Raw genomic sequence first — 57671 nt, 5'->3', positions numbered from 1 at the left:
CCGGCATTGCATCCGCCGCCGGACATCACGCCACCGACGCATATCTACTGATCGGGCACGTTCGCCGCATCGCCGGAAGCGATCCGCAGCCCGATCCGCGGCGGTTGATCACGGCTGCGCACCGGCGGTAGCGTCCGTCAGCCGGACCCGCGCCCATTGGCCGAGCTGAAACCGTCCTCGTGCCCGCTTGTCGACGGGTCGGCGACCGCGGTCCTCGTCTGCTGGTGGCGGGTACCGCGCTGGGCCGGCGAACCGCGTCGGCCCAGCTCGAGCCGGGTCAGCGCGCTCACCACGGTGGAATGGATCGGCAGCCGCGCCACCCGTGGGTCGACGCCGGCCAGCCGGAACACCGTGGAACTCGTGCTGACCAGGCACATCGGCACGCCTTCGCGCCCGAAGCGTTCGGCGTCTTCGGCCAGCGTGGCCAGGCTCCGCCACGACAGGAAATTCAGTCGGGTGGTGTCGACGATCAACCCGCCGCCCTTGGCCCGCGCGTCCTCGGCGGCCTCGGCGATTTCCAGCCGCCACACCGGCAGAGTGAAGGCGTCGGCCTCGCCGCGCACCGACAGCACGACCGATCGGCCGCGGCGCCGGCGGCAGCACACCAGCCGGTCCTTCGGGTCGGGCTTGCCGCACAGCGAGGAAATCTCACGACGCGGTGACGGGGTGATCTCGAACTCTGGATGTGGTGCCATCATGCTCCCGAATCAGGTCCATGCGCTCAGCGCCCTGATCAGGCCACCCTGCATTCTGAAGGCAAACCCATTGAGTACCGACCAGTCTACGACATCGCCGTTTCGGCGGCGTCCGAATCGACGGAGCGGCCCGCCGCGCTCGGTCACGGTGCGCACGCCACGATCGTCCCCCGCTCCGTAGCGCTGCCCGCCGCGACGGCGTTCGTCGAGGACGAAGCCGCAGTGTCATGCGTACCGCCGTTGACGATCTAAGGACGAGGTGTGGCTCTGCTGTCGGCGATCGCAGCGGCCGATGTCCAGAACACGCTGGGCAGCTCGCATGCGCGCAGCATGCCCTCCTCGCGCGCGATCACGGTGCCGTCCGCCGATTCCACCCGGTATCCGTACCAGCACAGCCGGTGCACCCGGCTGCCGGCCGACGAGTCGAGCAGGTCCCGGCACAGGCGCGCGGCAAGTTCGGTCAAGGCCGCGCAGACTTGGCCCGGTGTCCCGGTGTTCTCGATCTGCCACCAGCTCTGCTCGAGCCGCCCGGGCTCGGAGATCTCAATCCGGTAGCGCAATTCCTCCCTCTCGGACATCGCGTCCGCCTCCTTCTGCACAGCCGCGATGGACACTTCCGGCGTACCCGCGATGGGCGGCTCCATGCCTGCGACCGGGCTGGTCCTCCGGCCGGCGCAGTGGCGTTCGGCCCGGCCGGCGCCACTGTTGATCGAATCGCCGGACGCGGCGGTTTGCCGCGGATACGCTGGGGCGGTGGTCGCGGTTCCGGCGCCGATGCTGGCCGTCGCAGGACGGCCGCCCGATGATGCCGACTGGGCGATCGAGATGAAGTGGGACGGGGTGCGCGCGATCGTCGTCTGCCGGGGTGGTGAATGCCGGCTCTACAGCCGCAACCAGCGCGATATCACCGGCTCCTACCCGGAGCTGGCCGTCGAGCTCGGCGCGCTGGTGGCCGGGCGCGAGCTGATACTCGATGGCGAGATCATCGCCCAGACCGGCACGGGTGCACCGTCGTTCGCGTTGCTGCAACGCCGGATGCATGTCGTTCGGCCCACCAAACAGTTGATCGCCGCGGTGCCCGTGCAGCTACATCTGTTCGACATCCTCGGTGACGCCGCCGATTCGCTGACCGGCCTGCCGTACCTGCAACGGCGAGAGCGCTTGCAGGAGCTGGAGTTCGCCGAGGCACCGGTGCGCACCCCACCGCACTGGCTCGACGTGGCCGCCGACAAGCTCATGGCCGTGGCCCGCGAGAACCATCTCGAAGGCATCGTGTCCAAACGCATCGATTCCACCTATCAACCCGGCCGCCGCTCCCCCGCCTGGATCAAGACACCCCTGCGCAAAACGACCGAGGCGATCGTCGCAGGCTGGACCACCGGCAACGGCGCCATGGCACCCACCTTCGGCTCGCTGATCCTCGGCGCCAACAACCCCGACGGCCGCCTCGTCTACATCGGCAACGTCGGCACCGGCTTCACCGCCGCCGTCCGCCGCTCCCTGCGCACCCGCCTCGACACCCTCACCCGCCCCACCCCACCGTTCCCCGACCCCCCGCCGCGCGCCGCCATCGGCGCCGCACACTGGGTCGACCCGGTCCTGGTCGGTGACATCGAATACCGCGAATACACCGGTGAGGGTTTGCGTCATCCGAGCTGGCGCGGCCTGCGCAACGACAAGACCCCGGACCAGGTCGAACTGCCGGCGGCCAATTGAAGGCCACCGCCCGCGAGAACCATCGCGAAGGGCATCGTGTCTACATCATGAGAATCGCCACGGATTCGGGGCTCCCATTCGGCCGCCTGTTCCGCTCCTACGATGAATCGGTCCATCGGTCGTACCACGGATTGGAGGCAACATGGTGAGAATGACACGTTTCGCCGGGGCCGCAGTGGTGTTCGCTGCCACGATGGCGACAGCCGTAATGGGGTCCGGGTTCGCGCACGCCGACGCGCACAGCGAAGAACTCCAGGAGGTAATCCAAAACTGCCTCGAAAATAACGTGAACGACTACCTCGATTTCAGGAACTGCGTGCTGGGCGATCTGCCGCAAAAGTAGGTAGATACTCGAGCGCCGCGATCACGCGGCGCTCGAGTATCAGCCGATGAACAGTGCCGGGCAACCCCGAGCGTGTCCGACAGTCATCGGTCGTACCGGTTGTGCGGCGTGGCTATTGGCGATGACAACGATGGTCGTCGATCAGCGCGCCATCATCCGTGTGCGTCCCTGAGCAGGATGGCTTGGGCTAGTTCGGCAGGTTTCCCCATGGCTGTGTCGACAACGGTGTCGTAGGTGTATCCGTGATCGTGGACCGTCTGGAAAATGGCCGCGCGCCAACCCGATCGGATGGCCACGGACCCTTTCTCGCTGCTCGGCCAGTGCCAATGGGGCATGCGACGCCGAGGAGTTGAACGTCGAGTGGTTTTGCCTGAGCTCGATGTGCCGTTGAGCAAGATCACGCGAGGTGGTGGATCCGCGCTCGGCATTGGGCCAGCGTAAGTCGCGGGCGGCGCCGAGGCCCCTAGAGCTGGTCGATCAGGTCGAGGTAGGCGTCCAATTGCGCTGCGGCGCTGAGTAATGCGCGGCTGCGGGTGTCGAGGCGGTGTTGCCAGGCTTCGAGGAAGGCGTGCAGGGCGTCGGCGCCGCCGGCGTCACGGACGGAATCGAGGAACTGGGCGACCTTGTGCAGGGGGTAGCCGCCGCGGCGGAGTTGGCGGGCTATGTCGGCGTCGCGGACCGAGTCGGGGCCGTATTCGCGGTAGCCGGTGGTGCGGTTGCGGTGCGGGTGCAGGATGCCTTCGGACTCCCAGGTGCGCAGCGTCGCGGGGTGGACGTCGATGCGGCGGGCGAGTTCGCCGACGGTCAGGGGTGGGCCGGGTACCGGAGGCGGCGTGGTGGATAGGGCGCCGAGGCCCGATGCGACCTCGAGGCGGGTTTCTCGTTCGGCCAGCAGGGCGACGTGTGCGGCGTCGATGCGGCGGTAGGCGGATTCGGTGTTGCCGCGGTTGATGGCGCGCATGATCTCGGCGGCCTGCTCGTGGCCGTGGCCTGCGCGTAAGGCGAGGAAGGTGCGCAGGGCCTGCGCGTGCAGTGGGGTGTAGCGGCGGTAGCCGGCCGCGGTGCGTTCGCTGGGCGGCAGGATGCCCGCGTCCTCGTAGTTGCGGATCGCCTGGGCGGACAAGCGGTGTTCCCGGGCGAGGTCGATGGGCCGCAGGGCAACACCTCCGTTTGAGGCTTTCGGCAGGAAAATCCAGGTCGATGTCAGAGAAGTTTCACTCGATTCTTCAACGATAGCGTCGAAGGGGCAGATCCTTCCGAAAGGGGTATCCATGTCCACTGTCACCGCACTGCGCGCGATCGGGCGCGAACTCGACGATTCGGCGAGCCTGGGCCGGGCCGTCGACGAGCTGCTGGCCGCGCGGTCCGAGCCGACGGTCCTGCTCGGTTTGGGCGAGCCGACACACGGGATCGCGGCTTTTCCGGTGCTGCGCAACGAACTGCTCGCACAACTGGTGGACCGGGGTTTCCGGTCGATCGTGCTGGAGATCGACATGTTCGCCGCCGCCCTGGTCAACGACTACGTCAACGGGGCGAGCGGCGAGATCGACACCGTACTCGCGAACGGTTCCAGCCACCGCTTCGGCGGCATACCCGGTAATCGAGAACTCGTCGAATGGCTGCGCTCCTACAACCTGGCCCGTCCGCCGCAGGACCGGGTTCGGTTCTACGGCTTCGACTTTCCGGGAGATCAGGTCGACATCGCGAGCCCGAGGCCGTCACTGCGTGCGGTCGCCGAATATCTGCCCGAACATCTGCGCCCAGAGTCGGCCAAGGAGCTGGAAGCACTGCTCGGTGACGACGCCGAGTGGACGAACCAGGCCGCCATGTACGACCCGGCGGCCTCCATCGGCAATTCCGAACGCGCTCGCGCCCTGCGCATCCTGGCTGACGACCTCGCCGGCGCACTGCGCCGCGCCGCTCCCGCCCTGCGCCCGGCTGACCCGGACCGCTACGACCACGCCGTCGCCCACGCCCGTACCGCCCTGGGGCAACTACGTTTTCATGCCGCAATGGCCGAACCCGGACCTGATCGCATCGCGCACATGCTGGCGGTGCGGGCGGAGATGATGGCCGACAACCTGCTCGACATCCTCGCCCGCGAGGAAAAACGCGGCCCGACCCTGGTTTTCGCCCACAACGTGCACCTGCAATACACGAAGCCCACCATGGCGGTCGGCGAGAACACCGTGAACTGGGGCAACGCCGGCGCGCTCATCTCCCTCACCCTCGGTGAGCGCTATACCTTCATCGCCGCCGACGCCAATCCGCACAGCGCACCGGGCACCCTTCAGGGTGTGCTCGCCGAAGCCACCACCGGCCGCGCCCTGTTCCCGGCCCGGGAGCTGCGCGCCACGCTGCCCGCATCGATCCCCGCGGGCGACCCGATGATGCCCGGCCACATCCCGCTCACCCCGGCGGACCTGACCGGCGCGGACGCGGTCATCTGGATCGCCGACACCGACGGGCAGCGCCATCAGTACTGGTAGGCGCCCGGACCGGGAACGGGTGGGCCGGTAGCGGCTCGACGTAGCGCCCGCACCGCTCACCCGTCCGGCTGGGCGGCCCGGCGCCGCTCGGCGCGGTGCGTGAGCACCTCCACGATGCGCTGCCAGGCCGGGGTTTCCTCGGTAATCCGGGAAAAGACCAGCGCGACAGGCCCGGAGCGGGCGCTGCCCGGTTCGTGCCGGATCTTCCATGCGTCGAGTTCGTCGATGAGCGAATCGAGGCGCGGATCGTCGGCGGCCCAGTCCATCGCTCGGTCGCAGGCGAGATACAAACGGGTGGTGTCGGGGTCGTCGAAGGCGGCGTGCTTCTCCCGGACCCGTTGCGCGACGGCGCCGGGCTCGAGTGCCCGCAGCAGGATCCACGCGTCGCGCTCGGTGCGCAGACGCCGGGCGCTGATGCCGAGACTGCGCATCCGGTCCAGCAGGGCGACCACCTCGGCAGGGAGGACGAGCCGTTCGCCACTGTCGAGTGCGGCGATCCTGCTCCGATACTCGCTGAGCTCGTCGATTCTGCGCTGGAGTTCGGCGTCGATATCGGTGATCGCGGCGGCGAACTCGGCGGAGTGGGCGTGCAGCAGGGCGTCGATGCGGGCCAGCGGCACACCGGCGTCGGCGAGGGTTCTGATCCGGATGAGGTCCACCGCCGCTTGTGCGTTGTAGCGGCGGTAACCGGAGGCGTCGCGTTCGGGTTCGGGCAGCAGGCCGACGTGGTGGTAGTGGCGGACGGTGCGCACGGTGACGCCGGCGGTCGCGGCGAGCTGTCCGATCGTGAGCACCGTCCTCCTCGGATCGTGGTTGGCGTTCGCGCCGAGTCTAGGGCCGGGCAGCCCGGTCGATGACATCGCGAACCGCCCGCACCACGGCATCGGGGCGGTCGAAGCACAACCGGTGGTGTGCGGTGTCGGACAGGATGCGCTGCTCGCCGCGCGCGACCCCGGCCACGCGCGCCGCGTCCATGCGGGTCCTGCCATCGTGCATCTGCTGCAACATCTCTGCCGAGATCTGGTCCTGCTGGGGATCGGCGCCGATGACGCTGAGTGCGACGACGGGCACATCCGGCAGGTCGGGCCCCACCCGCAGTTCGGCGGCGAGATCGGCCAGACCGGTGCGTTCGGCGAGGCCGGTGCGCAGCCACTCGGTGCTCAGTTTGGCCTCGACCAGGGGCTCGCGCAGATGTTCGGGGTAGTCCGCGAGCAGTTCGGTGTGAATGTCTCGCAGGGCCGGGCGCAACTGTTCGAGTTGGTCGAGGCCCGGCCCCATCTGCTCGGCGGCGGCCAGGCTCGCCGCGGCGGGCATGTAGTCGTCCCAGCCGGGATGCAGCGCGTCCAGCCAGACCAGCCCCGCCACGTCCTGCGGATAGAGCTGGGCGAATCGGTGTGCGTAGAGCCCGCCGAGTGAATGCGCCGCGAGGACGTAGGGGCCCGGGATGTGCTGCGCGCACAGCAGCTCGTGCAACTCCGCGGCCACTGCGGCCGCGGTGCGTGGCAGCGGCAGCGGGTCGCTGTAGCCGGTGCCGCCGCGGTCGTACACCACGGCGGTCGTGAACTGCGCAACCTCCTGCTGGACACCGAAGTAGTCCAGTCCCACCGCGCTCGCGCCGGGCAGGAACACCACCGCCGGTCCGCCGCTACCGGAGCGATGCACGAAGAGGCGCCGGCCGTCGATGTCCTGGAATCCGCCGACCGGCGGTGCGAGCCGCGCCGGGGACATGCTGTTGTTCGTCATGGGTCAAGGCTGCAACCCTGACGCAGGGTCAAGGTCAACCCGGGCTAGGGCCTGCGCCATTTCTCGTCGGGGACGAGCTGGCTGGACTGCGGTCCCATCAGCAGCATGCCGCCGTCGACGACGTAGGACGCGCCGGTGACGTAACCGGCGGCCGGAGTGGCCAGGAACGCCACCACGGAGGCCACTTCGTCGGCGTGGCCTGGCCTGCCCAGCGGCAGGCCTGGACGCGGTTGTTCGCGCGGGTCGACGTCTTCTTGGCCGGTCATGGGAGTCGAGATCTCCCCCGGCGCCACCGAATTGACGGTGATGTTGTGCTCGGCCAACTCGAGGGCGAGCACCTTGGTGAGGGCTCCGAGCCCGGCTTTGGCGGCGCAATACGGCGCCGCCCCGACCCGCGGCGCGTGCTCGTGCACGCTGGTGATGTTGATGATGCGGCCACCGCGTCCGGCCTCGATCATGTGCGCGGCCGCGCGCTGGGAGCACAGGAACGCGCCGTCCAGATCGACCGAAAGCACATGGCGCCAGGTGTTGAAATCCATGTCCATCACCAGCGTGGCCGAGCCCGTGCCGGCACAGTTCACCAGCACGTCCAGCCCGCCCAGTTCCTCGGCGAATTCGTCGATGACGGCGGTGCTGGTGGGCAGGTCGTCGAGGTCGAGCTGCCGGACCGCGGCGATCGCGCCGCGGTCACGGACGAGCTCGGCGGTACGGGCGGCGCCCTGCTCGTCACGGTGATAGGTGATACCCACGTCCACGCCACCGCCGCCCAGCGCGACCGCGATAGCGCGGCCGATGCCGGAATCGGAGCCGGTGACCACGGCGCGCAACGGTGCGCCGATGCGTTCCTTCGGTAAGGGAGCGATAGTTGCCATGATGGTCGGCTACCCGCCGACACCCCGCCGACACAGAATGGTCAGCGGGCGCCGTGGGACAACGATCGATCGACGGGATCGTGGCCGCCGATCCCGGAGGTGAACTCGCGGTAGCGCCAGGCGCCGCCGGCGTCCGCGGCCAGCGGTGGTGTATGCCCGCCCGCGCCGGCGCGGAACCCGTCCAGGAACTGGGTCAGTGCGTCCGAGGAGCTGATTCTGGGCGTCCAGCCCAGCTCGACGCGGGCGCGGGTGGTGTCCATGACGGGCAGATGCATCATCGCGTCGAACAGGCCAGGGGTGGCCGGGGCCAGGTGCAGATGCCAGGCCGCGGCGAGCGCGGTCCGCACCAGCCGCGGCGGGACCTCGACGGTGCGGGTGCGCAGGATCCGGGCGAGCTCGGCGCGGCCGATCACCGGTTCGGCGGCGAGGTTGAACGGACCGCGTCCGTCGGAGGCGACGGCCAGCGCGTACGCGAGCGCGACGTCGACGCTGTGCACGGCCTGGAACCGCATCCCCCGCGGATATGGCAGCACCGGCAGCAGGCCGGGCCGCAGCAGCGGGTTCGGCATCAGCGGGCCGAGGAACAACCGGCGTTGCTCGCTGGCCGAGGCGTACTGGAAGGTGAAGGCGGGACGCATCCGCACGACCCGGCAGTCGGCATGCTGCCGTTCGAAGGTGTCGAGCAGCCGTTCCACATAGGCCTTTTCGATCATGTACGCCGCCCCGGGCCAGCCTTCGGTGGGCCAGGACTCCGAGACCGGCCGATCATCGACGCACGGCGAGTACGCGCCGACCGAGGAGGCGTAGATCAGGGCGGGGACCCGCGCGTCGGCCACGGCCTCCAGCACGCGTGAGGTGCCGCCGACATTGGCGCGCCACGTGTCCAAGGGCCTGCGCGTCGGCTGGAACAGCCAGGCCAGATGCACCACGGCGTCGGCGCCACGGAACAGCGGCCAGATCGTCGTGGCGCACGTCGGCGCCCACCCACTCCACCCCGGCTCGTTCTTCGGTGGGACGCCTTCGGGCGGCACCGACGATGGACGTCACCTCGGGTGTGCCGGTCAGCGCATCGATCACAGCAGTGCCCACGTTCCCCGTCGCCCCCATCACCACCACGCGCATCGGTCCTCCTCAGTGTCGATTGCCCTACCGGCATACCCGTGCGCTCGCCTGCCACACAGCCGCCGGCGATTCCGCTGTCCCGGTCGCGCCCACGCGGTCGCGCCTTCCCGCTCCCGGCGCGGTAGCCGCAGCTCGCGGGTCGGCCGTCCCGAGGATGCCGGGGCTTCCACGATCCGCACGCCAGTTCGTGCAGCCGCTGGCGTAGCCGCCGCCAGGAGATCAGTGCGACGGGGTGGCGCCGGTCCAGGTTCTGCGAATCACGGCCTCGGGTGGTTCAGGTGCCCGGATGCGGGTAGGGCGAGGACAGGGGCGCGTTCTCGGCAGCGCCGCGCGCATCGACCTGGGAGGTGGGATGACGGCGACATCCTCGGGCGCGGTGGGTGAGCTCACCGCGACGCGACCGTTTCCGGCGCGGCACGGCCCGAAGGGCTCGGCGCTGTACAAGATGATCAGCACCACCGATCCGAAGGTGCTCGGCATCCTGTACCTGGCGTCGGCGACAGCGTTCTTCCTGATCGGGGGCTTGCTGGCGTTATTGATGCGCGGGGAGCTGGCGCGGCCGGGATTGCAGTTCCTCTCGCCCGAGCAGTACAACCAGCTGTTCACCATGCACGGCACGATCATGTTGCTGTTCTATGCCACCCCCGTGGTTTTCGGGTTCGCCAACGCGATCCTGCCGTTGCAGATCGGCGCACCCGACGTGGCGTTTCCGCGGTTGAACGCGCTCAGCTATTGGCTGTATCTGTTCGGGGCGACGATGGCGACGGCCGGGTTCCTCACTCCGGGCGGCGCGGCGGATTTCGGCTGGACCGGCTACACCCCGTTGAGCGATGAACTGCATTCGCCCGGCGTCGGCGGGGATCTGTGGATCATGGGTCTGGCGGTGTCCGGCCTCGGCACCATTCTCGGCGCGGTCAACATGATCACCACCGTGGTCTGCCTGCGCGCACCGGGGATGACGATGTTCCGGATGCCGATCTTCACCTGGAACATCCTGGTCACCAGCATTCTGGTGCTGCTGGCGTTCCCGATCCTCACCGCGGCGCTGATGGCGCTGGCCTACGACCGGCATCTCGGCGGGCACATCTACGATCCGGCCACCGGCGGCACGATTCTGTGGCAGCATCTGTTCTGGTTCTTCGGCCATCCCGAGGTCTACATCGTCGCGCTGCCGTTCTTCGGCATCATCAGCGAGGTCATCCCGGTTTTCAGCCGCAAACCGATCTTCGGCTACACCGCACTGGTCTTCGCCACCATCGCCATCGCCGCGCTGTCAATGGCGGTGTGGGCGCACCACATGTACGCCACCGGTGCGGTGATGCTGCCGTTCTTCTCGCTGATGACCTTCTTGATCGCGGTGCCGACGGGCGTGAAGTTCTTCAACTGGATCGGCACCATGTGGCGCGGGCAGCTGACCTTCGAGACACCGATGCTGTTCGCCCTCGGATTCATCGTCACCTTCCTGCTCGGCGGGCTGTCAGGGGTCATCCTGGCCAGCCCGCCGCTGGACTTCCACGTCACCGATTCCTATTTCGTGGTAGCGCATTTCCATTACGTGCTGTTCGGCACCATCGTCTTCGCCACGTTCGCCGGGATCTATTTCTGGTTCCCGAAGATGACCGGCCGGTTCATGGACGAACGCTTGGGCAGGCTGCATTTCTGGAGCACCTTCCTCGGCTTCCACCTGACCTTCCTGGTGCAGCATTGGCTGGGCAACGAGGGCATGCCGCGCCGCTACGCCGACTATCTGCCCGGCGACGGCTTCACCGCGCTCAACACCGTCTCGACCATCGGGTCGTTCGTGCTCGGGGTCTCGATGGTGACGTTCGTATGGAATGTGTTCAGAAGCTACCGCTACGGCGAAGTGGTGACGGTCGACGATCCCTGGGGGTCGGGCAACTCGCTGGAATGGGCCACGACCTGCCCACCGCCGCGGCACAACTTCTACGAACTCCCACGCATCCGCTCCGAACGACCCGCGTTCGAAGTGCACTACCCGCACATGGTCGAACGAATTCGCGCCGAAGCCCACGTCGGCCGCTCCGCGCGGCACGGGGCCGGTGCGGAATTGTCCGAACCATCCGATGCGGTCACAACCGACCAGACCCGATGAGAGCAGCGAAGGATATGTGATGGCTGATCTGGTTTCCGCCACCGTGACAAAGGCTTTCGAGGCAGGCGCCCGGGTACGGCACGCGAGGGTGTTCCATCCCCGTGGCGTGCGGCTGTCGGGGCGATTGCATGCCGAGGACGAGTACGTCTCGCTCTTCGGCCACGGCGAGCGGGCGGTGATCGCGCGCTTGTCGAAAGGAATCGGCACCCCCGCCGGTCTTCCGGACGTGCTCGGGCTGGCCTTCCGGGTGCTCGACCGCGACGACCATCCGTGGGATTTTGTGCTGGCGACCACCGGCCGCGGCGGGCTGGGCCGGCTGGCGATCACCCCGGCCCGCGGCTGGGCCAGCGCCCGCTACGGCTCCCTGTTGCCGTACCGGTTCGGCGAATCCAGCTTGACCTGGGTCTACGCCGAACCGGACGCGAACCAGCCGGCGACCGCCTCGCTGGATGCCATGGCAGAGCATCTGCGCGAGCACACCCTCGGTTTCAAGATCACCGTCCAGGGCATCGGCACCCCGCGCCGCACCGCCGCGGAACTGACCCTGCATCAGGCCGAACCCGAGGACTACCGCACCGACTTCTTCGACCCGATGCTCAACCATCCGGCCGAGGTCACGCTGGTGCCCGATCTCGTCACCAAGTTCAGGGAACGCGCCTACATCGGCAGCCGCCGCGGGCGTGGAGAAGAACCCTGAGTCGGCTCGACGAGCAAGGCAACCCGAGAAAGGCAGACGACATGGTCGAGGTCCGGACCGAAGTAGCCGCGTCCCCGCCGCAGATTTTCGCGGTGCTCGCCGACGGCTGGTCGTATGCGAGCTGGGTGGTCGGCGCCTCGCATATCCGCGAGGTCGACAGCAGCTGGCCCCAGGTGGGTGCGCAGATCCACCATCGGGTCGGCCCCTGGCCGCTCACCATCGACGACACCACCACGGTGCGGGCCGTCGACCCACCGCACAGCCTGGAGCTGGATGCGGGTTTGTGGCCCGCCGGTGCGGCCTGGATCAGGCTCGACCTGGTCGAGATCTCCCCCGGCCGCACCGAGATCCGGATGGCGGAGAAGGCCGTTCGCGGTCCGAGCCGCTGGATTCCCGGACCGATCCAGGGCGCGTTGCTCGCGCCGCGCAACAAGGAGGCGCTGGCTCGCCTCGCCGACCTCGCCGTCGGCAAGAAGTAACCGAGGACGGGAACCAGCACGCAGGCTAACTGTTCCGATGCCTGGCGAAGAAGCGGCGCGTCTTCTGCTTCACCGACTGCGCCAGCACCGGTCCCGCGTCTTCGTCGCCGTGCAGCAGCGCCCTGGCCAGCGAGGAGAACTGTTCGAAGGTGGTGTTGGGCGGTATCGGCGCCACATTCGGATCACACGCGATGTCGAGCACCACCGGCCGCGCGCTGGACAACGCACGCGACCAGGCGCCGGCGAGGTCTTCCGGATCGTCGATGGATTCGGCGCCGAGCCCGAGACTGCGTGCGAACGCGGCATAGTCGACGTCGGGCAGGGTCTGTGAATCCGGGAATTTCGGCGCACCGTGCATGCCGCGCAGTTCCCAGGTCACCTGGTTGAGGTCGTTGTTGTGCAGAACGGCGACGATCAACCGCGGATCCTGCCACTGCCGCCAGTAGCGGGCAATGGTGATGAGTTCGGCCAGGCCGTTCATCTGCATGGCACCGTCGCCGACGAGCGCGATGGCGGGACGCTCGGGACATGCCCACTTGGCGCCGATGGCGTAGGGCACCGCGCATCCCATGCTGGCCAGCGTGCCCGACAGCGATCCGCGCATATCGCCGTGGAAACGCAGATGGCGCGCGTACCAGTCGGCCGAAGTGCCCGAATCCGCCGTGACCACGGCGTTCTCGGGCAGTTGCGGTGACAGCTCGGAGAAGATGCGCATCGGGTTGATCGGATCGGCGTCGAGCATGGCCACCTCGTCGGCGGCCCGCCACCACTGCGTCACCTCATGTTCGACACGCTTGCGCCAGCTCCGGTCGCGCTTGCGTTTCACCAGCGGAATCAGCTCGCGCAGTGCGGCTTTCGCATCGGCAACGATACTGACCTCATAGGGGTAGCGCATGCCGATCCAGGCGCCGGACCGGTCGATCTGGATGCCGCGCACCTGCCCGTACTCGGGCAGGTATTCGCTGTAGGGGAAGTTCGATCCGATGGTCAGCAGGGTGTCGGCCTCCGACATCAGGTAATGGCTGGCCGTGGTGCCGAGCAGGCCGAGCGATCCGGTCACCCATGGCTCGGTGTCGGGCAGCACATCTTTGCCGAGCAGCGCCTTGGCCACGCCCGCGCCGAGCAGATCGGCCAGCCGGGTCAGCTCTTCGGCGCAGCCGCGCGCACCCTGCCCGACCAGGATCGCGACCCGCTCCCCCGCATCGAGGATCTCCGCCGCACGGTGCAGTGCTTCCGGATCGGGTGTGATGATGCCCTGACTCAGGCCGAGACTCGACGGCACGTTCTTCATCTCGTGCGCGGGGGCGGTGTAGTCGAGGGAGAACACGTCGGCGGGAACGATCACCGCCGTCGGCGCCCGTTCGGCGATGGCGACCCGGAAGGCGCGGTCCAGCACGTTGGGCAGCTGCTGCGGCACCACACACAGCTGCGAGTAGGCACTGCACACATCCTTGAACGCCGCCGGCAGGTCGACCTCCTGCTGATGCGAACCGCCCAGTGCGCTGCGCTCGGTCTGGCCGACGATCGCCACCACCGGCACATGATCGAGTTTGGCGTCGTAGAGGCCGTTGAGCAGGTGGATCGCGCCCGGCCCTCCGGTCGCCGCGCATACCCCGACCGCGCCGGAGAATTTGGCGTAGCCGACCGCTTCGAAGGCGGCCATCTCCTCGTGCCGGGCCTGGACGAACTGCGGATACTCCTCGCCGCCCGCCCATGCGGCGAGCAAACCGTTGATCCCGTCGCCGGGATAGCCGAAGACCTGGCGCACACCCCATTCCCCGAGGCGGCGCAACAGGACGTCACCGACCTGCTCGGCCATGATGTCTCCTCCTCGAACTCGCTGCGCGGGGTCAGGCGGTGGCCAGCTGGGCCTGCCACATCCAGTGCAGTTGCTCCAGGCGGGCGGCGATCTCGATGAACAGATCCTGGGTCACCGGGTCGGGCTTCTCGGTGGCGTCGATGCGTTCCCGGAATCGCCCGATGACGGTGGCGAGACTGTCCACGATCGCGGCGATGACGTCGGTGTCCTGCTGCCAGCCGTCCGGGAAGCCGAGTCCGGCGGCCTCCTTCGCCACCGTCTGCGCCCGTCCGTCGGGGCTGACGCCGATCGCGGTGGCACGCTCGGCCACGTCATCGGTGAACCCGCGCGCCGCGGTCACGAGCTCGTCCAGTGCCAGGTGCAGTGGGCGGAAGTTCGGGCCGACGACATTCCAATGCGCTTGCTTGGCGATCAGCGACAGATCGATGAGATCGACCACGCTCGCGCGCAGTGCGTCACCGGTGATGCGCTGCGATTCGGCGTCGAGGGTGCTCTTGATGGGGACCGACATCGTGACTGCCTCCTCTGGGGTTGAGATCGACCGGTCACGATCGGTCTACCCGGTTCCGGGCCGCCGAACCCGGACCCGCCGGATGGCACGCGGCCGTGTGTGCTCCGGTGCGCGCACGGCCTCGCTGCTCGTTCATGGCGGACCACCTCACCGTTCGCCCCGCCCCGGCCGGCTTTCCCCGGCGAATTATGCCTCAGTGCCGCAGCGCGGGAATTGTGGATTTCTACGATGCGTGCGCGGATATCGACTGAAGAATCAAGAACGATCCTGCGAACGACATATCGTGCGCACCTTGTGTTCTGATGGTGCCGGTCCCGAATTCGGGGCTTCATCGCAGAGCACAACCGAGGAATGTTTATGAACTCCAGAATTATTCGCCCGCTCGCCGTCGCAGGCTTGGTTCTCACCGCGGTAGCGATCGGCGCCGCGCCCGCCTCCGCCGAGACCGGCGTCCCCGTCGCGGGATCGGTGGAGGTGTGCGCGCCGATTCACCTCGGGCCGCTGGAGCTGAGCTTCTGCCTGTAGCAACCACGTTCGGTCGCCGCGGCGGTGGCGTGTCCCGTCGCCACCGCCGCGCGACTCGGTGGCCGCAGCCGTGGGTCTCGATTGTTGGAATCTATAAACGTTTCCGGTATCCATTCCACCTTGTCACAATCGAAGGCCACGACATGGCAACGAGTTCTCGCGGTAGCGTGATTCCCTGCCCAGTGGCCCTGGGTGGGAAGGAATTACCATGTCTGTCGCAGCCTCAGCCGAACCGTTTCTCACCTCGTCCGGTCGGCCGGTATCCACTCCACTGAAGGATGTACGGACCATTTCCCGTCAGATGGTCGGCCATTTCATCGAAAATGTCGTGCCGTGCGCCACGCTGCCCGGCGAAGCGCTCGACGGCGATATCACCACGGTGACGCGGATCTGCCTGGAATTGACCAACAGCATGCTGGACGGGCGCGACCTACGCGGCCGTACCGAACGGGTGCAGGACGCCGCGGCCGATTGGGCGCGCGAGGGCATCCCGATCGACACCATCCATCACGCCATCCACGAGGGCTTCAAGCTCGGATTCGACCTGATCCTGGAAAACGGCACCATCCACGATTTCGACACCGCGGTCGGGGTGGCCAGGCGGTTGATGGATGCCCAGGACATGATCAACTCGGCCGTCTCGGTGGCCTATGTGCGTGAACTGCGTTCGGTGGTGAGCGAACACCACACCGCCGTGCACACGTTGACCTCGGCGCTGCTGGGCGGGCAGAGCACCTCCACCATGGCCCGCGAGTGCGGCATCGAGGTCGCTGAGCGCTATCACGTTGTGGCGCTGGAACTCCCACCACATCCGGAGGAGCAGGTTTCGGCGCTCGACGAGAAGATCGTCGCGCGTCGCAAGCTGCGCCGCGTGCAGGCCGAATTGGCCAACCGGTGCGCTGGCAAGGTGCTGTCGCTGCTCAGCGTGGACGGCGGCACCCTGCTGCTGCCTGCGACCGAGTTCACCGACGACGACCTCGACCGGCTCATCGACAATCTCTCTGTCGCAGGCCAGGTCCCGATCCGGGCGGTCGCGATGACGGCGACGCCCGCGCAGATCCCCGCCGTCGCCGAGCAGGTCCACGAACTGGTCGACATCGTGCACCTACTCGGCGGGGAGAGCAAGGTGTATCGGCCGCACGAGCTGGCCTTCGAATATCAGTTGACCCGGCCCGGCCCCGCCCGCGACTACCTGAGCTCGGTCCTCGATTCCCTCGAGGCGCATCCGGAATTGCTCACCACCCTCGAGGTCCACATGGCCACGAATATGCAGCGCTCCCGCTCGGCCCGCAAACTCTATGTCCACACCAACACCGTGGACTACCGGTTGAAACGCATCGGCCAGATCACCGGATTCGACCCGAATGACGTCACCGGGCTGTGCTACCTGCGCGCGGCGCTGCTGATTCGCGCCCACCGCGGGCGCAGCACCGTCGCCGTCGCGTGATCTCGGCGGCACCGGTCGCCACCGTTCACCTCACATGTCGTACGGCTGATTCGTCGGACTGATGTCACATTCGGCGTTCGGGCGGTGTCTCATGCCCGAGCCCGGAGATCAACCGAACGAAAGAGGACCATGACACTGTCTGTTGTGGTCGGCGCCGGTGGCGTCGGCACGATCACTGCTCAGCTGCTGGCCGACGCCGGACACGATGTCCGGTTGATCACGCGCAGCGCGCGACGATCACGGGATCGCCAGATCCAGTGCGTCGCCGCCGACGCCACGGACACCGCCACCTTGATCGAACTGACCACGGGTGCCCAGACGCTGTTCAACTGTGCCGCACCGCCGTATCACCGCTGGCGCACGCAGCTGCTGCCGCTGTTCGGTTCGCTGCTGAAGACCGCGGAGGCGACGGGCGCCGGCTACGTGATGCTCGGCAATCTGTACGGGTACGGCGCACCCACGGCGCCGATGACCGAGGATCTGCCGATGGCGCCGAACTCGGTCAAGGGGCAGCTGCGCGCGCAGGCCTGGCAGCAGGCGCTGGCGGCACACGAGGCCGGACGAGTGCGGGTCACCGAGGTGCGGGCGAGCGATTTCCTCGGCCGCGGCGGCCAGTCGAACTTCGCGATCATGGTGGCGCCGAAAGTACTGGCCGGAAAGACCGCGCTGTTCCCGGCGGACCTGGACGCCGCGCACAGTTGGACCGGCACCGGCGACGCGGCCCGCACGCTCATCGCCCTCGCCGAGGACGAGCGGGCGTGGGGGCGGGCCTGGCACGTACCCACCAACCCGCCCGTCTCCCCGCGTCAGCTGGCAGACAGGCTCGCCCAGGTCGCGGGCGTGCCCGCGCCGAAACTGCGTCGCATGCCGGGGTGGATGCTGCGCGCGGGCGGCCTGACCTCACCGGCCGCACGGGAGCTGCCCGAAGTGCGGTACCAGCTCGACCGTCCGTTCGTCCTCGACTCCACGCTGACCGAACAGACCTTCGGGCTCGCCCCTACGCCGTTCACCGACATCCTGCGAGAAATGGTCTGACGGCCGGAGACGCCGAGCATCGCGCGAACCGCGAGCGAAATGTCCCATCATCGGAGGAGTAATCACGATCGAATTGCCCAGCTTGAACACGATCAGCCGGGGTATCCGCGCAACGGGGACTACGACCTGAGGAGGCACACTCATGGCAAGTCAGCTCACCCGGCTCGGTGCGGCAGCGGCGATCGCGAGCGCAGCGGTCATCGCCGGTGCAGGACAGGCCGCCGCGCAGCCGACCAGCGTCACGATCAACGGCAACATGCAGGTCCTCGGCATGAACGTGCTGCACGTCGACGCACAGAGTTCGCCGGGCAATCCCACCACCGGCACCTATGTGGCCACCGCCAAGCTCGGCAATATGAACCTGCCGATCCGCGTCACCGGACCGGTCACCTGCCTGACGGTCCGTGACAACACCGTCTCGCTGGTCTACCCGATCACCACCATGGAACCGGTGATGCTGTTCCCGCCGGATTCGATGGCCATCCAGATCACGGTCATGAAGGGCCAGGCCGGTGAGCCGAACCGGATCGGCTACGGCGTGCCGATGCCGACCAGCAGCTTCCGCGGCTGCGAACCCGGTCCGACGCCGCTGATGTTCGACGGGACCATCGACATCAAGTGATTCCGGGGTAACCGTCCCGGAAGCCGCGTCGACTACCGGGCCGGGCCTGCCGAGGCCCGGCCACAGTCGCCGACGCGCTCACACCCACTCGGATCAGCCGACGGGAGCAGTGGCCCGGCGCGGATCACTGATCGCGGACACGGTGTCGAGGATGCCTCCGGCCTCGTACCGACGCGACTAGCGTTCGTCACATGAGTGGCGTCAGCGATCCACCGGACAGCGACAACACCGACCGCCGACCATCCGTCGGCGGGGCACCGGATGCCGAAGCCGCCGACGCCGCCACCTTCCATTCCGCTCATCCCGCGCATCCGGCGGCGGGCCGCGGATCGGTCAACAAGCCGGTGTTCCTCGCGGCCGCGGGCATCGTGCTCGCTTTCGCCGTGTGGGCGCTGGCCGCCCCCGAGAGCGCCGAAACCGTGGTCGTCGAGGTCAAGACCTTCATCTCCACCTGGTTCGGCTGGTGGTATTTCGTCCTGGCGACCGGCATCGTCGGCCTGGTGGTTTTCCTCGGCGTCAGCCGATACGGCCGGTTCCGGCTCGGCCCGGAGGAATCGCGGCCGGAGTACAGCCTGTTCACCTGGACCGCGATGCTCTTCGCGGCCGGAATCGGCATCGACCTGATGTTCTTCTCCGTCGCCGAACCGGTCTACAACTACCTCTACCCGCCCACCGGCCCGGCGCAGAACAATGAGGCCGCCCGCGCGGCGACGACCTGGACGATCTTCCACTACGGCCTCAGCGGCTGGGCCATGTACGCGCTGATGGGTGCCGCGCTCGCCTATTTCGCCTTCCGGCACAACCTGCCGCTGACCATGCGAGCCGCCCTCTACCCCATCTTCGGCAAACGAGTGCGCGGACGCTGGGGCGACGCCATCGATGTCGCCGCCGTCCTCGGCACCATCTTCGGCATCGCCACCTCCCTCGGCATCGGCATCGTGCAGCTCAACTACGGGCTGCACGAAATGTTCGGCATCGACCAGGGCAAGGCCGCCCAGATCGGGCTGATCGTGCTGTCGGTGATCGTCGCGACGATCTCGGCGACCACCGGAGTGGACCGTGGGATCCGGCGGCTGTCGGAACTCAACGTCATCATGGCGATCGCGCTGCTGATCTACATCCTGGTGGCGGGCCGCACGGATTTCCTGCTCAACGCGCTCACGCAGAACGCGGGCGACTATGTCGCGACCTTCCCCGACCGCACCCTCGACACCTTCGCCTGGGAGCGCAATCCGGAGACGCCGAATCAGCCGACCGCCTGGCTGGATGCCTGGACCTTGTTCTTCTGGGCCTGGTGGGTGGCGTGGGCGCCGTTCGTCGGTTTGTTCCTCGCGCGCATCTCGCGCGGGCGTACGCTGCGCCAGTTCGTGTTCGGCGTGCTGGTAGTGCCGTTCAGCTTCATCCTGATGTGGATTTCGATCTTCGGCAACAGCGCGCTCGACCTCGCCCGCAAGGACACCGAATTCGCCGAGACCACGGCCGCGCAGGCCGAGGTCGGGTTCTACTCCCTGCTCGAGCAGTATCCCGGCGCGCCGCTGCTGCTGGGTATCGCGACCATCACCGGCTTGCTGTTCTACACGACCAGCGCCGACTCGGGTGCTCTCGTGATGGGCAATTTCACCTCGCGGCTGCCGAATCCGATGGCCGACTGCGCCAAGGGCACCCGCATCTTCTGGGCGGTGGCCATCGGCCTGCTCACGCTGTCGATGCTGTTCGCGGGTGCGGGTGGATCCATCACCACGCTCCAGAACGCCACCATCATCATGGGGTTGCCGTTCTCGTTCGTGCTCGCGCTCATCGGCATCGCGTTGCTGCGGTCGGTGCGCAACGAGTCCTACAAGCTCGACAGTTTCCGCACCGCGCTGCCGCACGCCATCGCGGTCGGGCGTGGACCGGCCGAGCACGGCAGCTGGCGGCGCCGGCTGCTGGCCACCATCAGCTATCCGGGACCCGGCGCCACGCGCCGATTCATGACCAACTCGGTGATTCCCGCGGTGCGCGAGGTCGGCGCCGAATTCACCCGGGCGGGCGTGGCGGCGACGATCGACGAATCCGCGCGCAACGAGGGCATGCCGACCACGCGGCTGGTCGTCGACCAAGCCAATGAGCCCCGATTCGAATACTGCGTGTGGCCGGTCTCGGCGCCGACCCCGACCTACGCCGTGCTCGCGCAACGCTCGCAGGACCGGTATTTCCGCTGCGAGGTCTATCTGGCCGAGGGTTCGCAGGGCTATTCGCTCAACGGCTACACCCGCGAGCAGATCATCGGCGACATTCTCGACCAATACGAACGTCATCTCGGCTACCTGCATCTGCGGCGCTCGGCGACTGAACATTACGAGCCGGATTCCGGCGACGTCGACACCGACAGCGATCCGGAAGGGAGAACCACCGCATGAGTGAGACCCTCTATATCGACGGCGCCTGGACCGCGGCCAGGTCCGGCGACACCCGCGAAATCCGTTGTCCGGCCGACAATTCCCTGGTCGGCGTGGTCGCCGAGGCGAGCGCTGCCGATACCGAGGCCGCCATCGCCGCGGCCCGGCGCGCCTTCGACGACGGCCCCTGGCGCCGGACCTCGGCCGGCGAACGCGGCGATCTGCTGTTGAAGGTCGCCGACGCCATCGATGCCAGGCGCGAGGAATTCGTGCGCGCCGAAACCCTCGACACCGGCAAGCGGCCCTTCGAATCCGATATCGACATGTCCGATATCGCCCACTGCTTCCGGTACTTCGGCAAGCTCGCCGGTGAAGACGCGGGCCGCGTGGTCGATGCGGGCTCACCGGATGTCGACTCCCGCATCGTCTACGAGCCGGTCGGGGTGTGCGGGCTGATCACACCGTGGAATTACCCGCTGCTGCAAGTGGCGTGGAAGGTGGCTCCCGCACTGGCCGCGGGCAACACCTTCGTGCTGAAACCGGCGGAGCTGACCCCGCATACCTCGATCCTGCTGATGCAGGTGCTGCACGAGCTCGGGGTCCCGCCGGGCGTGGCCAACCTGGTGCTCGGGGCAGGCGCGACCGCCGGTGCGCCGCTGTCCTCGCATCCCGGCGTCGACCTGGTCTCGTTCACCGGTGGTCTGGCCACCGGCCGGATCATCGCCCGCGAGGCGGCCGCGACGGTCAAGAAGGTGGCCCTCGAACTCGGCGGCAAGAACCCGAATGTGGTGTTCGCCGACGCCTGCGACACCGAGGAGCGGCTCGCCGCCGCCGTCGACAACGCGCTCAACGCCGCGTTCCTGCATTCGGGTCAGGTGTGTTCGGCCGGTGCGCGGCTGGTGATCGAGGAACGCGCGCACGACCGTTTCGTCGACGAGCTGGTGCGCCGCGCCGAGCAGATCCGGATCGGCCTGCCCTTCCATCCCGACACCGAGACCGGGCCGCTGATCTCGGCCGCGCACCGCGACAAGGTGCACGGCTATGTCGAACAGGCCCGCGCCGACGGCGCCGAGATCCGCACCGGCGGCGCCTTCGCCACCGGCGACCGGGGTGCGGGCAACCTCGACGACGGCTTTTTCTATCTGCCGACCGTGATCGACCGCGCCACCCGCGACATGGCGTGTGTGCACGATGAGGCGTTCGGGCCGACGGTCACCGTCGAGACATTCACGACCGAGGACGAAGCCGTCGCGATCGCCAACGACACCGACTACGGGCTCGCGGGGGCGGTGTGGTCGGCCGATGCCGCCCGGGCGCGCCGGATAGCCGCCCGGCTGCGGCACGGCACCGTGTGGGTCAACGATTTCGGACCGTATCTGCCGCAGGCGGAATGGGGCGGCTTCGGCCACTCCGGGATCGGACGCGAGCTCGGGCCGTCCGGGCTGCACGAATATCGCGAGGCCAAGCATGTCTACGAGAACCTCCGGCCGGGCGTCACCGGCTGGTTCGCCGACCGGAAGGAGCAGTCGTGAACGATTACGATTACGTGGTCATCGGTGGCGGGTCGGCCGGTGCGGCGGTCGCCGCGCGGCTGTCGGAGGATTCGGCGGTGACGGTCTGCCTGCTCGAGGCCGGGCCGAGCGACGTCGGCGATGAGGCGATCCTGCGGCTGGACCGCTGGATGGAGCTGCTGGAATCGGGCTACGACTGGGATTATCCGATCGAACCGCAGGAGAACGGTAATTCGTTCATGCGGCACGCCAGGGCGAAGGTGCTCGGTGGATGTTCCTCGCACAACAGCTGCATCGCGTTCTGGGCCCCGCGCGAGGACCTCGATTCCTGGGAACGTGAGCACGGCTGCACCGGCTGGGGCGCGGATTCGGTGTATCGGCTCTACAACCGGATCGAAACCAACGACGCACCCGGCGATCATCACGGGCGCAGCGGGCCGGTGCACATCATGACGGTGCCGCCGGATGATCCGTGCGGGGTCGCGCTGCTTGACGCCTGTGAGGCTGTCGGTATTCCGCGCGCGGAATTCAATTCCGGGACGACGGTGGTCAACGGCGCCAACTTCTTTCAGATCAACCGCCGCGCCGACGGCACGCGCTCCTCGTCCTCGGTGAGCTATCTGCACCCGGTGCTCGACCGCCCGAATCTGACCGTCCGGACCGGTGCCTGGGCCAAACGAATCGTGCTCGACGGCGGTCGCGCCGTCGAGGTGGATATCACCGACAACGCCTTCGGCCGCACCACCCGGATATCGGCGAGCCGGGAGATCATCGTCTGCGCCGGTGCGATCGACTCGCCGAAACTGCTGATGCTCTCCGGTATCGGACCGGCGGATCATCTGCGGGAGAACGGGATCGAGGTGCTGGTGGACTCGCCGGGCGTGGGCGCGCATCTCCAGGATCATCCGGAGGGGGTGATCGGTTTCGAGACGATGCGGCCGATGGTGACCAGCTCGACCCAGTGGTGGGAGGCAGGCATCTTCACCACGACCGTCGACGGGCTCGACCGGCCGGACCTGATGATGCATTACGGCAGTGTGCCGTTCGATATGCACACCCTGCGCCAGGGCTATCCGACCGCCGAGAACACCTTCTGCCTGACCCCGAACGTCACCCACGCCCGGTCGCGGGGCACAGTACGGTTGCGTTCCCGCGACTTCCGTGACAAGCCGCGCGTGGATCCGCGCTATTTCACCGACGCCGAGGGCCACGATATGCGGGTGATGATCGCCGGATTACGCAAGGCGCGCGAGATCGCGGCGACCGCGCCGCTGGCCGAATGGGTGGCGCGCGAGCTGTATCCGGGCCCGGAGACCGATTCCGATGCCGAACTCGCCGACTACATCCGCCGGACCCACAACACCGTCTATCACCCGGTGGGGACGGTGCGGATGGGTGCGGCCGACGACCCGTTGAGCCCGCTGGATCCGCAGCTGCGCGTCAAGGGCGTGGACGGCCTGCGGGTCGCGGACGCATCGGTGTTTCCCGCGCACACCACGGTGAACCCCAACATCACGGTGATGCTGGTCGGTGAGCGCTGCGCCGAACTCGTCGCCGCCGCGCGCTAGTCGTGGGTGCGGACGGCGAGCTGCCCGACGGCGCGATCTACACCGTCGGGCATTCCACGATGCCGATCGAAGATTTCGTCGCACTGTTGCGCGGCTATGGCATCCGCCGCCTCGTCGACATTCGCACGATTCCGCGTTCACGGCACAATCCGCAGTTCAACGGCGACGAGTTGGCGATGAGCCTGCGCGATGCCGGGATCGACTACACACATCTGGCAGGGCTCGGCGGGCTGCGCCATTCCAGGAAGGACTCGCCGAACACCGGGTGGCGGAACACCAGTTTCCGTGGGTACGCCGACTACATGCAGACCACCGAATTCGATGACGCTCTCGGCGAACTCATGCGCCGGGCGCGCGAGGAGCGCACCGCCATCATGTGCGCCGAAGCGGTGCCCTGGCGGTGCCACCGTTCGCTGGTCGCCGACGCACTCATCGTGCGCGATGTGCCCGTCGTCGAGATCATGTCGGCGACGAAGTGGCGCCGCCATACGCTGACATCGTTCGCCCGCGCCGAGGGAACGCGACTGAACTACCCACCCGAGGACGCCGAGTCGCAGTGATTCGCCTCGGGCGCGGCGCCGAACGCACTCTCGATCTGTGCACAGCCCGCCGCCCATCGGATCGCAGAACTCATCGGCGCGCGGTCGGGTCGTTCCATTCGAAACAGCCGGTGGCGTGCCGGGTGGTGGTGGTTCCGCGGCGCAGTTCGGCGGTGACCCGGCCCTGCGCGCCATTGGTGAAATGGCGTGAATCCGAGCCTGTTCCGTGCCACGGCGGGTCGATCGCGACGGTTTTGCGCCGGGATACCGAGTCGCAGATGATGTCGTAGTCGTAGCCGGGTCCGTGCGGTGCGCCGACGGGGGTGTCGCTCGGCGACTGCGTGCCCTGGTAGGCGTAGACGTGCAGGCTGTCGGCTTCGCCGTCGGCGCAGCTGTAGGTGACGGTGACGTCGAGGGTTCCGCCGCTGTCGTCGGCGGCATCGGGTGAGTGCACGAAGGTGACCTCGTCGATGGCCAGGACGCCCCCGTATTCCGCGGCGGCCGGGGCGAACCCGGCCCCCGCGAGGACACCGATCGTTATCGCGATGATGGCGGCGATCCGAGCGGCGCCGCGCAAGCCGAACATGTCATACCCTCCACGAAGTACCAGCGTTGTCGTCGCACCTCGGCGGTGCGAACCTGCTACGACATTCGTCGCCGATACCGTCGTGGATAGGTGCGTGGGCTAACTCCGTCCCCATAGGCGGCTCCACAATGTGGCAGCGCCGTTGCCGCCCTTGGCAACCGGCTCCTGCGGCACCTCCGCGTCGGGAAGGCCGGGGCCACGTACTTCGCCTGGGTCGGCCGTACTCGTGACCGTGTCTTCGCGCGCCACCGCCGCCCACGCCGTGGGCGAGGTGGGTGTGTCGGTGAGTACCGGCAAGACGACGGTGGGTTCATCATCGAGTTCGGTTCGCAATCGGGTGAAGTACGCATCCAGTGAGCCGTACCGGACCGTCACTTCGTCAACGAATTCCAGCACAGCCGACCGTGAGCGCATCTGCATCATCGTCCTTTCCTCGAAATCCAGTACCGACCTGTCCACCGAACGCCACGATGGTGAATCCCTCAGCGGGACAAGGGTTCACATGAATTCGCGCGACGCCTGGCTGTGCTCCACGGGGTGCCGACCGATCCCCACCCCCTGCGCCGCACCGCGGCTCGCCTCCACTCTAGCCACATTTCAGCTAATCCGCCGATGCGGCCCGAGAATATGAGATCGTTGAACCGGCCACCCGACGGGCGGTGCACACACTCCGGACAAGTGGGACCACTTTCAGAAGGAGCAATCATGGTGAGCGCAGGTGGATACGACCCCCGGCTCGGTTCGGCAACCGGGGTCACTCCGGCCGGACTCGGCAAACGTGCGGTAGCCCGGTTCATCGACTGGATCCTCGCCGCGATCATCGGCGTGATCTTCTTCTGGCTACTGAACATGGCCTGGGACACCCCGGATTGGGTGTCCATTCTGCCGGGCGCCGGATTCGGATTCCTGTACTTCCTCGTCTTCGAGGTGGCCACCGGGTCGACGCCGGGCAAGAAGATCCTCGGACTGCATGTCAACGGGTCCGGGGGCGCGCCGAAGCCGAGCGTCAAGGATTCCGCGGTGCGCAATGCCTACATGCTGCTGAACCTGATTCCCTGGGTCGGCCCGATCCTGTGGTTCATCGCCGCGATCGCCATCGCGGTCACGATCAGTTCGAGCCCCACCAAGCAGGGCTGGCACGACAAACTGGCCGGCACGCAGGTCATCGACGAATGACACCGGCGGTGCCGGATCGAGGCAGGCCGATGTTGTCGGTGGCCGATGGTAGGACATGCCCATGGCATTGAACTGGAAACTCGTGATCGATAGCCGCGACGCGGCGACGCTGGCCGACTTCTGGGCCGCGGCGCTCGAATACGAGGTCGAAGATCCCAGCGTCCTCATCGACCGGCTACTGGGTGCCGGTCAGCTCCCGGAAGCCGCGGTGCGCGAGCATCACGGGCGCAAGACCTTCCGTGGTTACGCCGCGATCCGGCACCCCGACGACCCGTTCGACCCGGCCAGCGGCGTCGGCCAGGGCAGACGGCTGCTGTTCCAGGACGTCCCCGAGGAGAAATCCGTCAAGAACCGGCTGCACATCGATGTGCACAGCGCACCGGCGAGCCTCGAGGAGCTGGTGCGGCGACTCGAAGGCCTCGGTGCGACCCGGGTCCAGGAGTTCGACCGCGGGCCTGCCGGGCACTGGTGGGTCATGCGCGACCCGGAGGGCAATGAGTTCTGCGCCGCCTAGCCGGGGCGGCCGGAGCCGGAGCCGTCGGCCGCGCCCGGGGCCGACGAGCAACCGGCGGATTCGGCTCCCCGGGGTGTCCTGGTGCGCTTATATCGAGGGATGGATCTACAGACGATCGCGGACCGGATCGCCATCGGCGACCTGCTCACCCGCTACGCGCACGCCGTCGACACCAAGGACTGGCCGCTCTACCGCACGGTGTTCACCCCGGATGCCCACATCGACTACACCACCGCGGGCGGGCCGAGCGGCGATCTGGACACCGTGGTGTCGCAACTGTCGGTGGCGCTCGAATTGTTCTCCCGCACTCAGCATTTCGTCTCCAATATCGACGTCACGCTCGACGGCGACCAGGCGCGGGTGCGGGCGATGTTCTTCAACCCGATGATCGTCTCGACCGGCAAGCAGTTCTTCTGCGGCGGCTGGTACAACCACGACCTCGTCCGCACCGCCGACGGCTGGCGCAGCAGCAGGCTGGTGGAAGATTCGGCATGGTTCGAAGGACTGGAGCAGGCCTTCACCTAACCAACCGCCGCGCGGCGCGTCGCCACCACATTTGCAACGTGTTCTTGTTTTGCCGCGTCCGCCGTGTCAGGCTTGGCCGATGGACCTGGTGGCAGTCGAAGCCATTCGCGCGCTCAAGTACAAGTACTTCCGCACGCTCGATCTGAAGCTGTGGGACGAGTTCGGCGACACCCTCGCCGACGATGTCGAGGGCCGCTACGGCACCCACGCGCTGGGTGAGCCGCTGGTGCTCACCGGGCGCGAGGCCGTCGTCGCATTCCTGCGCGACAACATGGGTCCGGGCATCGTCACCACGCATGTGGCCAATCACCCGGAGATCAGCGTCGACGGCGCTGAAGCCACCGGCAGCTGGTTGTTCGAAGACACCGTCATCGCCACCGACTACGGCGTGCTCATCCGCGGCTCCGGCTACTACTCCGACCGGTATCGCCGCGATCCCGACGGCGTCTGGCGCATCACCGCCACCGGATACGTCCGCATCTACGAATCCTCGCAATCGCTGGCCGACACCCCCAGTCATCGGCTGCTGTCGAACATGTGGGCCCCGTCGGCGTAAACCGCACGGCACGGGTCGGACCGGACGGCTGGACACAGCCGCTGATCCGCATCCCGGCCTGATCGGCGGGCTATTCTCGAGTCAGACCCCGCACGCGGGGCACCCCCTGGTTCGCGAAGAATCGAGGCCGACGATGGCCGACCTGCCGCCGACCCAGCGCAACCGAGCTGCCGGGATCATCGCGGAACTGAATACCGAAGGCTTCGAGCAGGCCGAGGAGATCGGGCGGGGCGGCTTCGGCGTGGTGTACCGGTGCATCCAGCCCGATTTGAACCGGGTCGTCGCGCTCAAGGTCCTCACCTCGGACCTGACCGCCGAGAACCTGCAACGGTTCCTACGCGAACAACGCGCGATGGGGCAACTGTCGGGCCATCCGCACATCGTCGACGTCTTCCAGGTCGGCACCACCACCGGCGGCCACCCCTACCTTGTGATGCCCTATCACGCGCAAGGCTCGCTGGAACGGCGCATCCGCGACGCCGGACCGCTCGCCTGGACCGAGATCTTGGCCCTCGGCGTCAAGATCTCCGGTGCGCTCGAGGCGGCGCATCGAGTCGGCACCCTGCACCGTGATGTGAAGCCGGGCAATATCCTGCTCACCGATTACGGCGAGCCACAGCTGTCGGATTTCGGTATCGCCCGCCCGGCCGGCGATTTCCAGACCGCGGCCGGGATCATCACCGGCTCACCCGCCTTCACCGCGCCGGAGATCCTGGAAGGTGAGGCGCCCACCGTCGCCTCCGATATCTACGGCCTCGGTGCCACGCTGTTCTGCGCGTTGACCGGCCATGTGGCCTACGAGCGGCGCGAGGGCGAACAGGTGCTGGCGCATTTCCCGCGGGTGGCCGCGCAGCCGGTACCCGACCTTCGCCACCAAGGCATTCCCGAGGACGTGTCCGCGGCGATCGAGCAGGCGATGGCCCGCCGACCGGCCGAGCGATTCGACTCCGCCGCCGCACTCGGCGAACACCTGCGCGGTATCCAACGACGCCACGACCTGCCCGTCGACGAACTGCCGCTGCCGCCGGCGTCGACGCCGCGGATCGCGACCGCCTCGCATACGACGCACCCGCGTGGACGCAGCACCGCTCCCCCGACTCCGACGACCAAGTACCGTCCGCCGACATCGGCGCGCTCACCCATCATCAGGAAACGGCTGCTCGACCGCCTGCGCTCGGGAGCGGGCAAGCGGCTGACGCTGATCCACGCGCCCAGCGGATTCGGCAAGACCACCCTGGCCGCCCGCTGGCGCGACGAAGTCTGCGAGGCGGGCGGTGCGGTGGCTTGGCTGACCGTCGACAGCGACGACGACAATGCGGTCTGGTTCCTCGAACATCTCGTCGAGGCGGTTCGCCTGCCACGGCCGGCGCTGGCCGCGACTCTGGAACACCTGCTCGAGCAATACCCCGACGATCCCACCCGCCATGTCCTCACCGCCCTGATCAACCGGTTGCACGGCGCCGACGACCGGCTGACGCTGGTGCTCGACGACTGGCAGCGGGTCACCGCGCCGGACACGGTGGCCGCGCTGCGTTTCCTGCTCGAGCACGGCTGCCATCATCTGCCGCTGGTGCTCACCAGCACCTCCACGGCCGACCTGCCGCTGAGCCGGTTGCGACTGAGCGGGGAGCTGGTCGAGATCGACACCGACGCTTTGCGTTTCGATGCCGATGAAGTCCGGGCGCTGTTGGCCGAGGCGGGCTGCCTGCCACCGAGCCTCGATATCGACGCGCTCACCCACACCACCGACGGATGGGCGGTCGCGCTCCAGTTGGCGGTGCTGTCGTTGCGCGCCGGAGACGACCCCGCCCAGCTGCTCACCGCGCTGACCGAGCATGCCGATATCGGCGACTATCTCGCCGAGAACGTCCTCGACGGGCTCGACCGGGCCACCGTCGAATTCCTCACCACCACCGCCGTCTGTGACCGGCTCTGCGGCGGCCTGGCCACCGCGCTCACCGGTTCCGAAGCTGCGGCGGCGACCCTCGACGACATCGAGCACCGCGGTCTGTTCCTGGAACGGGTGGGGCCGGATCGCCAGTGGTATCGATATCACCAGCTCTTCGCCGGGTATCTGCGTCGGCGTCTCGAGCGCGATCGCCCAGCGCACGAGATCGACGCGCTGCATCTGCGAGCCGCGGCGTGGTTCGCCCGCCACGATCTGCTGAACGAGGCCGTCGATCACGCCCTGGCCGCCGGCGATCCCGAGCACGCGGTCGAGCTGGTGGAACAGGGTGCCACCGATCTGCTCGAACACGCCAAGATGACCACATTGCTCGGCATCCTGGCCAAGCTACCGGCGTCCGCGATCGCATCCCGGCCGCGGATTCAGCTGTGGATCGCCTGGGTGAATCTGGTGCTGCGCCGCCCGTCCACGCCGGCCGCGGTCGCGCTCGAACGGTTCACCGCCGCGCTGGACCAGACGTCGGCGAGCACGGCCGAGATCGCCGACCTGCGCGCGGAAGCCGCCGTGATCGACAGTGTCGCCGAGGTTTTCAACGACCGTCTCGACAAGATCGACCGGTTGCTGGCCGATGTGCTGTCGCGGCCCGACGACTTCCCGCCGCGAGTCACCGGAGTAGCGGGCAATATCGATGCCTTCGCCTCGATCTACCGTTTCGATTTCGACGCGGCGCGGCGGCGACAGCGCTGGGTGACGCCGTATCACGAGGCGACCGGCCCGTTCGTGCGCGTGTACGGCCGCTGCGCCACCGCGATCGCCGCGCGCGAGCAACTCGACATTCCCGCCGCGTTCGCCGCGTTCGAGGCGGCTCTCGAGCTGGCCACCGAGACGATGGGCCCGCGCTCGCATGCGGCCCGGATCGCCGGTGCGCTGCTCAGCGAACTGCGCTACTACAGCGGCGACCTCGACGGCGCCCTGCGACTGCTGCCCGATTACCGCGAATTGGCCGCCGAGGGCGGCGGGCTGGTCGATGTGATGATCGCGACCTATGCCACCGCCGCCCGGATCGAAGCGGCGCACGGTGATCTCGATGCCGCGGTCTTGCGGCTCGCGGAGGGAATGCGCCAGGCCGAACTGCTGGGGCTGGCGCGTCTGGCGGCACGGCTGCGCAACGAACGCATCCTGCTGGGATTCGGCTTGCCGGAGACTTCGGCGACTCAGCTGCTGCGGTCCCGGTCGCTCGACGGTGCGGACGGAATCGCCACTATCACAGCCGAACTGGACGAAGATTCCGCGATCCGATTGCTGCTGCTGCGACATCGCGGCGACGATGCCACCGCGCGGGCCCGAGCGCTGGCCGCCGCCATCGATCCGGGCCGTCGTCCGCTGGCCGCACTGGGGGCGACGTTGCTGCTGAGTGCCGTTGTCCGGGCGACCGGTGACGTCGATGAGGCCGAGCAGATCCGGGCACCGGCGGCCGCGCGTTGCCTCGAGAGCGGGCTGTCGCAGTTCTTGCTCGACTCGACGACTGTGCTGTCTTCCTGAGCACCTGGCACCGCGAGCGGCCCATTCGCACCCCTGGCCGCACAGCGCTGCCGGTGGGCGAACCACTCGTGCTGGACCAGGGCGCCAGGTCCGGGGCCGCGATCACTGCGCGGATCGGCTCGTCTCCTCGACCGCGTCCGGGTACACGGGCAGCTCGTCGTCCCATGGCTGCCTGGAAACCATATCGGCCACACGCACTGTGCCGCGCTCGAATTCGCCGGTGGCGGCGTCGACGAGTCGGTAGCGCTGGGTCTGGGTGTGGATGGGCTGGGCGTTGAGCAGCACCACCCGCACCTCACCCGGTTCGAATCCGCAGCGCTGGTGCAGGGCTTGGATCAGTTGTTCGTTGTGCAGGTGACCGTCGCCGAAATTCCAGCCCAGCGCGGTGGAGCAGATGCGTTCACCGTCGGTGATCGTGTACTCGGCTTCGTCATGCCCGGCCATGGCGCGATGGGCCAGGGTGAACAGCGCCCGGCCGTGGGTGTTGAACGAACGGAACGCGTAGCCGAGATACAGCGGGATTTGGGCGGCTTCCTTACTGCCGTAATACCGTTCGAGCTGGGCGGCGGGCATGGCCGCGACGGCGATGATGCCTGCCCGGATCTTCGCCTCGGCCGAGGGTTTGATGCACCACAGGGTGGTGTCCCAGTTCCCGGCGTAATAGCGCATGCCCGGCAGGAACGAGATCTTGGCCGGAAACAGATTGCCGAGGATCACGATGCCCATGAGCACCGCGAACACGGCTGCCATCAAGGCCGGTGAATCCACTTGCGCCAGACCGAGATCGGCGTGGCCGACGAACAGGGTGAGCACCCCGAAGATCATGAAGACGTTCCACTCCAGCGGCACGCCCATCGGGATCGCCACCAGGATCGTCAGGTGGAAACAGATCATCACGATGGCGGCGATGGTCGTCGGCCAGCCGCCGTGGCTGAAGAACAGCACCAGCGGCGCGCACAGTTCCACGGCCGTGCCGCCGTGCGCCAGGACCCGTGAGGGGCGGCCGGGGCGCAGGTCGTCGGGGAACCGTTCGAAGAACATCCGTTTGACGGCCTTGGGCCGCAGCACCGGATTGTTGGACATCATGGTCGACACCACGAACGGAAAGTGCTTGTTCAGCTTGGAGATCGCCGCACCCATCCAGATGACGACGAAGACGACCTTCGCCGCGACGATCATGTCGACGCCGCTGAACAGGAACACCACCGTGAACGAGCCGTACACCTCGCCGCGGGCCGCGAGGAAGATGACCTTGTCGCGCAGCCCGAGGACACCGAGCACGGCCAGAATCGCCACGATCTGCCAGGTCGGGAGCACACCGACGGTGGTGTCGAGTTCCGGGATCGGCCCGGTGCCGTCGGAGGACAACGCCACCAGCAGCAGCACCAGCAGCGCGCCGTAGAGCAGCGCGTCGATCGGGGTTCGTGCGGTGCCTGCGGTGAACGGCACCCGGCCGGGCCACGGTGGCAGCCGAATGGTGCCGGGCCGCAACCAATACAGGATCGACCCCATGGGCGGGAAGAACCGGTTGTTGAGCGGTCCGAAGCCGCAGCCGAGCCCGACCACCTCGAACAGCATGGTGAACAGCACGACCTTCTGGAACACGATGGGCTCGGTCCACCACGAACCGACCGCGGTGAAGCCGTCGATTCCGCTGGTGCTCAGTACGATCAGCCACGCGGCGAGAATGTAGAGCGCGATCTTGAGGACATAGAACAGGTGCAGCGCCACCGGTGTACCGAAGCCGACCTCGGCCCAGTGCCTGGCCATCGGCCGGATCTTCTCCGACCGCGTGCCCTTGCTCCATTCCTCGTAATCGACCACCGGGAGGTTGGGACGAAGAAACCCCATCACACGATCCGTTCCGTCGCCAGAATAAGAACGTGTTCTACTTTAGCGCCGAGTGCGGCCGCTGTTCGTGGAATCCAGCCCGCGTTCGAGGCGCTGTCCGCCCGCATCGGCGAGCCTCGAGTGATCTGTGTGCGTGCGCTCCTCATGCGGCGAGCCCTCTCACGCTGGGGTTTCCAGCCTGAGAGGGCTCGCTCGGTGCGGCGGTGACGAGGCGGATCAGCCCTTCACCAACTCCAGTTCCGGGGTGTCGGGTGCCTGCGGTTCACCGGGTTCGGCCGGTTCCTCGGGCGCACTGGCGCGGTTGGGCAGCAGCACCGCCACCACGATCACGACCGCCGCCAGCACCGCGGAGATCCCGAAGGCCAGCTTCATGCCGTCCAGATGCGCGGTCGTCGCGTCGACGCCCTGGTCGATCAACGAGGTGCTGCGCGTGGACATCACCGTCACCACCAGCGCGGTGCCGAGTGCGGCCGCCACCTGTTGGAGGGTGCCGAGCATGGAACTGCCGTGCGAGTACAGATGCTGCGGCAGTGCGCCGAGCCCGAGGGTGAAGACCGGGGTGAATGCCGCGGCCAGCGACACCATCAGCAGGATGTGCAGGCCGAGCAGCTGCCAGTACGGCGTGCTCATCGAGATCTGGGTGAATCCGGCCAGCGAGACGGTGACCCCGATCGCCGCCGGAATCACCAGCACCCGTCCGCCGAAGCGGTCGAACAGCCTGCCGATGGTCGGGCCGAGCAGACCCATCGCCATACCGCCGGGCATCACCAGCAGACCGGTACTCAGCGGGCTCAGCCCGCGCAGGTTCTGCAAATACAGCGGCAGCAGGATCATCGATCCGAGCATCGCCAGGAACGCGATCGACATGAAGATCAGCGCCTTGCTGTAGGTGCCCGAGAGCAGGATGCGCAGATCCAGCAGCGGAGTCCCGGTGCGTTGCAGCCGCAGCTGACGCCAGGCGAACACACCGATCAGCGCGATACCGGCGGCCACGATCAGCGCCGGGGTGGTGACGCTGCCGGTTTCGAAGCGGCTCAGCCCGTACACCAGGCTGCCGAAGCCGAGCGCGGCCAGCACCACGCTGGACCAGTCGATCGCCCCGGCCTCCGGCTCGCCCACGTTCTCCAGCCGCCGCAGCCCCTGCCAGGTGACCAGGCCCGCGATGGGCAGCACCAGCACGAACAGCCAGCGCCACGACCCGACCTGCAACACCAGACCCGACAGCACCGGGCCCATCGCGGGCGCGACCGAGATGGCCAGGGTGACATTGCCCATGACGCGGCCGCGGTCACGTTCGGGCACCACCGTCATCAGCGTGGTCATCAGCAGCGGCATCATCACCGCGGTGCCGCCGGCCTGGATGACGCGACCGATCAGCAGCACGGGGAAGTTCGGGGCGACCGCCGACAGGGCCGTACCGGCGAGGAACACGCCCATCGCGATCGCATAGGCGCGCCGGGTGGTGACTCGTTGCAGGAACCAGCCGGTCACCGGGATGACGGCGGCCATGGTGAGCATGAAGGCGGTGGAGACCCACTGCGCGGAGCGTTCGGTGATCTCGAGATCGGTCATCAACCGCGGGATCGCGTTGATCATGATGGTCTCGTTCAGGATCACCACGAACGTCGCCAGCACCAGCAGCCGGATCACCGCCGGAGTGCGTTGCCCTTCTGTCCGGCGTTCGGTTAATGCGTCGGGCATCGGGGTACCTCCGGTAGATCGAGAACGTGGTGACGGGTGGCCGATGGCAGGTCGTCGTCGACCTCGCGCGGCGCCACACCAGATCAGACGGAATCCATCGGATCGATTCATCGCTCGCGCGCCGATTCCGGTTCGGCGGCGCCCGTCGTCGGCGTCGCGAGCCGGAATCGGGCTCGGAGAACAGCAAACAAGCTAAACCACACTCGAGGTCAAGTCATCCCATTTTTTGGTGGGCCGGGGTTCGCGGACCCAGCTCTTCGCGACGTGGCGGCTCTTGCGCGCGGCTCGTGGCCGGTTCACCCCATCGCGGGCGCGGCTCGTCGCGGGCACGGCTCATCGCCAGCGCAGTCATCGCGGGCGCGGCTCGCGGGATTCGATGGCGGCGGACTCGGCCCTCGGCGAGCTCAGCGCAGCCGCACGGCACGACGCAGCGCCCGCGCCGACGGTGATCCGCCGGCGAGATAGGCGACGGCCGCGATGATCAGGCCGAGGGCGAAGACGAACCACACGGTGTGCCACAGCGGCCGGGTGAGGATGTCGACCACCGCCGCGGCGGCCTCCGGTGAGCGAATGGCCGGACCTCGATGATCGAGGTAGTACGCCCGCGCGAATCGAATCGCGAGCGCGAGCAACGCCATGACGGCGGCGCAGGTCAGGCCGAGCGCGACCGTCGCGCGCACCCGGAAACCTCTGGGCGCCATGGCGATTGCCGCCACCGCGGCGAGCACGCTGAGCCAGGGCAGGATCGACGCGGTCCGGTCGAGGACGTCGACGGCGCGGCGGGCGGTGGCCAGTTCGGCCGATTGCACGAGCACGAACTGCGCCTCGACCCGGGGAACGCGGTCGGCGAAGACGAACCCTCGCTCCAGTAGGCGGGCCTTCGCCCGGTCGATGATCGGGGCCAGTGACACGCTGATCGTTCCGGTGTCGTCGATCTCGACGGCACCGGAGCGGGTCTGCCCGGTCAGGACCGCGACCGCCTGACGGTGCGCGGCGCGGTTCGTCCCGGCCCACAGGCCCGCGAATTCGTCGGACTCGATCAGCGCGGTGACGGTCTCGTGCACGAAATCCTCGGCCTGATCCGCCAGAACCGGGCTCAGGCCCGCGATGGCCCGATCCCGCCGCTGCCCCTCACCGGCCACCTCTGCCAAGGCTTGCGCCACGACCGCCTCGAGATCGATACGGGTGACAATCTCGTCGGTGACCCGATCGGCGAGCGCGGCGCGCACCGCCGGATCCGCGGACAACGGGGCGACGGTCCGCACGTAACCGTCGGTGTCCAGCACAGTCGTGTGCGCGGTACGCGCCGGCACCGAGGCCGCCGCCAGCACACCGGTCAGGATCAGCAGCACGACCACCGCGGTCCAGCGCAGGCGTCGCGGCCACGGGCTGCGGCGATCCGGGTCGGCCTGCGGGTTGACGGCCTCGACATTCTCGTCCACGCCACGTCCTCGCTCTTCGCGGATGCACCGGCGACAGCGCACCGGTCGTGCTCATTGTGGATGCCGGACGGCCGCGGCGCGCTCAGGACACCCCGGTCGACGCCGCCGGGATCCGCTGGCAGGCTCGGGCATACGCGATGAGTCCGCCGCCCGGTGCGGCCGAGATCAAGGCCGGCGGCCGTGAGCAGGCCGGACACACAGCGTCGAGGATTCGCCGGCGAACCCGGGCGAGAGCCTCGGTGCGACAGATGCCGCGGTTGCGCCGGCAGTCAGCGCAGGCCGGGGGTGCGCGGCGGCGCCTGGCTCAGTCGTGCTGCGCCGTCGACGACCGCGCGACCGGCTCGGCCGGGATACCGATGATGTCGAGGAACGCGCCTGCCGCCGGGGTGCGGGTGGTCCGGCTCCAGATGACGTACTCGACGCGGGTGGGCGCATCGGTGACCTCGACGGTGACCACGCTGGTCAGCTGCGGCACCCACAGCGCGGGCAGCATGGCGATGCACAGGTCCTGGCTGACCAGGCGGGCGATGTATTCGGCGGAGGTGACCTCGAAGGCGACGTCACGGTCCAGGCCCGCGGCGGCGAACGCCACATCCGACTGCGCCCGTCCGGCGGTCCCGGGTGGTAGGTCGACGAACACCTCCGACGACAATCTGCGCAGGTCGACCGAGGCGGTACCGGCGAGCGGATGCTCCGGCGAGACGACGGCGACGAGCCGGTCACGGGCCAGTTCGTGGGCGGTGACCCCGCGCGGGCGGGTGGCCGGTGGCAGCCCGAGGAACGCCACGTCGAGCGCGCCCTGTTCGACCCGTTCGGCCAGGCCTTCACTCGCGCCGACCCGCAGATTGATCCGGACGTGGGGGTAGCGGCGGCGGAACTCGCGCAATGCGGCGGGCACATCGACGGCGGCGACGGACGGGATCAATCCGACGGCGAGGCGGCCGCGGATCTCCCCGACCGCCGCGGCGACCTCGGCGGCTGCGCGCTCGGCGGCGTCCAGGCACTGCCGGGCGGCAGGCAGAAACGCTTCCCCGGCCGGGGTCAGCCGCACCCGGCGGCTGGTGCGGTCGAACAGGCGCGCGCCGAGTTCGCGTTCCAGGCGCGCGATCTGGTGGCTGAGGGCCGATTGCACGACCAGGCAGCGTTCGGCGGCCCGGGTGAAGCTGTTCGTCTCGGCGACGGCCAGCACATAGCGCATCTGTTGCAGCTCCATCCATCAATCGTGAGTCACGATTGTTGCGGTGACAAACATGTGTTGGATTCATTGATCGTTTCGGGGTGGGATGGTGACCATGAAAAGTTCAGCAGCGGAACTGGTTCCCGCCCCGACCGGCACCGCGTCCGGTTACGGGAATCTGCCGCTCACCGCGCTGACGGCACTCACGCCGATCACCTGGGGCACCACCTACGTGGTCACCACCGAACTCCTGCCGCCGGGTCATCCGGTGTTCGCGGGATTGCTGCGCGCGCTGCCCGCGGGCCTGATCGCGCTCGCGTTCACGCGGATGCTGCCGCGCGGGATGTGGTGGTGGAAGGTGGTCGCGCTCGGTGTGCTCTACATCGGCGTGCCGTTCCCGTTGCTGTTCCTGTCGGCCGAGCATCTGCCGGGCGGCGTCGCGGCGACCTTGGCGGCCGCCCAACCACTGGCCGTCGCGGTGCTTGCCGTGCCGGTGCTGCGCGAGCGCCTGTCGATGTGGCGGCTGGGGTGGGGGGTGATCGGTGTGCTCGGTGTCGGTCTGGTGGTGATCGGCCCGGACGCCGGGCTCGACGGCGTCGGCGTGGTGGCCGGGGTGGGGAGTGCGGCGTCGATGGCGCTGGCCCTGACGCTCACCAAACGGTGGGGCCGCCCACCCGAGGCCGGGCCGGCGACGTTCGCCGGCTGGCTGCTCACCTCCGGCGGGCTGTTCCTGCTACCGCTCACCTTCCTGCTGGCAGGCGCACCGCCCGCGATCGATACGAACGCGAGTCTCGGATACCTGTGGATGGGTCTGGTGGGCGGCCTGTTCGCCTATGTCGTCTGGTTCCGCGGCATCGCCACCCTGCCGGTCGCGTCGGTGGCCGTGCTGGTGCTGCTGTCGCCGCTGGTGGCGGCGATTCTCGGGGCCGTGCTGCTCGGACAGACCCTCGGCCCGGTCCAGCTGACTGGTTTCGCGCTGGCGCTCGCCGCCATCGTCGCGGGCCAGCTGCCCGCGCCCACCTCCGCTGTTGCACCGTTGCCACCGAAAGGGATATCTCGATGAAGATCACCGTCGTCGGAGCCGCCGGAATGGCCGGCTCCCGGATCGTCGCCGAAGCCGCGCGCCGCGGCCATGACGTCGTCGCCGTCTTCCGCACACCGCGGCAGGTCACGATGCCACCCGGCGCGGTGGCCGTTTCCGGTGAGGCGAGTGACCGCGAGCTGATGAGCGGCTTCTTCGCCGGAGCCGACGCCGTCGTCGCGGCAACCCGTCCCGCTCCCGGCCAAGAGCACACCGTCACCGCGACGACGACCGCGCTGTTCGATGCGGCCGAGATGGCAGGCACCCGAATCCTCGTGGTCGGCGGCGCAGCGCCGCTGCGGGTGCCGGGGCAGCCGGATCGGATCGTCCTCGACGACACCGATTATGTGCCCGCCCATATCCGCCCGATCGCCGCCGCCAGCGTCGCGCAACTCGAGGCCTGCCGCGCGCATCGCGCGGACTGGACCTATCTGAGCCCGCCCGCGCTGCTGGAACCAGGTACCCGCACTGGGCAGTACCGCCGTGGCACCACCACCCTGCTCACCGAAGCCGATGGCGCGTCCCGGATATCGGCCGAGGACTTCGCCGTGGCAGTGCTCGATGAGCTCGAAAACCGCAGTGATGTCCGGCATTTCACCGTCGGTTACTAAACGCGCGGCCGGTGCGGCGGCGGGCGGCACAGCGAGCGGGCGGATGTTCCGCGCGGCGCCCGCCGCCACTGGCCGGGGAGGAATCGGATCGGCCGTCCCCTCGTGCAACCCGCCGGACGAATGTTCCACCGGCACAAGGCACGTGTTCCGGCTCCGCAAAGCCATGAACTGGGCCCGCTACACCGCGCTCGTGTCGGCCTGCCTGGCGACGGCGGGGCTCATGCCCGCGTCGGCGTCGGCGCAGCCCGCGCAGTTGCCGGCCACGATCACCCTGCCCGCCGGTTTCCAGCCCGAGGGAATCGCGATCGGTGCGCTGCCGGTGGCCTACTTCGGATCGCGCGCCGACGGATCGCTCTATCGCGCCGACCTGACGACCGGACGAGGCGCCATATTCAGCCCCGGTCCGGGAACCCCGGCGCTGGGACTGGCGCTCGACCCGCGGGGGCGGCTGTTCGTCGCCGGCGGTACCGCGGGCACCGCCCGGGTGGTCGATGCGGAGACGGGTGCGGTGCTGGCGACCTACCAGCTCGGCACGGTGCCCGACACATTCGTCAACGACGTGACGCTCACACCGACCGGTGCGTGGTTCACCGATTCCCGGACGCAGGTGCTGTACCACCTGCCGATCGGCCGCGACGGTGCGCTACCTACCCCGAACGCAGTGGTCCGTCTCCCGCTGACCGGGGACATCCGGTATGCGCGCGGGGCGATCAACGCCAACGGCATCGTGCGCACCCCCGATGGTGCGGCGTTGGTCGTCGTGCAGTCGGCCACCGGGCAGCTGTTCCGCGTCGATCCGGCATCGGGCCTGGCCCAGCGGATCGATCTGGGCGTCGAGTCGGTGCCGGGTGGAGACGGTTTGCTGTGGCACGACGGCACCTTGCTCGCGGTGCAGAACCGGCTGAACACGGTCGCGGTGATCGCGCTGGAGCGCACGGCAACGACCGGCCGTGTCGTATGCCGGATCACCGACCGGCGCTGGGATGTGCCGACGACCGTCGCGGCCTTCGGCGACCGGCTGTATCTGCCGAACGCACGATTCACCACCCCACCGACGGCGACGACCTCGTACACCGCTGTCGCCGTCGACCGGCCGGCGTCACAGCGCTGCTGACGCGATCGCGGATCGCAACCATGGTGTTCCCGAGGGGGGCGCGCTCGTCCCCGGCGGTCTCGTCGAGGCTCGGTACGTGCCCGACTCCGGTGCTCACCGTCGGCGGTCGCGATCTCGTCGCCTGGTGATCGGCGCACCGCGCCGTCCGGCTCGATGGTTGCTTCCCCCGCAGGGCGGTTGCGACACTGGCCTCCGGCGAACAGGGCAGGCGAGAGCTCACACCGACGATCGCAGGAGTGCTCATGGCAGAGACCAGCGACACTATCGTTCCCGACGCATGGAAGACACTCGGCCCGCTGATCGATCTGGCGACCCCGATGGCGATGCGGGTCGCCGCGACGTTGCGCATCGCCGACTTCGTGGCGGACGGTCCGCTGCCGGTCGACGAGCTCGCGCAGCGCTCGAACACCGACGCCGACGCGCTCGGCAGGCTGCTGCGGCACCTGGTCTGTCACGGCGTGTTCAGCGAGCCGGGCCCGGGCACGTTCGGCGACAACGAGATCGCCGCGCTGCTGCGCTCGGATCATCCGTCCCGGATGCGCGGACACCTCGATCTGGACGGATTCTTCGGGCCGATGGACCTGGTGTTCACCGGGCTGATGCACACGGTCCGCACCGGAAAACCCGCGTGGGAGAAGGTCTTCGGTGCGCCGTTCTGGGAATACCTGGACACCCATCCGGCGATGAGCGCCGCATTCGACGAAGCGATGGCCTCCGGACGACTCGCCGACGAGGCCGACGGCTACGACTGGTCCGGCGCCCGGCATATCGTCGATGTCGGCGGCGGCACCGGAACCCTGCTGGCCCAGGTGCTCGAGGCACATCCGCAGGCCCGCGGCACCCTCGTCGATCTGCCCGAGACCGTCGAACGCGGCAGGCACTACCTCGCCGCCCGCAGCCTGGACGGGCGCTGCGAAATCGCCGCACAGAGCTTCTTCGACCCGTTGCCCACCGGCGGCGATGTCTACGTGCTGTGCCGGGTGATCCACGACTGGGACGACGAGCAGGCCGCCGCCATCCTGCGCCGGTGCGCCGACGCCGCCGCGCCCGACGGGCGTGTGGTGATCATCGAAGGCTACGACTCCACCGGCGATCCGGCGTCGTTCGCCGAGATGAATCTGCGCATGCTGCTGATCTCCGGTGGCCGCGAACGCAGCATCGAGTCCTACACGGCGCTGGCCGCCGCGGCCGGACTGTCGGTGGCCGGCGTGCACCCGACACGAATCGGCCATCTCGTCATCGAATGCGTGGTCGCGTAGTACCGCCGGCTACGAGCCGGCGGCCGCGCGCGCCGGTTCGACCCGGAAGACCGGACAGCGCGGGGCAGCCGCGGCGAACGCCTCGGGGTCGGCTGATTCGACTGCGCCGGAGTTCAGCATGAACCGCACGCCGTGCGGCACCTTCTCGGGGAAGGCCCGCAGGATCGGCTCGCGTTCGGGGACCGGCAGTTCGGTCAGCGAAACCCGTTGTTTGCGACGGCCTTTGGCGAGCACGCCCCAACCCGCCGCCCGGGCGTTGCGTACCCAGTCGGCATCGTCGAAGCCGCCGACGACGTAGGTGATGCCGTCGACGGTCAGCGGCGAGACCGGCGTGGTGCGCAGGGTTCCGCTCTTGCGGCCGGGCACCGACAGCACCCGCATGGTGCCGACCGCGAGGCCGAGGGCCTGTAGCGCGATCACCACCCGGTTGAACGGCTTGAGCCGGCGCCGCATGCGCTCGTTGTCACTGGTCATGGTTGTTCTCCTGGTTACTTCCTGCGGGAAAATCGTTGTCCGGCCACGACAATCCGTGGTCGATGTCGTGTGCGACACCGTCGAGCCAGTCGATCTCGGCGGCTCGCTGATGCTGCTGGAACTCCGCTTCCAGCAGCACCGCTCGCGGGAGGCCGTCGGCGTGCTCGGCCAGCATCCGGGCGGTGTCGGCCTGGTCTTCGCGTAGGCGCTCGGCGCGCAGGCGCAGCATCCGGGCGGCCGATTCGCGATCGAGTGCGGGCAGATGCGCCAGCGCGGCGACGAAACGCGGGTACTCGTTCACCGGCTCGGTGAGCATCTCTTCCAGCAACTCACGCAGCAGCACCCGGCCGGCCTCGGTGATCTCGTACACCGTGCGCTCGGGTCGCGCCCCCGCCCGCGCCGTGCCCACCTGCCGCACCAGTTCCGCGCGTTCGAGCCGCGCAATGGCGTCGTAGAGCGATCCGCCACGCAGCTTCACCACCTCCTCGATATGCCGTTCACGGAGGGCGACTTTCATTTCGTAGGGGTGGCGTGGCCGCTCGGCGAGCAAGGTCAGCACCGCCAACGTCAGCGGCGTACGCAGCGCACGTGGTTCCCGGCTCACCAGCACTCCTATAGTCGAGTTCGTTTAGTCGACTTCGACTATAGCGGAATGTGCGACCGACCGCCGCCCCGAGCAGCGCCAAGCCACCGAACTGAAACACGTTCTTGCTGGAGTCCATGGCGTTGGCTAGTATTCCGAACACCTGTCCAGACACTGACGAACGTCTGGACGCTCGACTCCGCGCCCCGCCGGTGACGGAGCCCCGCGCCGATCCCCTCGGCGGATCCGAAGGAGTGCACACATGACCGGCTCTGGTTCCCTCGGCGACGCCTTGCGTTTCGGCATCGTGTTGTTCACCAGCGACCGCGGCATCACACCGGCCGCCGCGGCCAAGGCGGCCGAGGCCACCGGGTTCCACTCCTTCTACGTCCCCGAACACACCCATATCCCGGTCAAGCGCGAGGCCGCCCACCCGCAGACCGGCGACGAAACCCTGCCCGATGATCGCTATATGCGCACCCTCGATCCGTGGGTGGCGCTGGCGACGGCCGCGGCGGTCACCGAACGCATCGAACTGTCCACGGCCGTGGCGCTTCCGGTCGAACACGATCCGATCACCCTGGCCAAGACCATCGCCTCGCTCGACCATCTCTCCGGCGGCCGGGTGGTGCTCGGCGCCGGATTCGGCTGGAACACCGATGAACTCAGCGATCACCACGTGCCGCCGAACAAGCGACGCACCGTGCTGCGCGAATACCTGGAGGCCATGCGCGCACTGTGGTCGCAGGAGGAGGCCGAATATCACGGCGACTACGTCGATTTCGGGGCCAGCTGGGCTTGGCCGAAACCGGTGCGCGGTGACGTGCCGGTGCTGATCGGCGCGGCGGGCACCGAACGCACCTTCCGCTGGATCGCTCAGTCGGCCGACGGCTGGATCACCACGCCCGGCGAAACCGATATCTCCGACCGGCTTGCCCTGCTGCGCAAGATCTGGACCGATTCGGGCCGCCAGGGACAGCCGCGGGTGGTGGCCCTCGACATCAAACCGGACGCCGAGCGGCTGGCCGAATGGGCCGACGGCGGAGTGACCGACGTGCTGTACGGGCTGCCCGACAAATCGGAGGCCGACGTCGTGGCCTACCTGGAGCGCCTGTCGGAGAAGCTGGCGCGCATCGTCAGCCCGGCCGAGAGCTGACGCCTAGAACTTGGTGGGAATGCGCAGCGCGTTGACCCACAGGCGGGTCGCGGTGAAGGTCAGCTCCTCCATCGACGATGCGGGGGCATCGTCGGCCCTGGTGACGAAATGACCGAACGCCAGCCTGCTGACCATGCCCGACAGCGCCCGTGAGGCGAGCAGCGGGTCGAGAGCGGCGTCGGCGAGCCCGCGGCGTTGCAGATCGGCGATGCTGCGGGCATTGCGCTGGATGAAGGCGTCGGCGCGGCGCTGCCGCAGTTCGGCGAACTCGGAATCGATGTTCGCGACCTGTTCCAGCAGCGCCATCAGCTTGGCATTGCGCTGGTAGGCCTCGAAATAGGCGCGGTTGCTCGCCTCGACGATGGCGGCGGGATCGTCGTCCTCCGGCACATGCGGCATGCCGGGGTGCATCATGTCCTCCTGCGCCACCTCGAGCACCGCCGCGAAGATCTCTTCCTTGCTCGCGAAATAGGTGTAGAAGGTGCCCGAGGAGCAGTTGGCGGCCTGGGTGATGTCGATCAGCCGGGTTTCGAGGTAACCGTTGCGTTCGAACACCTCCCGCGCCGCCGCGACGAGCGCCGCACGCGTGCGCAGACCGCGCTGGGTGGTGGGCAGCTCACGCAGCAGCGAGGTACGCGCCATCGACGGCGCGTCGGCCCCGTCGGCTTCGGTGAGCTGGTCTCCCATGCTGCCTTTATACCGTCCGGCGAGGCCGGAACGGTATTCCGGACCGGCCGGCACCTCAGCCGCGGTTGTTCATGATCGCGGCATACACCCGGTAGATGCCCACCAGCGGCACGAGCTCGAGCAGCTGCTTCACCGAGAAATGGCGACGCAACCGCGCCCAGGTGTCATCGCTGATGAAGTACTCGGTGTCCAGCTCGTCGACCGCGCGCATGAGCGCGGACTGGGCGGGGCTCGCGTCGGGGCCGGCGGGCCCGGCGGCGACCAGGGCGGCGGTGTCCGGATACGCGGCCGAGCGCATGGTCCATTCGCCGATCGGGCCGACGCGCCACAGCATGCGCTGCACGGCCAGTTCCCGGTCGGCGGCTTCGAGCTTCATCCGCCGGGCCGCCACACCGTCGATGCGGCGCACGATCGCCGCCGTCCACGGATGGTTGAGCGCGAATTCGGCGGTGATCTCCGGATCGTGCGGCACCCAGATATGCGGGCGCGACGGCGGTGTGGCGGTGGTGATCTCGGCGGGCGCCGGGGCCAGTGGGCGATCCTTGCGCGGGCGACGCGGCCGGGCGGGCGAGCGGCGGGCCGCGCGCGGCTCGAAATCGAACAACTCCGCCGGCGGGCAGAAATTGTTGACCATGGCCAGCACCTCGTACATCGCGCCCACCGAGTACAGCTCCCGGTACTGGCGCGGCGACAGATGGCGCAGCAGCCGCTGCTTGGTCGCCTCGGTGATGAGCTGATCCTCGTGCAGTTCGTCGACGGCGGTGAGGATCGCGGCCTGCCGGTCGTCCCACAGCGGCGCCGACGGGCCGTCCTTGATCGCGACCAGATAGTCGGCGTCCTTGCGCAGCACCTTCGCGGTGAGGACGTGGTTTTCCCATTCGAACCGGCCGCCGCAGTTCCAGCTGCCGCGCAACGCGATGAGTTCCCAGTCGGCGATGGGCAGGATCGGATGGGCGATGGCCAGCAGATGAATATTGTTCACCAGCATGGTCCACGGGCCGAGGATGGTGAGGTGGTGCAGCACCGGCACCACGATCTCGGCATTGGGCGGGCTGAACCGCCACGGCAAGGGGTTACGCAGTCGCGGACTGCCCGGCCGCGACCAACCCAAGGCGATCTGCTCGGTCATCGTCAGGCCGTCCTCTCGTTGTCCGGTGCGGTGGGATCGGGCACGTGCTCGGCCGCGGCGATCGCCTCGGCCAGCAGGTCCGCGGTGCTGGTGAGCTGTTCGTCGGTGTGTTCGGAGGTGACGAAGAAACGCAGCCGCTCCTGGCCCGCCGGGACCGCGGGCGCGGAGATATTGCCCGCGTAGACGCCCCGTTGCAGCAGCGACGAGGCGACGAATCCGGAGCGGATCTCGCCGGGCACGATCACCGGGCAGATCGGGGTGCCCTGCGAATCGCCCAGGTCGATGCCGCGCTCGGTCAGCAAGGCGGTGAACCGTTTCGCGTTCGACCACAACCTGGTCAGGCGTTCCGGTTCGTCGTCGAGCACGTCGAGGGCCGCCAGGGCGGCGCCGACCGCCGAGGGCGCCGGACCGCCGGTGAGCATGGCGACGCCGGGTGCGGCGGCCTTCATGGCACCGATGAGGTCGGCGTCGCCGGCGATGAAACCGCCGACGCTGCCCAGCGCCTTGGACAGTGTGCCCATCCAGATGTCGACGTCCTCGCCCGCCATCGAATAGTGCTCGCGGATACCGCGTCCACGGGCGCCGAACACACCCAGTGAATGCGCCTCGTCCACCATGACGGCGCAGTCGTATTCGCGTGCGATATCGGCCATCTCGTTCACCCGGCCGACGGTGCCGTCCATGCTGTAGTGGCCTTCGACCACCACCAGCGCCCGGTCGAACCCGGAGCGCGACATCCGCAGCACCGACCGCAGCGCGTCGGGGTCGTTGTGCCGGAAGGTGATCCGGCGACAGCCCGCCCACTGGGTGCCGGATATGACGCTGCCGTGGATCAGGGCATCGCAGAAGGCCACGTCACCGTCGCCCATCAGGAACCCCAGCACGCCCGCGTTGGTGAGGTAGCCGCTGGTGGTGATCATGGCGTCGCCGACGCCGTACCAGTCCGCCAGCCGCCGTTCGAGTTCGCCGTAGAGGGCGATCTCACCGGCCAGGATGCGGCTGGCCGACGCCGAGGCGCCGTAGCGGTCCAGCGCGGCCTTGGCCCCGGCCACCACCCGGGGATGGTTGGCCAGCCCCAGATAGTTGTAGGCGCTGAAGTTCACCAGCTCACGGTCGCCGACGCGCATGGTGGCGTCGTTGGCGCCGGTGCGCGGCAGGAACAGCGGGTTGGGCATGCCGGTCTGCTCGTAGAGTCCGGCGATGGCCGCCCGGCGCGCCACCATGGCCGCCACCTCGGGGTGGTCGGCGAACTGGCGGCCGGGGCCACGTCGCTTGCGCGGGGCGGAGGCGGCGGTCGTGGCGGCGGGCCGGGCCGGGGCCGCCGCGGGACGTGCGACGACCGGCCCGGAGGCCGCGGGACCGGATGCGGTCGCGGTGCCGGACAGCAGTTTCCGTGCCAGTTCGCGGGCCGACTCGCTCATGCGTTCACCTCGGTATTCACCTCTGCCGCAGCCGGTTCCGCCGCTTCCGGTGCCGGGGCGGTGAGCACACGCGACGGCGTTGCGCTGCTCTCCACCAGGTACGCGGCGACCTTGGCGCCCGCCTGTTCCAGCGTGAAGGTGCGGCCCATCTGCAACGACGCCATGTCGACGCCGAGCGACTTGGTGATCAGCGCACCGAATTCCACCGCCATCAGCGAGTCGAGACCGAGCTCGGGCACCGGGACCGTCAGGTCGATCGATTCCGCCGACACACCCATCACCGAGGCGAGCTGCTCGGCGAGCATATGCGCGACGACATCGTTGCGTTTGCCCTCGTCGAGCTCGCGCAGCGCGGCGGCCAGCTGGGCGGCGGCCGAATCGTCCTTGGCCGCCGCCGCGATCTGCGCCTCCACCCGGCCGGTCATCCCGAAGAACGGCGCGGTGGCGTCGACCTTGCCCCAGTCGATCGGGAAGATCGCACCGTAGTGGTGCAGGCCCAGTTTCAGCGCTTCTTCCAGGTACTCGGTGCCCTCGTCCATGTCGATCGAGTCGAAGCCGGTATTGCGCAGGTAGCGGGCGAGGTTCTCATCCGCGGCGGCCATACCGCCACCGGACATGTGACCCCAGCCGACCGCCAGCGCCTTGCCGCCCTTGCGCACCACCACATCCGCCACCGCCTGCAACGTGAGATTCGCCGCGGTGTAGGCATATTGGCCCACACCGCCGAAGATCGCGCTACCGGAGGAGAACAGGATGAACAGATCCAGCTCGGCGCCCGCGGCGGTGAGCCCGTGCAGCAGCGCGCGCACACCATCGACCTTGGGCCGGAACACCGAGGCCAGGCTGTCGCGGTCCATCACCGAGATGCGTTTGTCGTCCACCACACCGGCGGTGTGGAAGACCCCGCGCAGCGGGTGCTGCGGGGTGTGCGCCCGCGCGATGACCTCGGCGATGGCCTCCGGATCGGTGACGTCGACGCGTTCGGTGGTGACCTCCACGCCCTTGTCCTGCCAGATCGCCAGCTGCTGCCGGGCTGCCTCGGTGGTGGCGCCGCCGCGGCCGAGCAGCGTCAACCGGGTGGCGCCCTTGCCGACCAGCCACCGGCCCATGGCCAGGCCGAAGGCACCGAAACCACCGGTGATCAGGTACTGGCCCGCCGGGTCGATGACGACCTCGGGGATCTGCGGCCGCACCAGCGGCGCGTCGTCTTCCAGGTTCAGCGCCACCCGGCCGATCTTGCTCGACCGCGCGACCTCCTCGAACGCCTTGGCCACCTCGGCGGTCCCGTAGGACTCGTACGGCAGCGGCTGATAGGTGCCCGCGGCGATGGTGGTGTAGCTGCGCTGCACCAGTTCGACGGTGGCGTGGCGGCGCAACGCCAGCATCCGGTCCAGGTCCATCGAGTGGTAGGAGACGTTCTTGTCGAAGTGGCGCAGATCGAGCATGCCGCCGGTGTAGATGTCGGCCTTGCCGACCTCGACGATCCGGCCGAATTCGGCGATGGCCTTGAAGTTCTGGCGCAGGATCTCACCGGGCGCGGAGGAGATGATCACGTCGGCGCCGCGGCCGTCGGTCAGGCCGAGCACATCGTCGACGAAGTTCAGCGATCGCGAGTTCAGCACATGGTCGGCGCCCTGCGACAACACGTAGGCGCGCCGCCCATCGGTGCTCGCCGTGCCGATCACCTGCGCGCCGTGTGCCTTGGCGATCTGCACCGCGGCCGCGCCGACACCACCGGCGGCGCCGTGCACCAGCACCGTCTCCCCCGGCTGCACCCGCGCCAGCTCCAGCAGCGAATGCTCGGCGGTGGCGAACGCGGTGGCGTTGGTGCAGTGCGCCGGATCCACGTCCGGGGCCAGTTTGCGCACCAGATCGGCGTCGGTGGTGTGGAACCGGCTGATCATGCCCTTGGATCCGAGGCTGACCTGATCGCCGACGGCCACATGCTCGACCTGCGCGCCGACCCGCACCACGGTGCCGATGCCTTCCATGCCAGGCGTGGTGCCGAAGAAGGTGCCCGCGAGTTCGCGTTCGGTGAGAACCCCGATCACCTTCAGCGGGTCCTTGTAGTTGAGTCCGACCGCGCGGATGCGGATCTCGACCTCGTTCGGTCCGGGCTCACGGCGATCACAGCGCCGCCAGCCCAGCCGGGACAGCACCCGCGATTTCGGCAGTTCCAGGGTGAAGTTGGCCTCCGGATCCTCCAGCGGCACCGCCTCGTCCATGGCTTCGAGCCGGCCGGGCAGGGAGGCCTCGACCACCGTCACCCAGCGCAGGCCGTTGCGCAGGAAGACCTCGTCGGAGTGGTCGTAGGTGAAGGCGCCGCCGATGGCGAGCTCGGCGGCCAGCTCCGCGTCACCGGTTTCGGCGTCGACGTCCACCAGCCGCCAGCGCAGCCGCGGCTGCTCGTTCAACAGCACCCGGCGGGCACCGGCGAGCGCGGCATGGCTCGGGTTCGGCGGTACCTCGTCCTGCGGATGGGCGAAGGCGTGTTCGGTGATGAGGGTCAGGTGGATGGAGCCGTCACCGATGATCGACACCTCGGCCGAGCGCTGTTCGAGCCAGTCCTCGAGGAAGCCTTCGAGCATCACCGCGAGCCTGCGCAACGTCCACAGGTTGTCCATATCGGAGTATTCCGAACCGGCCACGATCACCACGTGCACGCGCTCGACGCCGTCGACGGCCGCGGCGGCGCGGACCCGCTCGAGCATCGCGGTCTCCAGATCCTCGCGCGCCGGATCGCCGACGGTGACGATCTCGGAGCGCACCGCGGTGCCCGCGACCTGCCGCGCGCGCTCGCTCACCTGCGAACCCAGCTCGATGACGAGGGTGAACGCGGTTTCCGGCGCGGGCAGTCCGCTGCGATCCACCGGATCGCGCATTTCCCAGCGGTCTTCGTAGAAGAAGTCGGTCATCCGTTGCAGCGCACTGCGTCCCGGTGTGATCGACCCGAAGCGCATGCCGGCGATGCGCATCACCAGGTTGTGTTCGGCGTCGAGCAGGTCGATGTCGGCGGTCGGCTCGCCGTCGGTATCGAGGCGGGCGATCACGATCACCTGGTCGGGAATCTTCGCGAAGAGACGGACGCCGTCGACGCCGACCGGCACCATGGCGCCGTCCTGGGAGTTGGCGGTGCCGGCCAGCAGCGCCGCCACGCTCTGTAGGGCCGCGTCGACCACGCACGGGTGCGCGAGATGACCGGAGTCGCGGGCGATGCCGCCGTCCAGGGTGGCCAGCACGGTGGCGTCGGCGATCCGCACCGAGGTGGCGCGCTGGAAGGCCGGGCCGTAGGCCAGGCCGCGTTCGGCGAGGCCGGCGTAGAACGCGGCGGGGTCGATGTCGAGCATGCCCGCGGCGTCGGGCAGTTCCACCTTCGATGGTTCGAAGGTGCCTGCGACCAGGCGGCCGAGCGCGTTGATGGTCCAGGCCGATTCGGCGGCGCCGCGCGAGCGGATGGTGAAGCGCTGGGTGGACTCCTCCACGGTGAACTCGACCACCGGGGCCGCGCCGTCGGCGATGATCAGCGGCGCCACGAAACGGACGTCCTCGACGGCGACCGTGGCCGTCTCGTGCCGCAGCGCGGCAGCGCTCAACGCGGCATCGAGGTAGGCCGCGCCGGGCAGGATCCGCGCGCCGCCCACCACATGATCGTCCAGCCAGGGCATTGCCGCCAGGCTCAACTCGACCGTCCACGTCGCGGGATCCATCAGGTCGGGATCGCCGAGCATCGGGTAGCCGCCCGGGGTGCCGTACTTGCGCTGGGTGAGTCCGGGCAGCTCGTTGTGCAGCAGGGTGCGCTGCCAGGGGTAACGCGGCAGGTCGATATGCGGGGTCACCGAGTGGCCGGCGAACAGCGCGTCGATATCGAGCACGCCCGCGGTGTAGAGGCCGCCGATGGTCTGGCGCAGGCTTTCGGAGTCGGGCTGTTTGCGGCTGAGGGTGGCGATACTGGTGCCGGTCTCGCCCGCCCCGATCAGGATCTCGCGGATATTGGCGCCGAGCACCGGATGCGGGCCGACCTCGAGGAACACCCGGCTGCCCGCGCCCACCAGCGCGGTGACGGCGTCGGCGAAGCGCACCGGCTGACGGACATTGCGGCACCAGTATTCCGCGTCCCACTCCCCGCTGGTCACCCGCTCACCGGTCACCGTCGAGTACAGCGGAAGCACCGGATCCGACAGCTTCAGATCCGCGAGTACCGTGCGCAGCTCGTCGAGGATCGGCTCCATCAGGTAGCTGTGGTAGGGCACCTCCACATGCAGCCGTTTGGCGAAAGTGCCCTGTTCGGTGAGCTGTTCGGCGATCTCGTCCAGCCGCTCGACCGCACCGGCCAGGGTCACGGCATTGGGGCTGTTGATCGCGGCGATATCCACCCGGTCGTCACCGGCGATGAGTTCGGCGGCCGCAGCGGGCGCCAGCCCGACGGCCAGCATGCCGCCGGTGCCCGCGGTCGTCGCCTGCAACCGTGCCCGGTGGTAGCTCACCAGCAGCGCGTCACGCAGCGACAACATGCCGGTGACGTAGGCCGCCGACACCTCGCCCACACTGTGGCCCACCACTGCCGCCGGGCGCACACCCAACTCGGCCAGCAGCGCGAACAGCGACACCTGCACCAGGAAGTTGGCCGGCTGCGCCACCGCGGTGGTGGTGACCTTCGATTCCTCCTCCGGGCGCAGCAGTTCCTCGACGATGGACCAGCCCGAGATCTCCTGGAAGACCGCGTCGATCCGGGCTGCCTCCTCGGCGAACACGCCGGGCGTCTGCAACAGTTCGCGGCCCATGGCCCACCACTGCGGGCCCATGCCGGTGAAGACGAAGACCGGTTCATCGGTCTTACGCGGGATCACCTTGGTCGCGCCGCGGCCCTCGCCGGAGGCGAAATCGACCAGCGCGCGGACCAGTTCGGTGTCGTCGCCGAAGGTCAGGGCGGTGCGGAAGGGGTGGTGCTGGCGCCGCGTCCACGCCGCTTCGGCGAGGTGAGCGGGGTCGGCGCCGTCGGCGATGCGCTCGGCGAAACCCCTGGCCAGATCGCGGGCGGCCTGCTCACTACGCGCGGAGATCGGCAGCACACCGAAATGCTTGGGCTCGCGTTCGGCAGCGGCGGTCGGCCGGTACTCCTGCAAGATCGCGTGGGCGTTGGTGCCGCCGTAACCGAAACCGTTGACCGCCACGGTCATTCGCTCGACCTCGGGGCCGACCGGTTCGGCCTCGAGCTGGATCTTCACATTCAGCTCGTCGAACGGGATGTCCGGGTTGGGCTGTTCCAGCCAGCCCTGCGGCGCGATGGTGCGATGCGAGATCGCCAGCGCCGACTTGATGATGCTCGCGACACCCGAGGCCGCCTCGGTGTGCCCCAGCTGCGCCTTCACCGAGCCGACACCGAGCGGGGTGGTGCGGCCCTCGACCCTGCCATAGGCCCGCCCGATGGCCTGCAATTCCAGCGGATCGCCGACCGGCGTGCCGGTGCCGTGCGCCTCCACATAGGTGATCTCGTGCGGCGCCAGGCCGGCGCGGCGGGTGACCTTCTTGGCCAGCTCCTCCTGAAGGTCGGCGTTGGGCACGGTGATGGCGGTGGTGCGGCCGTCCTGATTGGCGCCGGTGGCCTTGATGACGGCGTAGATGCGGTCGCCGTCGCGTTCGGCGGCCTCGAGCTTCTTCAGCACGACCATGCCCGAACCCTCGCCGCGACCGTAGCCGTCGGCGGAGGCGTCGAAGGGCTTGGAGCGGCCGTCGGCGGCGAGGAAGCCGCCCTTGCACATCGACACGAACGGTTCGGGCTGCAACAGCATGGTGACACCGCCGGCTATCGCGACCTCGCAGTCGCCGCTGTCGAGGGCCTGGCAGGCCAGATGCACCGCGATCAGCGACGACGAGCACGCGGTATCCACGGTGACCGCCGGGCCGACCATGTTCAGGGCGTAGGCAATGCGGTTGGACAGCATCGTGTAGGAGGCGCCGACGGCGGTGTGCATGTCGACGAACGGCAGAGCCTCACCCGCCATCGACACCGCCAGCTGGTCCATGGTGAACGCGCCGATGTAGACGCCGATGGGCGCGCCCGCGATGGTGCCGGCGATGCCCGCGTCGTCGAGCGCCTCCCACGCGACTTCCAGGATGAGCCGCTGCTGCGGATCCATGGCCGCGGCCTCACGCGGGGAGATGCCGAAGAAGTCCGGATCGAACTGCCAGGGGTCACCGGTCATGAAAGCGGCGCGTTTGGTGTACATGCGGCCGGGAGTGCGGCGGTCCGGGTCGTAGTAGCGGCGGTAATCCCAGCGTTCGGCCGGGATATCGACGACGCCGTCGCGTTTGTCGACCAGGAAATCCCAGAAGGATTCCGGTGAATCGATGCCACCCGCATAACGGCAACCGATTCCGACAATAGCGATATCAGACACGAAGACTCCTCACCCACATCGAATTAACCCCTGGAGAACCCCCCTTGTGATTCGCGGGCGATACCCCTCGCCCGCCGTGCGGTTCATCTGCGCATTCGCGCGTCGATCAGACCTTCGCCTCCGCGGGCGGCCGCATCACCACGTTCATCCGCGGTCCGTCGCGACCGATCGTGGTCTCACCGATCCGGCGGCCACCGAGCGCCTCGTAGAAGCCGACATTGTCGTCCTTGCAGATGCCGTAGAGCGGCACGCCTTCCCGGTCGGACCGGTCGCGCAGCGACACCATCAGCGCTTTACCGACACCCATGCGCTGCGCGGCGGGCTCACAGCCGAGATAGACGACGAAATTGTGCGGATCCTTCGGCGCGACCCGCGCCAAGGCGGCATCGACAGCCATGCCGCGCGGGGTGGCCGCACCCATGGCCCACAGGAACTGCGGGCCCGACACCGCTTCCCGCCACAGGTTCTGCCGATACCCGGCCGGATACCACAGAATCGCACCGACGATCGCACCGTCACGCACCGCGATTTCGGCCCCACCGGCAGGTATGAACCGGTACTTCAACATCACCCTGAGCATCCGCGGCGCATTCCGTCGCCGCACGGCCTCCGAGGGGAAGACGAACTCCTCGATCGGATCGTCGTGCTCGAAGGCATCGGCGACGACCCGGGTGATCTCATCGATATCACCTGCGGTTGCCGGCCGAAGGACGATCCCGGCGGACTGATCCAACACTGTCCCTTAATATTTCGCACTCTGCCCATCGGCACTGACGGACGCTACTCGCCAGTACGTTACCCGATCGGGCCGCCCCCTACCCCTCGGGAGGCTGTGGTGAAGAACAGCTCAACGGGGAGTTGATTCGTTAGATCGCATAGCCTAAGGTAGCGAAACTCTCGCGCCACGAAGCGTTTTCGATTTGCCCGATTCCGCAAGAAAGATTCCCAGGTTTGGGAATAGGCTCTCCTCTTCGATGCTCGGTTTCGATTACGCAAGGTCGCCTCGATCGGTGGCACACATTGTTTGATGCGCATATGAACGTACCTGCACTCTCCTGTATTTATGCGGCAGACGGCACCGTCACCGCGTCGCGCCCGACCCCACGACTTGACGCGAGGCCGATCCGGCCGTCCTCCGAAGGTCAGTTGTCGTACGACGCCACACCGACCGGGCCCGATGCGACGCACAGGTCGAGGCCCGGTGTCCGCGCGGCGATCCGCAATTCCGAACCGCTGCCGATGACCCGGACGAACACGGTGTGCAAACCCTTCTGCACCGCAACCGCGACCTGGTCGCCGTGTTCGAAGCCGAGGGAGACGGTGCCGTCACGACCGGCCAGATAATTCAGCTGGACGGTCCATTCGTGCGCGAGCATGGGACCGTCGAGCGGCAGCCGCACGGGTTCGCCGCCCTGCACGCGATAGCCGCATCCCGGCGCGGGACCCGGACGGATGCTGCGGTTCCACCAGACCTGGGCGTCGACGATATCGCCGGTGTCGGTGATCATCCGCAGCCGCGGAGTCGAGTCGGCGAAGATTGCGGGACCGGCGATGGGCGAGAGCACCCGACTGGCCAGGTTCTGCGGATACGCCGTCGGATTCAGCACGGTCCACGGCACCTCCTGCTCCAGCAGCGGAGCATCCAGTGCGCCGAGTTCCGCGGCGACCGTCGTGAGATAACGCTCGGTGGTGCCATCGGACCAGGAACGCACGTACGTGACGGTGGACCACAGGCTGCTCACAACGAACGCCGCGGCCAGCCCCACCACCGCCGCGGCCGGCGGACGACTCGCCTTCCCGGGCCTGCGCGGTCGCGCCGACAACAGCAGCGCGCCGACCGCGGTGAGCACGACGGCCGTATCGGCCAGGTAGCGCAGCGATTGCATGAGTTCGTCGACGCTGTTGGGTCCACCGCGCGCCACCGCCACCGGCACCAGGGCCACCGCGAGATATCCGACCACCGTCAGCCAGACCGCCGCCGTGCGTGCCCGCGACCGGATCGACCACGCGACCAACGCCGCCGTCGCGCACCACGACAACGCGACCGCCACCGCCGACGGTGTCGCCCAGGGCGCCGCAGGCACCCACCGCTCCCAGGTCCACGGCCCGCCGACCAGCGTCGGCACTATTCCGCGTGAGGTCGCAGCGTGCAGCAGGCCGGGAATATCGCCCGATTCGGTGCGCGTGAACGCGATATCGACGACGGCGAGGTAGGCGACCAGCCAGCAGCCGAGCACCAGCGCCGAACCGAGCCACAGCGGTGCTCCGCGGCGCGCCACCGCACGCACCGCACCCCGCTCCCCCACCACAGAGCGCGCCAGCACCGCCACGGCGAACGCCACGAACGGCACGATCGCGGCCTTCTCGAAGAACAACAGCGCCACCGCGACCACCGCCACCCCGGTCACCGCGTATCGGCGCCGCCCGGTGCGCACGAGCAGCACCGCATCGGCGATCACCCAGGCCAGTGCGAACTGCAAGGGCAGGGCGTTGAGCGCGGCCGCCCACCAAGCGAAGGCGGGCACCGTCACCGGACAGAACAGGTAGAAGATCAACGGCACCAGCACGATCCGCCGTGGACCGAGCAGCACCACCAGCATCCGCACCACCGCGACCGACGCCGCGGCCTGCATCACGAGCATGGTCACCACCGGACCCGCCCACGACAGCGGCGCGATCGCGGTGACCAGCCACGCGGTAGCGAAGGCGGCGGGCATGAAATGCCCGTCATGGTCGTAGAACAACAATTCCGGCGACCACAGGGGCCTGCTGCCCGCGCGCCCGACGAGGATCAGGTCGTCCCAATAGAAATACCCCGACCCGGCCACCCATCCGCGTACCACCAGCTGCGCGATGACGAGCGCGGCCGCCGCGATCAGCACCGCCGGCCATCGAATCGCGGGAAACCGCCAGGTCGAGGGCCTTTCCCGGACCGTCTGCACCCGCTCGGCGGGCTCCACCAGGGCGGCCGGGGCGGTATCCATGGCATCCCAGGGTAGCGGCGCCCGCCGACAGCGCGGGCGGGGCGAGCACGCGGGTGGCAAGGCGGCACCGAATTCTGTGCGCACTCACCGGCGGCTGCGACCGTCGTCGAGATGCAAAAGTGCGATCGCAATTCGCTGATTGCGCAGCGGGACCGGGCAGGGACGACGATAATCCTGCTGTGGGACAGACTCTCCGAGAACTCGATCCACAGCCAACGTCCACAGTGACGCGCGGCAGCCGGCTACGACCGGCAGCCGTCCTCCTCGTCGCGCACCGGCACCACCGCCCTCGGAGAGTCGCGTCACCCGGCCCCCAGCCGACCGCGCGGCGGCAGCTCGACGCGGGCCGAGGTCCCACTCCCCCGAGATGATCCGACAGTGATCGGCCGAACGGCCCTGGCTTTCGCCCGATGAGGCTGCCCGCGCCGTGGACGGCCACCGCGAACCGAAAGGCTCCCACCGTGACACCCTGGTCGACATCACGCCCCTGCGCACCGGCCGCGACACCGCGCGGCCGAACGGGTCCGAGCACGGGAGGGCGCTAGGCGGAGGCGGGCCAGCGATGCGACGACAGCATTCGACCACCGGAGCGACCGACAACGACATCCACTGGGCAGCCGGCCTCGATACCGGCCGCCTGCCGACCGCACAAGATCTCATCGACGCCCTCGACCACACCGACGCGGGAGGCACCTCGGCCGACCGCCATCCGGTGACCCGCTGCGCCCGGTACCTGGCGACGCTGCACCCCTACACCGCACCGGAGGACAACGCCGATTCCGCGGCGACGCGGGACTCGCTGATCCACGCGATCGACGTGTGGACCGAAAACCATGTGCCGCAACATCGCAGGGGCACCGTGCTGCATACCGAAACCCTTGGCACCGTGGTGGACCGGATCGTGGCCGCCTATATGCACGTCCGGCATCTGAAGGCGAAGGGCTCCCCGCACAGTCGCGGCGTCGACGACGCCGAACGCCGGCTCGCGCAACTGGTGGAGAGCTACACCGGGCTGGTGCAGGAGGTGTCGGCCGGCCTGCGCAGGCTGCCCACCCAATCGGCCAGGATCGAAGGCGACTGAGTCCCGGCCGACGGTCGCGCCGGCGATGTGACTTCGGTTGGCCCAGTCCCGCACTGGGCCAACCGAAGTCACCGCACGGCCGGTCGACCCACCGGTGTCACTGGTCGGCGAGCGCCTGTTCGGCGCGCTCGACCCGCCGCTGCGCGCGCTCGACGTCGGTAGCGGCGGTACGCGCGGCCTCACGGGCACCGCGTTCGGCCGTGCGGGCGAACCGGTGTTGTTGCTCGGCGGCGGTCAGCTCCTCGCGCAGGCGGGCGACCAGATCGCCGGCCTCGCGGAGATGTTTCTCCGCTTCGGCGGCCTCGCGTTCGGCCGAGTCGAGATCGGCGCGAGCGGATTCGGCGTCACGGCGGGCCTCATCGAGTTCGGCCTGCGCGGCTTTGCGGCGCGCGGCGGCCCGGTCACCTCCACTGTCCTTGCCGCGGCGAGCACGTCCGGTGCCGCGCCGGCCCGTGCCGGTCCGGGCGTCGGGCACCGCGGCGAGGGCGGGGGC

Annotated in this window: 49 protein-coding genes and 1 pseudogene (2 of these 50 running past the window's edge); 26 read left to right on the top strand and 24 right to left on the bottom strand. The window is 68.6% G+C overall.

Going from position 1 to position 57671, the window contains the following annotated elements; genetic code table 11:
- On the top strand, positions 1-51 hold the end of the coding sequence (locus FEK34_RS17830; RefSeq protein ID WP_138448912.1) for a GAF domain-containing protein. The gene continues 732 nt to the left of window position 1, outside the view; only the last 51 of its 783 coding nucleotides appear in the window; its start codon lies beyond the left edge, outside the window; it ends in the stop codon at positions 49-51.
- A gap of 86 nt (positions 52-137) precedes the next feature.
- Here the strand turns inward: FEK34_RS17830 and FEK34_RS17825 are convergent, their stop codons facing one another.
- Both FEK34_RS17825 and FEK34_RS17820 read right to left on the bottom strand, forming a co-directional pair.
- Positions 138-695, bottom strand: coding sequence for an STAS domain-containing protein (locus tag FEK34_RS17825; protein WP_138448911.1), 558 nt, complete (start codon positions 693-695; stop codon positions 138-140).
- Between the two features lie 248 nt (positions 696-943).
- Positions 944-1339, bottom strand: a complete 396-nt coding sequence (locus tag FEK34_RS17820) for a hypothetical protein (RefSeq protein WP_138448910.1) — start codon at positions 1337-1339, stop codon at positions 944-946.
- Positions 1340-1469: 130 nt separating this feature from the next.
- On the opposite strand from FEK34_RS17820, the gene ligD reads away from it, so the two are divergent.
- Both ligD and FEK34_RS17810 read left to right on the top strand, forming a co-directional pair.
- Positions 1470-2411, top strand: coding sequence for a non-homologous end-joining DNA ligase (ligD, locus tag FEK34_RS17815; RefSeq protein ID WP_138449161.1), 942 nt, complete (start codon positions 1470-1472; stop codon positions 2409-2411).
- Positions 2412-2562: 151 nt separating this feature from the next.
- On the top strand, positions 2563-2754 hold the full coding sequence (locus FEK34_RS17810) for a hypothetical protein (protein WP_138448909.1): 192 nt from the start codon (positions 2563-2565) through the stop codon (positions 2752-2754).
- Positions 2755-3217: 463 nt separating this feature from the next.
- On the opposite strand, the gene FEK34_RS17800 is transcribed toward FEK34_RS17810, so the two are convergent.
- The gene (locus FEK34_RS17800; RefSeq protein ID WP_138449159.1) at positions 3218-3910 is read right to left on the bottom strand and encodes a MerR family transcriptional regulator; all 693 of its coding nucleotides are present in this window, start codon (positions 3908-3910) and stop codon (positions 3218-3220) included.
- A gap of 115 nt (positions 3911-4025) precedes the next feature.
- Here FEK34_RS17800 and FEK34_RS17795 point away from each other — a divergent pair, with 115 nt between their 5' ends.
- Positions 4026-5243 (top strand): erythromycin esterase family protein, encoded by a 1218-nt coding sequence (locus tag FEK34_RS17795; protein WP_138448908.1) that lies wholly within the window; start codon positions 4026-4028, stop codon positions 5241-5243.
- A gap of 56 nt (positions 5244-5299) precedes the next feature.
- Here the strand turns inward: FEK34_RS17795 and FEK34_RS17790 are convergent, their stop codons facing one another.
- From FEK34_RS17790 to FEK34_RS17775, 4 genes and pseudogenes are all read right to left on the bottom strand, one after another.
- The gene (locus FEK34_RS17790; protein WP_138448907.1) at positions 5300-6037 is read right to left on the bottom strand and encodes a MerR family transcriptional regulator; all 738 of its coding nucleotides are present in this window, start codon (positions 6035-6037) and stop codon (positions 5300-5302) included.
- A gap of 37 nt (positions 6038-6074) precedes the next feature.
- Positions 6075-6986 carry an alpha/beta hydrolase gene (locus tag FEK34_RS17785; protein WP_138448906.1) on the bottom strand — a complete coding sequence of 304 codons (912 nt, stop codon included), beginning with the start codon at positions 6984-6986 and terminating at the stop codon, positions 6075-6077.
- A 44-nt stretch (positions 6987-7030) separates the two neighbouring features.
- Positions 7031-7858 carry an SDR family oxidoreductase gene (locus tag FEK34_RS17780; protein WP_138448905.1) on the bottom strand — a complete coding sequence of 276 codons (828 nt, stop codon included), beginning with the start codon at positions 7856-7858 and terminating at the stop codon, positions 7031-7033.
- A 41-nt stretch (positions 7859-7899) separates the two neighbouring features.
- Positions 7900-8980, bottom strand: a pseudogene (locus FEK34_RS17775) (NAD-dependent epimerase/dehydratase family protein).
- A gap of 352 nt (positions 8981-9332) precedes the next feature.
- On the opposite strand from FEK34_RS17775, the gene ctaD reads away from it, so the two are divergent.
- The 3 genes from ctaD to FEK34_RS17760 are packed head-to-tail and all read left to right on the top strand — an operon-like array spanning position 9333 to position 12269.
- A complete protein-coding gene (gene ctaD / locus FEK34_RS17770; RefSeq protein ID WP_138448904.1) occupies positions 9333-11093 on the top strand; it encodes an aa3-type cytochrome oxidase subunit I in 1761 nt (586 codons plus the stop codon).
- Positions 11094-11112: 19 nt separating this feature from the next.
- Positions 11113-11790 (top strand): phosphodiesterase, encoded by a 678-nt coding sequence (locus FEK34_RS17765; RefSeq protein WP_171048267.1) that lies wholly within the window; start codon positions 11113-11115, stop codon positions 11788-11790.
- Positions 11791-11831: 41 nt separating this feature from the next.
- Complete coding sequence (locus FEK34_RS17760; RefSeq protein ID WP_138448903.1) at positions 11832-12269, top strand: SRPBCC family protein; 438 nt, start codon at positions 11832-11834, stop codon at positions 12267-12269.
- A gap of 25 nt (positions 12270-12294) precedes the next feature.
- On the opposite strand, the gene FEK34_RS17755 is transcribed toward FEK34_RS17760, so the two are convergent.
- Both FEK34_RS17755 and FEK34_RS17750 read right to left on the bottom strand, forming a co-directional pair.
- Positions 12295-14088, bottom strand: a complete 1794-nt coding sequence (locus FEK34_RS17755) for a thiamine pyrophosphate-requiring protein (RefSeq protein WP_138448902.1) — start codon at positions 14086-14088, stop codon at positions 12295-12297.
- Positions 14089-14119: 31 nt separating this feature from the next.
- The gene (locus tag FEK34_RS17750; protein WP_138448901.1) at positions 14120-14599 is read right to left on the bottom strand and encodes a Dps family protein; all 480 of its coding nucleotides are present in this window, start codon (positions 14597-14599) and stop codon (positions 14120-14122) included.
- A gap of 357 nt (positions 14600-14956) precedes the next feature.
- Between FEK34_RS17750 and FEK34_RS30040 the strand changes: the two genes are divergently transcribed.
- The 8 genes from FEK34_RS30040 (at position 14957) to FEK34_RS17715 (ending at position 24245) form a co-directional block, all read left to right on the top strand.
- Positions 14957-15124, top strand: a complete 168-nt coding sequence (locus FEK34_RS30040; protein WP_171048266.1) for a hypothetical protein — start codon at positions 14957-14959, stop codon at positions 15122-15124.
- Positions 15125-15332: 208 nt separating this feature from the next.
- Positions 15333-16571, top strand: coding sequence for a PucR family transcriptional regulator (locus tag FEK34_RS17745; RefSeq protein ID WP_249359332.1), 1239 nt, complete (start codon positions 15333-15335; stop codon positions 16569-16571).
- Positions 16572-16700: 129 nt separating this feature from the next.
- Entirely contained in the window at positions 16701-17606 is a 906-nt protein-coding gene (locus FEK34_RS17740) for an NAD-dependent epimerase/dehydratase family protein (RefSeq protein WP_138448900.1), read from the top strand.
- Between the two features lie 142 nt (positions 17607-17748).
- On the top strand, positions 17749-18228 hold the full coding sequence (locus FEK34_RS17735) for a hypothetical protein (RefSeq protein ID WP_138448899.1): 480 nt from the start codon (positions 17749-17751) through the stop codon (positions 18226-18228).
- A gap of 191 nt (positions 18229-18419) precedes the next feature.
- Complete coding sequence (gene betT / locus FEK34_RS17730; protein WP_138448898.1) at positions 18420-20627, top strand: choline BCCT transporter BetT; 2208 nt, start codon at positions 18420-18422, stop codon at positions 20625-20627.
- Positions 20624-22138, top strand: a complete 1515-nt coding sequence (locus FEK34_RS17725) for an aldehyde dehydrogenase family protein (protein ID WP_138448897.1) — start codon at positions 20624-20626, stop codon at positions 22136-22138. The genes betT and FEK34_RS17725 overlap by 4 nt, the downstream gene beginning before the upstream one ends.
- On the top strand, positions 22135-23685 hold the full coding sequence (locus tag FEK34_RS17720; protein WP_171048265.1) for a GMC family oxidoreductase: 1551 nt from the start codon (positions 22135-22137) through the stop codon (positions 23683-23685). Before FEK34_RS17725 ends, FEK34_RS17720 begins: the two co-directional genes overlap by 4 nt.
- Positions 23686-23744: 59 nt before the next feature.
- Positions 23745-24245: a DUF488 domain-containing protein gene (locus tag FEK34_RS17715; protein ID WP_138449151.1), complete on the top strand. Its 501-nt coding sequence runs from the start codon at positions 23745-23747 to the stop codon at positions 24243-24245.
- A gap of 70 nt (positions 24246-24315) precedes the next feature.
- Here FEK34_RS17715 and FEK34_RS17710 read toward each other — a convergent pair whose 3' ends face one another.
- Positions 24316-24810, bottom strand: coding sequence for a hypothetical protein (locus FEK34_RS17710; RefSeq protein WP_138448896.1), 495 nt, complete (start codon positions 24808-24810; stop codon positions 24316-24318).
- A gap of 99 nt (positions 24811-24909) precedes the next feature.
- A complete protein-coding gene (locus tag FEK34_RS17705; RefSeq protein ID WP_138448895.1) occupies positions 24910-25233 on the bottom strand; it encodes a hypothetical protein in 324 nt (107 codons plus the stop codon).
- 282 nt (positions 25234-25515) lie between these two features.
- Between FEK34_RS17705 and FEK34_RS17700 the strand changes: the two genes are divergently transcribed.
- From FEK34_RS17700 to FEK34_RS17680, 5 genes are all read left to right on the top strand, one after another.
- Positions 25516-25986: an RDD family protein gene (locus FEK34_RS17700; protein ID WP_138448894.1), complete on the top strand. Its 471-nt coding sequence runs from the start codon at positions 25516-25518 to the stop codon at positions 25984-25986.
- 61 nt (positions 25987-26047) lie between these two features.
- A complete protein-coding gene (locus tag FEK34_RS17695; protein WP_171048264.1) occupies positions 26048-26500 on the top strand; it encodes a VOC family protein in 453 nt (150 codons plus the stop codon).
- Positions 26501-26599: 99 nt separating this feature from the next.
- Positions 26600-27025, top strand: coding sequence for a nuclear transport factor 2 family protein (locus FEK34_RS17690; protein WP_138448892.1), 426 nt, complete (start codon positions 26600-26602; stop codon positions 27023-27025).
- A 79-nt stretch (positions 27026-27104) separates the two neighbouring features.
- Positions 27105-27581, top strand: a complete 477-nt coding sequence (locus FEK34_RS17685) for a nuclear transport factor 2 family protein (RefSeq protein WP_138448891.1) — start codon at positions 27105-27107, stop codon at positions 27579-27581.
- Positions 27582-27714: 133 nt separating this feature from the next.
- Positions 27715-31029 (top strand): serine/threonine-protein kinase, encoded by a 3315-nt coding sequence (locus FEK34_RS17680; protein WP_138448890.1) that lies wholly within the window; start codon positions 27715-27717, stop codon positions 31027-31029.
- A 102-nt stretch (positions 31030-31131) separates the two neighbouring features.
- Here the strand turns inward: FEK34_RS17680 and FEK34_RS17675 are convergent, their stop codons facing one another.
- The 4 genes from FEK34_RS17675 to FEK34_RS17660 form a co-directional block, all read right to left on the bottom strand.
- Positions 31132-32880: a DUF3556 domain-containing protein gene (locus FEK34_RS17675; protein ID WP_138448889.1), complete on the bottom strand. Its 1749-nt coding sequence runs from the start codon at positions 32878-32880 to the stop codon at positions 31132-31134.
- 216 nt (positions 32881-33096) lie between these two features.
- Positions 33097-34581: an MDR family MFS transporter gene (locus tag FEK34_RS17670; protein ID WP_138448888.1), complete on the bottom strand. Its 1485-nt coding sequence runs from the start codon at positions 34579-34581 to the stop codon at positions 33097-33099.
- Positions 34582-34985: 404 nt separating this feature from the next.
- The gene (locus tag FEK34_RS17665) at positions 34986-36023 is read right to left on the bottom strand and encodes a hypothetical protein (protein ID WP_138448887.1); all 1038 of its coding nucleotides are present in this window, start codon (positions 36021-36023) and stop codon (positions 34986-34988) included.
- Positions 36024-36327: 304 nt separating this feature from the next.
- Positions 36328-37236, bottom strand: a complete 909-nt coding sequence (locus tag FEK34_RS17660; RefSeq protein WP_138448886.1) for a LysR family transcriptional regulator — start codon at positions 37234-37236, stop codon at positions 36328-36330.
- Positions 37237-37315: 79 nt separating this feature from the next.
- On the opposite strand from FEK34_RS17660, the gene FEK34_RS17655 reads away from it, so the two are divergent.
- From FEK34_RS17655 to FEK34_RS17640, 4 genes are all read left to right on the top strand, one after another.
- Positions 37316-38263 (top strand): EamA family transporter, encoded by a 948-nt coding sequence (locus tag FEK34_RS17655; RefSeq protein ID WP_171048263.1) that lies wholly within the window; start codon positions 37316-37318, stop codon positions 38261-38263.
- A complete protein-coding gene (locus FEK34_RS17650; protein ID WP_138448885.1) occupies positions 38260-38892 on the top strand; it encodes an NAD(P)-dependent oxidoreductase in 633 nt (210 codons plus the stop codon). The genes FEK34_RS17655 and FEK34_RS17650 overlap by 4 nt, the downstream gene beginning before the upstream one ends.
- A gap of 142 nt (positions 38893-39034) precedes the next feature.
- A complete protein-coding gene (locus FEK34_RS17645; protein WP_249359330.1) occupies positions 39035-40006 on the top strand; it encodes an SMP-30/gluconolactonase/LRE family protein in 972 nt (323 codons plus the stop codon).
- 242 nt (positions 40007-40248) lie between these two features.
- Positions 40249-41265 carry a methyltransferase gene (locus FEK34_RS17640; protein WP_138448884.1) on the top strand — a complete coding sequence of 339 codons (1017 nt, stop codon included), beginning with the start codon at positions 40249-40251 and terminating at the stop codon, positions 41263-41265.
- Between the two features lie 9 nt (positions 41266-41274).
- On the opposite strand, the gene FEK34_RS17635 is transcribed toward FEK34_RS17640, so the two are convergent.
- Together FEK34_RS17635 and FEK34_RS17630 are read right to left on the bottom strand one after the other, a co-directional pair.
- Positions 41275-41739 carry a deazaflavin-dependent nitroreductase gene (locus FEK34_RS17635; RefSeq protein WP_138448883.1) on the bottom strand — a complete coding sequence of 155 codons (465 nt, stop codon included), beginning with the start codon at positions 41737-41739 and terminating at the stop codon, positions 41275-41277.
- Positions 41729-42343 carry a PadR family transcriptional regulator gene (locus tag FEK34_RS17630; RefSeq protein WP_138448882.1) on the bottom strand — a complete coding sequence of 205 codons (615 nt, stop codon included), beginning with the start codon at positions 42341-42343 and terminating at the stop codon, positions 41729-41731. Before FEK34_RS17630 ends, FEK34_RS17635 begins: the two co-directional genes overlap by 11 nt.
- A 271-nt stretch (positions 42344-42614) precedes the next feature.
- Between FEK34_RS17630 and FEK34_RS17625 the strand changes: the two genes are divergently transcribed.
- Entirely contained in the window at positions 42615-43478 is an 864-nt protein-coding gene (locus tag FEK34_RS17625) for an LLM class F420-dependent oxidoreductase (protein WP_138449146.1), read from the top strand.
- Between the two features lie 3 nt (positions 43479-43481).
- On the opposite strand, the gene FEK34_RS17620 is transcribed toward FEK34_RS17625, so the two are convergent.
- The 6 genes from FEK34_RS17620 to FEK34_RS17595 all read right to left on the bottom strand — a co-directional run bounded on the left by FEK34_RS17620 (position 43482) and on the right by FEK34_RS17595 (position 56097).
- A complete protein-coding gene (locus FEK34_RS17620; RefSeq protein WP_138448881.1) occupies positions 43482-44165 on the bottom strand; it encodes a TetR/AcrR family transcriptional regulator in 684 nt (227 codons plus the stop codon).
- 55 nt (positions 44166-44220) lie between these two features.
- Positions 44221-45294 carry a carboxymuconolactone decarboxylase family protein gene (locus tag FEK34_RS17615; RefSeq protein ID WP_138448880.1) on the bottom strand — a complete coding sequence of 358 codons (1074 nt, stop codon included), beginning with the start codon at positions 45292-45294 and terminating at the stop codon, positions 44221-44223.
- Between the two features lie 2 nt (positions 45295-45296).
- Complete coding sequence (locus FEK34_RS17610; RefSeq protein WP_138448879.1) at positions 45297-46715, bottom strand: aminotransferase class I/II-fold pyridoxal phosphate-dependent enzyme; 1419 nt, start codon at positions 46713-46715, stop codon at positions 45297-45299.
- Positions 46712-53113, bottom strand: coding sequence for a type I polyketide synthase (locus tag FEK34_RS17605; protein ID WP_138448878.1), 6402 nt, complete (start codon positions 53111-53113; stop codon positions 46712-46714). Before FEK34_RS17605 ends, FEK34_RS17610 begins: the two co-directional genes overlap by 4 nt.
- Before the next feature lie 106 nt (positions 53114-53219).
- The gene (locus FEK34_RS17600; protein ID WP_249359328.1) at positions 53220-53849 is read right to left on the bottom strand and encodes a GNAT family N-acetyltransferase; all 630 of its coding nucleotides are present in this window, start codon (positions 53847-53849) and stop codon (positions 53220-53222) included.
- A 406-nt stretch (positions 53850-54255) separates the two neighbouring features.
- Positions 54256-56097, bottom strand: a complete 1842-nt coding sequence (locus tag FEK34_RS17595) for a hypothetical protein (protein ID WP_249359326.1) — start codon at positions 56095-56097, stop codon at positions 54256-54258.
- Positions 56098-56659: 562 nt separating this feature from the next.
- On the opposite strand from FEK34_RS17595, the gene FEK34_RS17590 reads away from it, so the two are divergent.
- Positions 56660-57178, top strand: coding sequence for a DUF4254 domain-containing protein (locus FEK34_RS17590; RefSeq protein WP_138448877.1), 519 nt, complete (start codon positions 56660-56662; stop codon positions 57176-57178).
- A gap of 97 nt (positions 57179-57275) precedes the next feature.
- On the opposite strand, the gene FEK34_RS17585 is transcribed toward FEK34_RS17590, so the two are convergent.
- Positions 57276-57671 carry the 3' end of a hypothetical protein gene (locus FEK34_RS17585; RefSeq protein ID WP_138448876.1) on the bottom strand. Its footprint extends 474 nt past the window's final position, so only the last 396 of its 870 coding nucleotides appear in the window; its start codon lies off the right edge, out of view; the stop codon is at positions 57276-57278.

Source organism: Nocardia cyriacigeorgica, from assembly GCF_005863245.1.
Lineage (GTDB): Bacteria > Actinomycetota > Actinomycetes > Mycobacteriales > Mycobacteriaceae > Nocardia > Nocardia cyriacigeorgica_C.
The sequence above is the reverse complement of the archived record's forward strand: the minus strand, read 5'-3'. Positions and strand labels throughout refer to the sequence as shown.

Excerpts from the sequence above, each read along its gene's own strand:
- FEK34_RS17825 (WP_138448911.1), bottom strand. The coding sequence starts at position 695 with ATGGCACCACATCCAGAGTTCGAGATCACCCCGTCACCGCGTCGTGAG.
- FEK34_RS17820 (WP_138448910.1), bottom strand. The coding sequence starts at position 1,339 with ATGGAGCCGCCCATCGCGGGTACGCCGGAAGTGTCCATCGCGGCTGTG.
- ligD (WP_138449161.1), top strand. The coding sequence starts at position 1,470 with ATGCTGGCCGTCGCAGGACGGCCGCCCGATGATGCCGACTGGGCGATC.
- FEK34_RS17810 (WP_138448909.1), top strand. The coding sequence starts at position 2,563 with ATGACACGTTTCGCCGGGGCCGCAGTGGTGTTCGCTGCCACGATGGCG.
- FEK34_RS17795 (WP_138448908.1), top strand. The coding sequence starts at position 4,026 with ATGTCCACTGTCACCGCACTGCGCGCGATCGGGCGCGAACTCGACGAT.
- FEK34_RS17785 (WP_138448906.1), bottom strand. The coding sequence starts at position 6,986 with ATGACGAACAACAGCATGTCCCCGGCGCGGCTCGCACCGCCGGTCGGC.
- FEK34_RS17780 (WP_138448905.1), bottom strand. The coding sequence starts at position 7,858 with ATGGCAACTATCGCTCCCTTACCGAAGGAACGCATCGGCGCACCGTTG.
- ctaD (WP_138448904.1), top strand. The coding sequence starts at position 9,333 with ATGACGGCGACATCCTCGGGCGCGGTGGGTGAGCTCACCGCGACGCGA.
- FEK34_RS17765 (WP_171048267.1), top strand. The coding sequence starts at position 11,113 with ATGGCTGATCTGGTTTCCGCCACCGTGACAAAGGCTTTCGAGGCAGGC.
- FEK34_RS17760 (WP_138448903.1), top strand. The coding sequence starts at position 11,832 with ATGGTCGAGGTCCGGACCGAAGTAGCCGCGTCCCCGCCGCAGATTTTC.
- FEK34_RS17755 (WP_138448902.1), bottom strand. The coding sequence starts at position 14,088 with ATGGCCGAGCAGGTCGGTGACGTCCTGTTGCGCCGCCTCGGGGAATGG.
- FEK34_RS17750 (WP_138448901.1), bottom strand. The coding sequence starts at position 14,599 with ATGTCGGTCCCCATCAAGAGCACCCTCGACGCCGAATCGCAGCGCATC.
- FEK34_RS30040 (WP_171048266.1), top strand. The coding sequence starts at position 14,957 with ATGAACTCCAGAATTATTCGCCCGCTCGCCGTCGCAGGCTTGGTTCTC.
- FEK34_RS17745 (WP_249359332.1), top strand. The coding sequence starts at position 15,333 with ATGTCTGTCGCAGCCTCAGCCGAACCGTTTCTCACCTCGTCCGGTCGG.
- FEK34_RS17740 (WP_138448900.1), top strand. The coding sequence starts at position 16,701 with ATGACACTGTCTGTTGTGGTCGGCGCCGGTGGCGTCGGCACGATCACT.
- FEK34_RS17735 (WP_138448899.1), top strand. The coding sequence starts at position 17,749 with ATGGCAAGTCAGCTCACCCGGCTCGGTGCGGCAGCGGCGATCGCGAGC.
- betT (WP_138448898.1), top strand. The coding sequence starts at position 18,420 with ATGAGTGGCGTCAGCGATCCACCGGACAGCGACAACACCGACCGCCGA.
- FEK34_RS17725 (WP_138448897.1), top strand. The coding sequence starts at position 20,624 with ATGAGTGAGACCCTCTATATCGACGGCGCCTGGACCGCGGCCAGGTCC.
- FEK34_RS17715 (WP_138449151.1), top strand. The coding sequence starts at position 23,745 with ATGCCGATCGAAGATTTCGTCGCACTGTTGCGCGGCTATGGCATCCGC.
- FEK34_RS17710 (WP_138448896.1), bottom strand. The coding sequence starts at position 24,810 with ATGTTCGGCTTGCGCGGCGCCGCTCGGATCGCCGCCATCATCGCGATA.
- FEK34_RS17705 (WP_138448895.1), bottom strand. The coding sequence starts at position 25,233 with ATGATGCAGATGCGCTCACGGTCGGCTGTGCTGGAATTCGTTGACGAA.
- FEK34_RS17700 (WP_138448894.1), top strand. The coding sequence starts at position 25,516 with ATGGTGAGCGCAGGTGGATACGACCCCCGGCTCGGTTCGGCAACCGGG.
- FEK34_RS17695 (WP_171048264.1), top strand. The coding sequence starts at position 26,048 with ATGGCATTGAACTGGAAACTCGTGATCGATAGCCGCGACGCGGCGACG.
- FEK34_RS17690 (WP_138448892.1), top strand. The coding sequence starts at position 26,600 with ATGGATCTACAGACGATCGCGGACCGGATCGCCATCGGCGACCTGCTC.
- FEK34_RS17685 (WP_138448891.1), top strand. The coding sequence starts at position 27,105 with ATGGACCTGGTGGCAGTCGAAGCCATTCGCGCGCTCAAGTACAAGTAC.
- FEK34_RS17680 (WP_138448890.1), top strand. The coding sequence starts at position 27,715 with ATGGCCGACCTGCCGCCGACCCAGCGCAACCGAGCTGCCGGGATCATC.
- FEK34_RS17675 (WP_138448889.1), bottom strand. The coding sequence starts at position 32,880 with ATGGGGTTTCTTCGTCCCAACCTCCCGGTGGTCGATTACGAGGAATGG.
- FEK34_RS17670 (WP_138448888.1), bottom strand. The coding sequence starts at position 34,581 with ATGCCCGACGCATTAACCGAACGCCGGACAGAAGGGCAACGCACTCCG.
- FEK34_RS17660 (WP_138448886.1), bottom strand. The coding sequence starts at position 37,236 with ATGGAGCTGCAACAGATGCGCTATGTGCTGGCCGTCGCCGAGACGAAC.
- FEK34_RS17655 (WP_171048263.1), top strand. The coding sequence starts at position 37,316 with ATGAAAAGTTCAGCAGCGGAACTGGTTCCCGCCCCGACCGGCACCGCG.
- FEK34_RS17650 (WP_138448885.1), top strand. The coding sequence starts at position 38,260 with ATGAAGATCACCGTCGTCGGAGCCGCCGGAATGGCCGGCTCCCGGATC.
- FEK34_RS17640 (WP_138448884.1), top strand. The coding sequence starts at position 40,249 with ATGGCAGAGACCAGCGACACTATCGTTCCCGACGCATGGAAGACACTC.
- FEK34_RS17635 (WP_138448883.1), bottom strand. The coding sequence starts at position 41,739 with ATGACCAGTGACAACGAGCGCATGCGGCGCCGGCTCAAGCCGTTCAAC.
- FEK34_RS17620 (WP_138448881.1), bottom strand. The coding sequence starts at position 44,165 with ATGGGAGACCAGCTCACCGAAGCCGACGGGGCCGACGCGCCGTCGATG.
- FEK34_RS17615 (WP_138448880.1), bottom strand. The coding sequence starts at position 45,294 with ATGACCGAGCAGATCGCCTTGGGTTGGTCGCGGCCGGGCAGTCCGCGA.
- FEK34_RS17610 (WP_138448879.1), bottom strand. The coding sequence starts at position 46,715 with ATGAGCGAGTCGGCCCGCGAACTGGCACGGAAACTGCTGTCCGGCACC.
- FEK34_RS17595 (WP_249359326.1), bottom strand. The coding sequence starts at position 56,097 with ATGGATACCGCCCCGGCCGCCCTGGTGGAGCCCGCCGAGCGGGTGCAG.
- FEK34_RS17590 (WP_138448877.1), top strand. The coding sequence starts at position 56,660 with ATGCGACGACAGCATTCGACCACCGGAGCGACCGACAACGACATCCAC.